Source organism: Pseudomonas sp. FSO-7 (assembly GCF_059579345.1).
On record NZ_CM184193.1, the window covers coordinates 4,017,791 to 4,075,173 of the forward strand.

Consider the following 57,383-nt stretch of genomic DNA (forward strand, 5'->3'; position numbering starts at 1 on the left):
GAGCGGGCAGACGAGACATTCGCCAGCCCGGCGCCCGTGGGCGCTGTCGTTATCGACGGCTTCACTTTCTCGCATCGGCGACTGCCGGGCTTTCGCAGGCTTGCTGGGACTGTCGGGGTTTTGCGCAAAATGTGGCCAGGGATTGCTCCTGCTGGGCTCTGTAGGAGCTGGCGAAGCCTGCGATCTTTTGATCTTGATCTTTCGCTTGAGATTCAAGTGTCTGGGGAAAGATCGCAGCCTCGCTGCACTCGACAGCTCCTACAGGGTCAGGAACAACGCGGAGGTCCAGACCCGTGACTGATCTCGCTGGCGGGCGCAGATGAACAAGGGGTGTTCACGCCCAGGCGCAAGCCCCAAGCGGGCCAGTTCGATGTTGCCCTGCAACTCACGGGGCAACGGCGCAGCGGTCATCCGTTCCAGGGACATCTTCAACTCCGCGCCCGGCAACGCTTCGACCACTTGCGATCGCGCCAGCAGCTCATCGCCGGACAGCTCCATCACCACCGTCGGTGCGTGCACGTAAGGTTGCGGTTCGGACGGGTCACCGACCTTGACGTAGTTGTCGATACGGCTGTGGATCTGCAGCCTGGCGCCGGCCAATTGCGACAGGTCGATTTCGATGCTGTCGGTATCGCCATTGGTGTCGGTGCGAAACGCCAGGACCGTTGCGTCCTTGCGCCATACAGTCTGTTCGGGATGGTCGAGGCCCAAGGCGCGAAAGCCATTGATGACCGCGCCGGTGATGCGGATTTCGCCTGTCCAGTAAGCGCCGCGATAACGGTCCTTGATCCGCGCGCCCCCCAGGCGCAGGCGAATGCGTTGCGCGCAAAAACCCAGTTCCTGGTGCAGATTGCGCGACCAGATCAACTGGTCGCCATCGAACAGATCGACCTGCTCCCAACCTGCCTCTCCCAGCAGTCGATAGTCCAGGCAGGCAGTCGAATCGGCAGTGAAGACTTCCCCCATGAAGTGCTTGCCCTGGCGCAGGCTGGCAAACGAACGTTCCCCAGTCGTGGCGAAGGTACGGCGGGCACGCAAGGCCTTGCCGACGCTGGCCCGGTCGAAAGCCTCGGCGACAACGCCGGTCAGCCCACCACGGGAGCCGAACACCGCCGTGGCCGGAACGCCGCCACCGCAGCGGCCCTGGTGTTCATCGCTGTTCGCCGCGGCGCCGACCCGATAGCCTCGCTGCAGCGCTTCGGCATAGACCCAATGGAACTGGCCCCAGGCCGAACCCACCTCGATCAGCCGTTCAAGCTCCGGGTGATGCCAGTCGAGGTTGCAACGGCGTCCGCCGACATGGGGCATCATCAGATGGCCTTCGGGGTCCTTGGCATAGGCGGCGTACAACTCGTCCACCGGCCAGGCCCCTGGCTTGATGGTGCCGGCGGTGAACTCGTTCCATTCGAAGGAGCGCACCAACCGGCCCTGATTGTCGAAAGGGAATTCGGGTTTGCGGTCATGCAGGAATACGACGTTGCGATCGCCGCCCGCACAGGAGTTACCGCACCACTCGGTCCCGGGATAACACACGAATCGGCCCGGCTCATTGAGTTCATGGATCAGCTTGACCGCCTGGTCCCAGCGTTGCTCGGTGATGTTGAAGTCGTTGGCGGTGTAGCCGAGGACATCGAGGCCGGCGACATCGCGACCGTAGCTGAGGTTGTACAGCGTGTCGTTGGTGCCCACCGTGTCATCGGAGTGCACATGCAAGTCGGCGTAGAGCGGGCGCAACGCCGTACCGGCCGGGTCGACAGTGACGAAGGCCTGGGCACCGTCGACAAAAGGCGTCGCGACCTCGGCGGACAAACGCCACTCGCCCACGGCGCCGAGGTCAAGCGCCTCGAGCCGGGCCGTCGCCCAACCTTCGGCCGCCAGCGTGAACGGCTGTTGGCGCTCGCCGCCCTCCGGGTCAACCAGGGTCAGCACACCTTCAAGCGGCAGGTTTCGGCAGGTATTGCCCCAAGCATCGTCCATCCGCAAGAGGACATCGAACGCCTCACCGGCGCTGACCAGTCGAGGCACGATCAACTGCACGAACTGCGCCGGCCCCGGCACGATGTCCAACAAGGGATCACCGGGCACCTCGGCAAATTTCGAGCTGCCCAAGGGATCGATGAACAGGCGGAAACGGAAGTCCTTCTCGACGAAGCTCTGCACCCGCGTCCCTGCCCCGCCCTGGCGTCGGTCGCCCAGGCGGATGATGACTTTATCGCCCGGGTTCAGGTAACCGTCGATGATGTCGATGATGATCGCCTTCTGGAACGGCCGCTCATGGCCCTTCTGGTCGAAGCGCACTTTCAAGTGCTGCACCGTGGCCTGGCTCTGGCCAGGGACCAACTCACCCGCCTGGTACTCGGCGCTGACATAGTTGGGACCGGCCGGGTTCGAGGTCTGGAACAAGGCCCAGTCGGAGTAGAACTTGAAGGCCAGCTTGAGCCACGCACCGTCGGCCAGGCCGCTGCCACCGACCTCGTAGACCAGGGTGATTTCATCCCACTGCCCGGCGACCAGCGTGTCACGGTCACAATGGACGCTGCCCAGGAACGGACGTTTCTTGTTGCGCTCGTACAGGCCTTGCGGGGCGATGTAATGCCCGGCTTCGCGGGGATCGAAAACGTTACTCACATGACACCTCGTGCAGTGGTCCACTGAAGGGTTCGAATACGTGGGGCGATGCTTATTGCACGCGCCATTTCTGGTAGTGACGCTCGATGCGCCGGAACACGAAACTCTCCATCAGCCAGGCAATCAGGCCGATCAGCACAATGCCCAGCAGCACCTGGCTGCTGTTGCCGATCTGCCCGCCCGTGGCGACCATCCAGCCGATGCCCTGGGAAGCGCCGATCATTTCCGCCGCGACCAGCGCCCGCCAGCCCTGGCTGAAGCCGATGCGCAAGGCAGCGGTCACGAACGGCAACGACGCCGGTAAATAGACATGGGCCAACAGTTGCCATGCGCTGGCGCCCAAGGTCCGTGCCGCGCGAACTTCACCGCCGCGGATGCTTTGCACGCCCTCCTGGATCGTCACGGCCATGGGGAACATCGCGGCAATGAAAATCACCAGCACGATGGAGACATAACCCAGGCCGAAAATGATCATGATCAGCGGCGCCCAGGCAATCGGCGGGATGGCCATGAACAGGCTGTTGAGCGGCGAGACGAAATCGCGAAAGCGCGAGGACAGGCCAGCGGCCGTGCCCAGCAGGAGCGCAACGATCACCGCGGCACAAAAACCACCCAACTCTTCCAGCACACTGGCCTGCAGGTGCTGCCACAGTGAACGGTCACCCAGCCAGCGCAGCGCCTCGCGGGCAACGTCCCAGGGCTGCGGCAGGATGTAGGTGGGAAAGCGGCTCGCCAGGGCGATCCAGATCAACAACAGGAATGGCAGCGACGCCCATCCCCAATTCGGTTTTGGCAAGGACATGACGGACTCAATGCGCGGATTTTTCCAGGTAGGAGGTGTCCACGATCTGTTCGGTCTTGAGCGTGGTGTCGATAAAGCCCAGGTCATGGGAGTAATCCATCAGGCGCTGGATGAACTGGATGTCCGACGCCTGCAAGTCCGCCGACCAGCCCAACCGGGTCCGGGCCTGGGCAACGATGGCCTGCGGCGCGATGGTCTTGCCGTCAACGCCTTGCACCGCTTCAAGCTTGAAGGCCTCGGCGATGAGCCGGTTCGATTCGTCGGGATGTTCATTGAGGAAGGCGATGGCCTTGCGATGGGCGCGGAGCAGCTTCACCACGTCATCCGGGCGCTCCTGCAGGGTTTTTGGCAAGGCGATCACCACGTACCACGGGTATTGCGGCAGCGCCTGGTTCACGTCCAGCAGGATCCGGCTCGAACCGCGCAACACCGACTGGCTGACGAAGGGCTCCCAGGAAAACGCCGCGTCGACGATGCCCCGTTCAAGGGCGGCGTTCATGTTGCCCGGCGGCATGTCGATGATGTCCAGGTCCTTGTCGGGATCGAGCCCGGCCTTTTCCTTCAGGACATAACCGCGTAACAGCACATCCATGCCACTGCCCTTCTTGACCCCGGCGAGCTTTTTCCCCTTGAGCGCTTCCAACTGAGTGATCGGACTCTTGGCGTCGACAATCACCGCGGCCTGGCCGTAATTGACCTTGGCCAGGATCCGGCTTTGCAGCCCGCGGGAAAACCACTGGTACACCGGTGGGGTGCCGACATAGGCCACGTCCAGTTCGCCGGCGGCCAGTGCCTGCTGGATCACCGGGCCATCGCCCAAGGCCTTGAGGTCGACATTCAAGCCTTCTTCGCGGTAGTAACCCTGTTTGTCGGCGATCAGCGCTGGGGCGTTGGCCATGGCGAACACATAACCCACGCGCAAGGGTTTCGCCTCGCCCGCCACGGCGAATGCGCTGCCTGCCAACGTGGCAGCAGACAAGGTAAGGGCAAGCAGCGAACGTTTGATCATGCTGTCAGCTCAAGTCGAGGGGTGGGGTAAACCGTGGTGTCGCAGGCGTCCATGACCTGGGCGATGCGCGTCATCAGCTCATTGCGGTAATCGAGGAACGCCGGCAGGCGACGGGTTTTCAGGTTGCTGCGCGGACGCGGCAGGTGGATCTCCAGCTCGCTGTGAATACCGCCCGGCGCGATGTTGAGCACGATGACCCGATCGGCCAGGAACACCGCTTCGTCGATGTCGTGGGTGATGAACAACACCGTCTGGCCCAGTTCGGCCCAGAGGCGCAACGTTTCTTCGTTCATGCTGTTGCGGCTGATGGCATCGAGCGCGGCGAATGGCTCGTCCATCAGCAACACGCTGGGCTCCAGGGCCAGGGTCCGGGCCAGGGAGACGCGCTGTTGCATGCCACCGGAAAGCTGGTGCGGCAGCCGATGCGCCGCACTCTCCAGACCGACCAGGCGCAGGTACTGCAACGCCTGTGCGCGCTGCTGGGATTCGTCGGTGCAGGCGCTCATCCGCAGACCGAAACGGACGTTTTCCAAAGCGCTCAACCAGGGAAACAATTGCGGCGCCTGGAACACATAACCCAACTCCGAACGCTCCGGGCGTACTGCGGTCTGGTTGATGGTGATGCGGCCACTTTGCGGCTGCACAAACCCTGACAGCAGGTTCAGCAAGGTGGTTTTCCCGCAGCCGGATGGCCCCAGGATCGCGACGAACTCGCCGGGTCTGGCGTTCAGGCTGAAAGACGAAAACACGCGGTGCCCATTGGGGTAGCTGAAGCTGATGTCATCGACCGTCAGGGCATCGGCTTGTGGCGGTGGGTAAGCAAAGGTGTTGAGCATGGCAAGTATCGTCAGGTCGTTTACAATGGGAATGCCTGACATAATACGTATTAATACAAGTAGTCCCAATAACCTATTTTTATAACCTTAGAAGTGAAGGCACCCTGCCCCACTCAAGGCCATGGAAGCTGACAGTGTCCACCTCCATTCTTCGCGACAGCACCACCTCGCTCTACGAACAGATCGCCCATCAACTGCTGGAGGAAATCCAGCGCGGCGACTACGAACCCAGCGGCAAGCTACCGTCCGAGGCGCAGTTGGGCGAACGCTTCGGGGTGAGCCGCGTCACGGTTCGCCTGGCCGTGGGCAAGCTCAGCGACGATGGCGTGGTGGAACGCAAGCAAGGCAAAGGCACCTTTGTGGCGGCCAAACAGGTACGCCATGGCCTGGATGCGTTGCGCAGCTTTCATGAGGCGTTGTTGTTGCAAGGGCTGCAACCGAGCATGCAGGTGCTCAGCCATGCCCTGCAGCCCGTTCCGGAAGCCCTGCGGGGTTTGTTTGAGGCAGCAGACGACTGCCTGCTTCTGGAGCGACTGCACTTCGTCGATGACGAACCCATCGCGTTGGGACGCAGCCACCTGCCGGCAGCGTTGGCCAGCGTGGCCTGGGCTGAGGTCGAACATCAGCCGATCTATTCCATTCTCGAATCGATCACCGGCTTGGCGGTCAGCCGCGCCGATCTGGCCATCCGCGCGCAGGAAGCCGACAAAAGCCTGGCCAGCGCGCTGCACGTCAAACGCGGTGCCGCGCTGCTGGTCATGGAGCGCACGTCCTATTTCGCCGACGGCCGCTGTTGCGACCGCACGACATTTTTCATCCGCCCGGAACGCTACGCCTTCGTGCTCAGTGGGGTGTTCAAATCCAATTCGAGCAGTTGAGCGATCAGGCTACCCAGCATCGCCGCCAACTGAACCAACGCCATCGCGAGCAAGCTCGCTCCCACAGGGGATTGGCGGCGGATGAAAATCTTGCAGCCACCTCGAAAAAGTGTGGGAGCGAGCTTGCTCGCGAAGACGGCGGCACAGTCAATATTGATGCAAGCTGAACCACCGCCATCGCGAGCAAGCTCGCTCCCACAGGGGACTGGCGGCGGATGAAAATCTTGCAGCTACCTCGAAAAAGTGTGGGAGCGAGCCTGCTCGCGAAGACGGCGGCACAGTCAATATTGATGCAAGCTGAACCACCGCCATCGCGAGCAAGCTCGCTCCCACAGGGGATTGGCGGCGGATGAAAATCTTGCAGCCACCTCGAAAAAGTGTGGGAGCGAGCTTGCTCGCGAAGACGGCGGCACAGTCAATATTGATGCAAGCTGAACCACCGCCATCGCGAGCAAGCTCGCTCCCACAGGGGATTGGCGGCGGATGAAAATCTTGCAGCCACCTCGAAAAAGTGTGGGAGCGAGCTTGCTCGCGAAGACGGCGGCACAGTCAATATTGATGCAAGCTGAACCACCGCCATCGCGAGCAAGCTCGCTCCCACAGGGGACTGGCGGCGGATGAAAATCTTGCAGCCACCTCGAAAAAGTGTGGGAGCGAGCCTGCTCGCGAAGACGGCGGCACATCCAACCTCGATTTCGCGAACCAGTGACCTGAAACCACCGCCTCAATGATCGTTATGAACGCTATTGACCCGACTGTCCGCCAGTTTGAACACCACGCGCTGGGGGTGGTTGATCGAGACCAGGTATTCCACGGGCTGCCCTTGGCGGTCGAAGATCACGCCCCGGTAGACCAGCGCGGCCGTCCCGGGCTCGACGTCCAGCAAGCGGGCCTCCTGGTCGTTCATCGTGGCGATGCTCAACGTCCCCTCGTCGCTTTCTATTTCGATCTGGTAGCGCGATAACAACAATGCATACAACGAGGCCCCCTCGATCAGGTCTCCCGCCACCAGCTCCGGTGCGCGAGCGGCCGGGATGTAGCTGGTCTCGATGCAGAATGGTTTTTGATCCACGGTACGCAGGCGCCTGATGGTCAGCAAGGTGTCGCCTTCCTGGATCTTCAGCAGTTTCGCCACACGGGCACTGGCCTGGGTTTGTTCGAAGTAGAGCAATTTACTGCCCGGCCTGGCCCCCGCTTGCTCGACCACTTCGGCAATGCCTTTACGGGCCACGGTATTGAGTGGCCGCTCGACACCTGGCGCGGTCACGAAGGTGCCGCGGTTGCCCCGGCGCTCCAGGACCCCACGGTCGATCAGCGTTTGCAGGGCCTTTCGTAGCGTCATCCGGCTGATGCCCAAGTGCTCGGCCAGGTCCCGTTCCGCCGGAATCCGCTCGGTTGGCCCGAACTCCGGACGCTCCAGCATTTCCAGCAGCACCTGGACGGCCTGCCAGGCCACCTGCTTGCGTTCGGGCGCCAGGAGCGCCACATCGGATGACTTGGAAGGAAGCACTTTCATGGTCTACATCCTGGATTTATTTTTTTTGCCAAGGCGTTGCAACATTACCCACTGGAAACCATTGCAAACCCGCCAGCTTGATCATGAGAACAAAAAATCGGCCCAGTGCCTACCTTGAAAACCGCGCCGGCAGCGCATTAGACCATGGAGGAAAAGCCTTGTAATGGTATTTTTCATGGTATAGCTTTTGGTCTAAATGGTGATCATGAACCGCAACACGACCACCACAACAAAGCCTCCAGGAGCTCACATGACGATCCAGTTCAACCGGGAAACATTCATCACTTCCCTGCAGCAATCCGTGCAAATCGTCGAGGACGCCCAGCAGTTTGGCCAAGAGCTGGCCACGCGGATCGACCGCATCTACTTCGTCAGTTGCGGCGCGCCCAACCGGATCATGCTCGGTTTGCAGTATTGGCTTGAGCGCTACAGCCAAACCCTGGAAGTGCGTCGTTATTTCCCGGCCGATTTCATGGACATCGATCCACCGCGCCTGGACGAACGCACCCTGGTGGTCCTCGCCTCCAAGTCCGGGACGACCCAGGAAACCATCGCCGCCGCGCACTTTTTGCAAGACAAGCCTTGCCTCACCGTCGGCGTGACGCAAACCGCCGAATTACCGCTGGCCCAGGCTGTTCAACATTGCTTTCTGCTGGGACGTACCGATGAGGCGTACTTCGGTTGCTTCATGATCCTTCAGGCATTGGTCGGCGGGATCCTGGCCAAGCGCGAAGGCTGGCCACTGCTGGACAAGCTCACTCGCTCGCTCAAGGCACTGCCACAAGCCCTGGCCGATGCAGCGATCAATAACGACCGGCGCGCCGTCGAAGAGGCACGCCTGTATAAAGATGATCGCGTGATGTACTTCCTCGCCTCGGGTCCGATGTTCACCACCGCCTATGTGTTTGGCGTCTGTGTGGTGATGGAAAGCCAGTGGCTGCATTGCCTGCCGGTGGAGGCAGCCGAATTTTTCCATGGCCCGTTCGAAGCCATCGACGCAACCACCCCCCTGCTCCTGCTGGTGGGCGAAGACCCCAGCCGGGCACAGATGGAACGGGTCGTGCGCTTCTGCCAGCGATACACCGAACGGGTCATGGTCTATGACGCCAAGGACTTCCCGATGGAGGGCATCGACCCCGAGATCCGCGCCATTGTCGCGCCCTACATCGTCGGCATCGCCGTGGAACGCATCGCCGCGCATCTCGCGGTCTGGCACCAGCAGCCACTGACGACGCGCCGCTACATGTGGAAAACGGAGTACTGAACATGGGCAGTCTGATCGCGGTCGGCGACAACACCCTGGATGTGTACCTGGACCGGAACATCGAATACCCCGGTGGCAACGCACTCAATGTGTCGGTGCTTGCCGCCCGGCTAGGTGCTCGCAGTGCCTACCTGGGCTGCGTTGGCGATGACCGGCAAGGCCAGTACCTGCTCGATTGCCTGCAACAGGAAGCCGTCGATGCGTCCCGCTGCCGGACGCTGACGGGGGCCAACGGCTGGGCGTGTGTCGACAGCATCGATGGCGAGCGAGTGTTTCTCGGCAGCGATCCGGGCGTCTGTCGCCAACTGCGACTTGATGCCGACGACCTGGCCTATCTCGCGACATTCCCGCTGGCCCACAGCAGCCTCTACAGCGGTCTTGAGGGCCAACTGGGGCAAATTCGCCAGGCCAGTGGCTGCCTGTCATTCGACTTCTCGGACAACTGGGTCGAGTTCGATTGGCAGGCACTGATCCAGCAGGTGGACATTGCCTTCTTCTCAGCGGCCGACCTGTCATTCCGTGACGCCCATGACCTGGCGGACTCGATGCGGGCGATGGGCCCGGCGACGGTGGTCATCACCCGTGGCGCCCAGGGCGCCCTCGCAGTCGACGCACAGGGCGTGCATGAGCAGGCGGCGCGGCCCTGCGCGTTCGTCGACAGCATGGGCGCCGGCGACGGTTTTATCGCCGCGTTCCTGCTGGCATGGCAAGCCCGGCTAACCCTTGCCGAGTGCCTGGCACGAGGCGTCGATCATGCCGGCCAGGTGTGCGGTTGGGCTGGTGGCTTTGGCCATGGGCAGACCGTGGACAGCCAACGCGTTCAACAACTGAAACAAGCCTTGAATATTCAAGGCTGATGCGTGCTGCCCCGGGCCCCTCCCGGGACGGCTCTACCAACCTGTCGTGGATACCCTGTCGATGAAAAAATATCTGATCGGTTTGATGCTCGTGGCCAGCCCGCTGATAACCTGGGGCGCCAACGAAGAACTGCGTTTCGGGGTCGATCCCACCTACCCACCCTTTGAGTCCAAACGACCGGACGGCACCCTGACAGGTTTCGATATCGAGCTGGGCGAAAGCTTGTGCAGCGAATTGCAACGCCGTTGCGTCTGGGTCGAAAACGCCTTCGACGGCATGGTCTCGGCCCTCAAAGGCAGGAAGTTCGACGGGATACTCTCTGCCCTCTCGATCACTGAAGCACGCAAAGCCGAAATTGCCTTCTCCAACACCCTCTACGACACCCCGGCACGCCTGGTGGCCCCCCAAGGCAGCCCGTTGCAACCGACGGCAGAATCCTTGCGCGGCAAGCGCATCGGCGTGCAGCAAGGCAGCGTGTTCGAAGTCTACGCCAAGCGGATGTGGGGCCTGAAGGGCGTGGAAGTGGTGCCCTATCAAAGCAGTGACTTGACCTATTCGGACTTGATCAACGGTCGGCTGGATGCGGCGTTCGACGATGCCATTGCCGTCTCCGAAGGCCTGCTGAAAAAGCCAATGGGCAAGGGTTTCGGCTATGCCGGCGAGGTGGTCAAGTCACCGGAAATCTTCGGCCCGGGCACCGGCATCGGCTTGCGTAAAAGCGATACCGCCCTGGCCGGGGAAATCAATCAGGCGCTCGAACGACTCCATCGCAATGGCACCTACGAGCGCATCGCCAGGAAGTACTTCGACTTCGACATCGCACCGAAATAAACCACCCGCGCGGAGCCTGACAGCATGTTTCTCGAAGGGTACGGCTATCTCATTTTCCAGGGTGCGTGGCTGACCGTTCAGGTAGCCACGTGGGCCGCCTGCGTCGCCCTCGTGCTTGGCCTGCTCGGGGCCTTGGCGAAACTCTCGCCAGTGGCGCCGCTACGGCTGCTCGCGACGGCCTACACCACGCTGGTGCGCAGCGTGCCGGACCTGGTCCTGATGCTGTTGATCTATTACAGCGCGCAAATCGGAATCAACCAGATAGCACAGGCGTTCGGCCGGGAATCGTTGCAGTTGAATCCCTACGGCACCGCCATTGGTACGCTGGGATTCATCTACGGCGCGTACTGCGCCGAAACCTTTCGCGGGGCCTTGCGGGCCATCCCGTTTGGCCAATTGGAAGCGGCCCGGGCCTATGGCATGAGCCATTGGCAAGTTCTGCGACGTATCCGCCTGCCGCAAATGCTGCGGTTCGCATTGCCCGGCATCGGCAACATCTGGCAAGTGCTGTTGAAAAGTGCCGGCCTGATCTCGCTGCTGGGCCTCAATGACATGGTCCAGGTCGCCAAACAAGCAGGCAACGCGACCTCAAGGCAGATGTTCTTCTACCTGGTGATTGCGGCGATCTTCCTGGCCTTTGCGATCCTCTCCAGCCTGGCCCTCAAACACCTTGAACGACGCTACAGCATCGAACCGCAGCGGAGCGTGTCATGATCGAGATATTGAAAGAGTTCGGGCCGAACTTCCTCTGGTCCGACGGTTACCGCTGGAGTGGTTTGTCCGTCACCTTATGGCTGTTAGTGACCTCCGCCCTTATCGGTCTGGCCGCGGCGATCCCCCTGGCGCTGGTTCGCACCTATGGCAATCGTTGGCTGGCACTGCCTGTACAGTTTTACACCCTGGTGTTTCGCGGCACGCCGCTGTTCGTGCAACTGCTGATCATCTACAGCGGCCTGGCAAGCCTGAGCCTGATCAGGGAGTCGCCGAGCCTGTGGTGGTTCTTTCGTGACGGCATGCATTGCGTGATCCTGGCGCTGGCCTTGAACACCTGCGCCTACACCGTCGAGATTCTCGCCGGCGTACTGCGCACCACCCCACGCGGTGAGATCGAGGCGGCGCTGGCCTTGGGTATGACCCGACGTCAATTGTTCATTCTGGTGCTGATACCGAGCATGCTGCGCCGGGCACTCCCGGCCTACAGCAACGAAGTGATCTTTGTCCTGCACGCCACGGCCATCGCCTTTACCGCGACCGTTCCTGACATCCTTAAAGTCGCGGCAGATGTCAACGCTGCCACCTTCAAGACGTTCCAGGCCTATGGCATTGCCGCGCTGCTTTACATGTTGCTGGCGTGCGCGCTGGTGGGTGTATTCCGATTGGCTGAACGCCGATGGCTGGCCTTTCAGCGATAACGATGAAGACCTATAGAGGCTCCGCGGTCTGGATGAGCGAATTGAGCACCAGCTTTATTTCAATCGCCGGGTCTTTATGCCCTTGCAATATCAAGCCTTCAGCCAAGGCCGTGAAGGTCTTCGCAAGCGCGGCATCGTCCAGCGGCGGCTTCTTGCCAGCATGGTTGAATATGATGGTAATCAACTTGCCCAGGGCTTCGCTGTTTTCCTCATGCAAGTCGTAGTAATGCTGTGAGAACTCTTCATCACGCAGGGCGATCAGTTGCAACTCGGCATCGAGGATCGCACAGCGGGTATTGTTCTTCAGGGTGTCGATATAGGCATTCAAGCCATGACTCAACTGCTCCGCCGAATAGCCCGACGCCAGGGTCGTGCTCAATCGATCTATTTCAACTCGCTTGAAGCGTTGAGTCAGTTGCAGGAGCAAGTCCGATTTACTGGCGAAATTGGAAAAGAAGGCCCCTTTGGAAAAGCCGGCCTCCTCGGCAATAACGTTGACACTGGCGGCGTGGAAGCCTTTGCTGATCATCAGCTCAGTGGCGGTGTCGAATAATTTATCTCTTGTTACTTGCTGGCTCTCTTCTCGACCTAGTCTCTTTTTAATCACGCCCTCGGCTCCTTTGGCCAGTCAAAATATGCACCTGTAACTGAATGCGACGAAGCGGCTACTCACTGTATGGAATCCATTTTCGCCATCATATCTTATAAGCACCTCGCTCAATCATTTACATTTTAACTTTCATCCAGTGCCATGTATGTGCCATGTAACCGGGACAACCCGGGGCGAATGCAAGATGACTATGCAGTCACCTTTTTTTACTTGGGTACAGGCCCATCCAAACCTTGGTGGTCATTGCCTGGGGAGTCAGATGGGGGCCCTCCTACCTTCCTCGAAGCAGCATTTCCCGGTTCTCCACACCACCCCTCCAGCGTGAAAAAAACCGCGTAAGGCCCGGTTCAGAGCCATCGATTTGACACCGCCATGAAATACCGCTTGATTCTCAGATACCGAATGGTTTTTAATTGCGCCGTTGGTGGAGCCCAACGCCTGACCCAGGCATCGCGTCCGTGACACGATTCTCGATGCAATGGCAGGTCATCTCACAGGAGCGGTATTTTAATGGAATATGCCTTCGTTACAGGCGCTACTGGCCTGCTCGGGAATAATGTCGTTCGTGCGCTGTTGAAACGAAACATCAAAGTAAAAGCACTGGTCCGTTCCGCAGAAAAAGCCAAGAAACAGTTCGGCGGTCTGCCCGTGGAATGGGTCGAAGGCGACATGCTCAATGTCGATGCCTTCAGCCACGCACTGCAAGGGTGCGATGCCCTGTTTCATACGGCGGCCTATTTCCGCGACAGTTACAAAGGCGGAAAACACTGGCAAAAACTCTATGACACGAATGTGACCGGCACCGAACGCTTGTTGCAAGCCGCCTATGCCGCCGGTATCCGTCGTGCCGTCCACACCTCTTCCATTGCCGTGTTGAAAGGCAATAAAGATCAAGTGATCGATGAAACCATGTCTCGCAGTGAACAGGAGGCTGACGATTACTACTTGAGCAAAATATTGTCCGAACAAAAGGTCCAGCAATTCCTGGCGCAGCACCCGGACATGTTCATTGCCATGGTCTTGCCAGGGTGGATGTTCGGCCCGGGGGATATCGGCCCGACGTCCTCAGGACAGTTCCTGCTCGACTTTGTCGGACAAAAATTGCCCGGCGTACTTCCCGGAAGCTTTTCCGTCGTCGATGCCCGGGATGTGGCCGAACATCAAATCGCAGCCATCACCCGCGGCAGGTCCGGAGAGCGTTACCTCGCCGCCGGCAATCACATGGACATGAAAAGCATTTTCCAGGCGCTGTCCAGCGTCAGTGGCGTAAAAGCCCCGGAACGAAAAGTGCCGTTGTTCATGCTGCGAATCATCGCGCTTATCTATGAAGGTTATTACCGGATCACCAAGAAACCGGTACTCATCAGTACTTCCACAGTCAAGCTCATGGCGCAGGAACAAGGCCGTACTCATTTCAGCCACAACAAAAGTTCAAGGGAGTTGGAATGCCAGTTCCGCCCTGTCGCTGAAACCCTGACCGATACCTTGGACTGGTATCGGAATAACAACTACACAGATGCTTAATTGAGACACTTCATATAAAGCCTGCCTCTGCAGTACTTTTTTTGACGCGCCCTATATCCAAGGATTGAAAGAGGTTGGTAAATGAAAAGCCTTTCATGTAAAGAAGGTTTTCTGCATCGCTTTGTCGGTTTTTCGGAATCGTTCCCCGAGCAAGTTGCTATCCGGCACCTGGACACGGAAGAAGATACCGTCACTTACCGCGAGCTGCGCATCAAGGCCGAAGCCTGCAACGGCACCCTGACGGCCCTCGGTGTATTGCCAGGCGATAAAGTAGCGCTGGTGCTGCCCAACGGAGTGGCGTTCATCGCTTACTACCTGGCGATTATCGGGCGGGGTGCCATTCCGGTCATCCTCAACTGCAAGTTGACCCCCTTCGAAATGAACAGTGTCGTCAGCCTCGCCAGGCCGACGCTGGTGGTCACGACCGAAACGCTATGGGGACAACACCGCGAGGTATTCCAGCCGGATAACGGCGTCAGGCACTCCCTGGTGCTGGACGGTGGGAACGAACCGTCATCGCCCCTGCCCGCCAATGCAACAGCCTCCTCTCAACTCCCTCAACAGCTCGAACCCTTGTTGTTGCCCGACGGCAATCCGATCGTCTCGGTGCAGTTCACCTATCGTGGCATCGGCAGGCCCCTGGCTGTCTCTCACCGCTACCTCGACCTGACGCAATCGAGCGATGGGCTGCACGAGCACTTTCACCTGCAAGGCGTCGGCTCTGTGCACCTGGTGACGCTGCCGCTGTATGCCATCTTCGGCCTGTCGGTGATGATGGTGTTCCCCTTGAGCGTGGGCGCCACCCTGCTCATGACCAACACCCTGCTCAACCGGGACCTGGCAGAAGTCCTGTCCGAGCATCAGGTCACCTTCGCCTGCCTGGTGCCCGACGTCATTCGCTACTTCAATACGCGGCTGGCCAAACGCAAAGGCGCGCGGTTGCCGTTGCACCCGCAACTGATGATCTACTCGGGCGGCAGCCACTTGCCGGCCGCTGAAGCCGAGAAACTGGGCACGCTGCTGGGGTGCAATCCGGTGCTGCAGGGCTATGGCTTGACCGAGAGCATGCCCGTGATCGTCCAGAGTTCGATTGGCACGGTCCACCGCGGTGCCATGGGCCAGCCGATCAGCGGCGTGGAACTGCGCATCGTCGATGCCGAGGGCCAGGACGTGGCACCCGGGCGCATTGGCGAATTGCTGATCCGCGGCGCGATGGTGATCGACGGCTACAACGATGCCGAAGACATCAACGCCCGGTTCTTCCGCGATGGTTGGTTCCACAGCGGTGACCTGGTCTGGCGCGACGACGGTGGGCATGTGTTTTTCTTTTGCCAACGCCTGCGCATCTCGAAGATCAAGGCGCAGATGGTCGACCTGGTGGAAATCGAATCCATCGCCCTCAAGCACCCCGACGTGGTGCGGGCCAGGGCCTATATCGTCCCGGACCACAAGGAAGTCAACGTGCTGCACCTGTGTGTCGAAGGGACCGGCGAGCTGACCCAGAACGCGCTTTCCACCCTGCTTTCGCACTACCTGTCGGGCTTCAAGCTGCCCAAGACCATCGAGATCATCTCGCTCAAGGAAGAGGCCCATGCACGCTAACAGCACCCAACCGGTACTGGCCGTTTTCGACTTCGACGGCACATTGACCGACCGGCACACGTTCTGGCGCTACATGCGTTTTATCGTGGGCACCCGTTCGTTCTGGCTCAGGATCATTCCGCTGCTGCCCAAGATGCTCAGCGTAATCGTGGGCATCACGCCGCTGATGCAGGCGCGCCTGGCCTTCATTGCCTGTTACCTGGGCGGGCTGTCGGTGGAGCAAGAACGCGAACACGCCAAATACTTCATCAGCGAACAGCTCCCGCGCTGGCTCAGGCCCGAGGCGTTGCGGCGGCTGCAATGGCATCAATCCATGGGGCACGTCACCGCCCTGGTCAGCAACTCGCCGGAAAACTACCTGATCCCCTGGGGCCAGGCCGCGGGTTTCGACTATGTGTGCGGCACACGCCTGGCGACGGCAAAAAACAAACTGACGGGCGGGATATCCGGTACCAACTGTGTAGAGCGAGAGAAAGTCACGCGGCTCAAAGGCTGCCTGAGCAACCTCGATGATTTTTACATTTATGCCTACGGCGATTCATCAGGCGACGCTGACCTGCTCGGCATTGCCCACTCTCCCTTCTACAGAAACTGGTACTGATCGATGAACACGCTGAGCACGTTGGCCCCCAAGCATTTCAAGCGCCCAGGCAGTGCCCCGACCATCATGATCGTCGGCGCCGGCCCCGTTGGCCTGTCCCTGGCAATCATGCTGAAAAAATGGGGCGTGGCGTTTCGCATCATTGAAAAGAACGCCGGCCCCTCGACGGCGACCAAGGCGATGGCGATCCACTCCCGGACCCTGGAAATCTTTCGCGACCTGGGCGTTGCCGAGCAAGCCATCAACGATGGCTTCACGATCAACCAATTCTCCGTGCAGTCGAACGCCAAGCGGGTGCTGAACTACAACTTCTCCTACCTGGACGCGACCTATCCCCTGCTCTTGAGCCTGCCACAGCCGCAAACCGAGAAGATTCTCCTGGAGCGGCTGAAGGAACTGGGCGCAGAGGTGGAGTGGAACACCGAACTGGTGGACATCGAAAACCTGCCGGGTTCGGTGCGCATGACGCTCAAGCATGCCGACGGCACTGACGAAACCTTCACCAGTCGCTGGGTGGCCGCCTGTGACGGAGCTCGCAGCAATATCCGAAAACGCCTGGACATGACCTTCGAAGGTTCGTCCTACGACCGCTTCTTCATGCTCGCCGACGCCGATATCGAGTGGTCCGGCAGCAAGGACGAAGGCGCATTCTTCCTGGGTGCGCAGGACGGTTACGTGGCCGTCGCACCGATCAGCGCCCAGTCCCGTTATCGGCTGTTCATCGAAATGCCCTACAACCTGCCCCCCGAAGGCGAGCGCCCGTCCTTGAGCCTGGAGAACTTCCAGCGCCTGTGCGAAGGACGCGGGCAAAAGATGACGCTGTCCAACATCTCATCGACCACCATCGCTTCCTTCCAGCATCGCCGCGTGCAAACGATGCAACAAGGCTCGGTGTTCCTACTGGGGGACTCGGCGCATATCGGCAGTCCCATCGGTGGCCAGTGGATGAACCTGGGGGTTTCCGAGGCCTATAACCTGGCCTGGAAAATCGCTTATGTCGATCAAGATTTGGCGGATCCATCCTTGCTCGACAGCTACAACGAAGAGCGTTATCCGGTGGCCTTGGAAGTGGAGAACACCGCACACCGCCTGACGGGGCTGATTACGGTCCGGCGTCGCGCCCTGGTCTGGCTGCGCGACCACGTCCTGCCCCTGTTGAGCAACCGGAAAAAAGCCCAGCGCACGTTGCCGTCGATGATTTCCGGTCATCAATATCACTATGGCAAGAGTGACTACATCCAAGAATCGCTGACGAAGAAACAGCGCACAAACTGGAACAAAAAAGGCAAAAAACCCGAGTTCCAGAGCGCAGCGCCCCGCGCCGGGCAACTGGCGCCGGATGTCGAGCTGTGGCAACTGCAAGGGATGCCCACAAAACGCTTGATCGACCTGTTTCATGGGACGTTCACGCTGTTGATCTTCAGCGCGGCCGATCAGTTTTCGCCTTTATTGCCAGGCTATTACGCGTTGGCCGAGTCGGTGGAAAAGGACTACCCAGGCATCAAGGCCTATTGCGTGATCGACGCCCTGAGCAGCGCCGGGCTGCCGGCCTGGCACTCGACACTGCTGGACCCCGATTGGCGGCTGCACAAGCGTTACCACGCCAAGGAAGGCACGTTGATGCTGATTCGTCCTGACGGCTACATCGCTTTCCAGGGCGCCGATGCAATGACCCTGGTGACGTATCTGAACGTAAGGTCCGGGTTGCTCAAGGGCGCCAAAAGAACAATATCTTGCGAGATCGACGCAGTGGAACTCCAACTTTAAGTCGCCCCATGGCTACTGCCAATTTGCTTCATTGATATAAACAAGGCCCAGTCCTGGGCCATGATTTTTGATCTTTCTTCTGCATAGAAATATCGACCGACTTGGTTAGGAGAACCTTATGCGCATGCAACTTAACGATGTGGTGCAGGAATTCATCGTGTCCAACGGAAGAATAGCCCATAGCTATTTCTCTCTGTCCGAAAAGATCATTGAATCATTGTGCGAATCCAATATCGCCAAGGAAGCGATATTGCTGCGCGTATTGGAACAGGCCGAATCCGTCACTGCCCACTATTTCAATGCTCATCAACAAGTTCTCGAGGGTGTTTATGCCCACGGGATCGAAACTTCGGTCAGCCAGAATGTCGCGGTGCTGGAGCCTGTTCACTCGAGCCCGACAATCGTGGCCCCGATGCCTGCCACCGAAACCATCGAACCGGCCGCCGCACTCAGCTACGGGCAATGGTTGCGCGCCGAAATCAGCACAGTCACCGGGTTCCAGGCGCAACAGATCGACTTCGATCAAAGTTTCGAAAGCCTGGGGATCGACTCGCTGGGGCTGGTGGATATTTTCGAATCCCTGGCCCAGCACTTCCCGGAAAAGAAAGCACTGACCTCGCAGCTTTTCGATGCCCCGACCCCGACCGCCTTGCTGGCACGGCTCGAAGCCGATCCGCAGGCACCGGCGGTGGACGTCCACGGGTGGGTACTCGACCAACTGGCGGCGATCACCGGCTTTACGGTCGAACAGATCGACCCGACACACAGCTATGAGAGCCTGGGCCTGGATTCGCTGGTGCAGCTGGATTTCCTCGAGTCGGTCGTCGCCCGGTGGCCGCAGCTCAAGGCTCACAGTTCCGAGCTGGCCAATGCCAAGTTCCCCCAGGCAACCATCGCCCTGATTCAAGCCGCCCTGGCCGGTCCCCAGTCGCAAAGGGCGCCTTGCGAGGCGCCTTCGCCGGCCACGACGGACACTCAAGGGCAGGAAGAAAACTTGTTGCTCAGTGCCCTGTCGCCGTTGATCCCGGACGCCGCGCAGGCGATCGATATCCAGACACCTTTCGCCCAACTGGGCCTCAACGGCTTCGCCCGGGAAGCGCTCTGCCAATCCATGGCGCAGCAGTGCCCGGCCAGCGAGTTTGCCGGTGAAGCGCTGATGTCCCGCCGCACGCCCCAGGATGCCTTGTCGCTGCTGGCCAGGCTGAGCTGAGCCCAGCGGCAACAGGAATGGAATCCGGGTGACCGAACAGGTCACCCAGCATTTTGGTGATCAGGAGACAGGGTATGAGTGGCGCAGTCACAACAACGGGCGGTTTTTGCTTCAGCGCGATGGCGGGCGAGTTTCCGGGGGCGCCGTCAACGGAGGCGCTCTGGCAGTTGCTCGCCCAAGGGCAGGTCGCACCGATGGAATCGATGCCGACGCGCTGGGAAGTGGACAAGGCGTCGATCTATTCAGCCAAGGCCGGCGAGAAGGATCGCACCTACCTGGACAGCGCGTTTTGCCTGACCGATGACGCCTCGATCCCGTCCCGCCACGAAGGACGACAGGTCGCCATCGGCCAGAAGGTGCTCCAGACGCTGTTCGCCCAACTGGCCGGGCAAGGCTCGCCACTGAACGGCGAACGCACGGCGCTGGTGGTCGCGACATCCTGGAGTGACGAGAGCTATTTCGTCACCGGCCTGTCCGGAAAAACCGCTGCATCGCCGGGCTTTACACCGGGTGAACAAGTGGCGGCACTGGCCGCGGCGTTTGCCTTGGGTGGGCCGGCGTTATCGGTGGACACGGCCTGCAGTTCGTTCCCCTATGCCCTGGACATGGCCCAGGCGCTGGTCAACAGTGGCCAGGCGGACAACGCGATTGTCATGGCCCTCAATACCGTGCTGCCACCGGCGCTGTTCCTGGGGTTCTCACAATTGACGGCATTTTCCGCCCGGGCGCGGATGGAAGCCTTCGGCCAGGACGCCGACGGCATCGTGCCGGGCGAATGTGCGGTCGCGTTTCTGGTCGAACCGGTCGCCCAGGCCCTGACGGCCCAGCGCCGCCCCCTGGGCGTCTTGCGCGCCTTGGGCATGTCCGCCGATGGCGCCGAGGGCTCGGTGTTCGCCCCCGGCAAGCAGGCCCAGTACTCGGCCTACCAACGTGCTTATCGCGGCCTTGACCCAAGGGACGTGGACTACATCGAGACCCACGGCACCGGTACACCGCTGGGGGATGCGACGGAGCTGGCCTCCCTGAACAGCTTCTTCGCCCCCCATCGCCCGGACGGCGAGAAAATCACCATCGGTTCGATCAAGTCGGTCATCGGCCATCCTCTGGCCGCTGCCGGCGGCGCGTCGCTCGCCAAGGCCTTGATGATACTGCGCCACAAAGGCATTCCACCGCAGCCTGGCTACCGTCCCAGCACAAAGGTCGACGACACCTGCCTGCGACTCGCCACCCAGCAGGTACAGCCTCTGGAGGCGCGTCAGTCGGCGATCCGGATTGGCATCTCCAGCTTTGGTTTTGGCGGCGCCAACGCGCACCTGGTGGTGGACGAATACCGGCCCGACGACCATCCCGCCGCAGCCCCCGCAACCACTTCCGGCGTGCTGATGCTGGACCTTGCCATTGTCGAGGCTGAAGCAGCGCTGGGCAGCCACCGCTCGTTGCAAGCATTCCAGCAGCAGCTCGAGCAACCCGCCGCCCCCTCGGTCATGTTTCCTTATGGGCGCTTCGTTGATTACACCCCGGCACCCGGTCAACCTTTGCTGGGCAAATTTCTCGCCCAGGACCACGTCATCGATATCGACGGCTTCGGCATGGGCCCCAAGCCGCTGGCCCATGTCGATCCGTTCAAGCTGTTGATCACCGACCGCGTCAATCACTTGCTGCGACGCTTGCCGGGCGTGGCCGGTTCGCCCGGCACCGCAATGGTGATGTGCTGCAACATGGGCGGTGAGCGCTTCAGCAACGCCTATAGCAGCGCCCACACCTTCTATTCCCGGGCGCAAGGTGCGGCGCCGGGCGTCGAAGTGACTGACGTGGCAACCATGTTGCCAAACATGCTGTCCGGCTACCCGGCGCAGATTTTTGACTTCAAGGGTTTCCATCAGACCCTGGTCGGCACGGCGGGCCTGTTCTGGCAGACCTTGCTGGCCTCGTCGCAATGGTTCGACAACGGCATCACCACGCTCCTGCTCGGCGCCGGGCGTTTTGTCAGCGGTGAAATCGAGGTCGAGCGCGCCCGGCGCAGCACGACGCTGCAGGGTGAAGGGCTGGGGTTGCTTGCGCTGCGTCGCTATCAGCCACAGGCCACTGACAAACCTTTGCTGGTGATCCGCGCCGCTGTCCTCGCCCATGCGGCCGACTCGCTGGAAGCAGCCTGCCAGTTGCTGGGCAAAGCGCCAAGCGACTATTCGAACGTTGAGGTCTGCGAGTTGCAGCCGGTGGCGACGCCCGCCAGCGGCTCGCTGCAGGAGATCACCGGTTTTCTGGCCGAAGCCAGTGGCATCGAAACCCTGCTGGCAGTGCTGCTAAAGAGCACGACCCATACCGTGATCGAAGTGCGCGAAGCCGGCAAGGCGGTGATGTGGCTGTTTACCGAGCAGCTTCGCCAGTGGAGCCCGATCACGACCGAGGCCAGCTCGCCCATCAAGCATCCTTTCATGTTGCGCTTTGCCCATTCGTCATCCCACGAACTGCAACAGGTCATCACGCCTGTCAGCCGGGTCCGCGAGCCGCAGAACGATGGCGTCGACGTGCAGCAGCTCAGCGACATGCTCACCAGCACCCTGCTCTCCGGGCTGCGGGTACGGGTGCGCGCCATGGAAAGCCTGTTCGCCCTGCACCGTGGCGATACCGCCCAGCGCCCGGCGCACTGGCAGCGCAGCGCGGAACATCGTGTGATCACCCACGCCCAGCGCACCCCTCAGTCGCTGCACGCCCAACTCGTGGTGAATGAAGCGCACCCGTACTTTTTCGATCATCCCCTGGATCACATCCCGGGCATCCTGCTGCTGGAGGGCGTGCTGCAACTGCTCGAACTGGCCATGCCGCCTCTGAGCGGACGGGTCGCCTACATCAAGACCCTGACGATCAAGTTCCAGCACTACGTACAGAAGCAGGGCACGGTCGATCTGCACGTCGAGCAAGGCGAAGATCCCCAGGTGTTCAATGCCAAGGTCATGCAGGCCGGAAAAGTGATGTGCACCTGCGTCCTCGCCATGGCCTACAGCTCGGCGTTCGAGACCTCGCCAGCCGGCGAGTTCAGCGCCACGCCCTGCCGCGACAAGGCCTTGCTGCACAAGGCCAGGGCGGAAAACGTCATCGTCAGTGACATGAGCGGCGTCGCCCAGGGCCTGAGCGTGGACACCGTGAAATTGCCGCCGGAGCACTTCTTCCAGGCAGGCGATCCCCAGCACTATTCGATGGTGTATTTCCTCGAAGTGGCTCGCCAGTGCTACATGCAGATCGCCCACAGCCACCTGCGGATCCCGCTCAATACCCCGATGAACCTGCTGGCCTTGAGTTTCACCCTGGATCGGCCCATCCCCAGGAACAGCCCACTGTCATTGGCGCCGCAAGCCGGTTTCGAGGCGTCGCTCCAAGCCTTCAAGACCAACCGCATCTATATCGACCTGTTCAACCGGGGCGAAAAATTCGGTCAAGCCAGCATTACCGCCCAGGTGCTGAGTCAATCGGCGCCAGCAGCCTGAGCATTGAATGGATCTGCCCATCCCGCATGACCGTGCCCCCACAACCAAGGTGTCGCCGTGAACGATGTCAACGTGCAAGTCATAGTCAAATCGCCCCCTTCCGAAATCTGGAAGCTCTGGAGCAATTTTCCCGAAGCGCCACTCTGGGATACCGACGTCCGCCAGTGTCAACTCGACGGTCCGTTCCAGGCGGGAACCCACGGCCGATGTGTCCTCAAGAATGGCTTGAAGATGCCTCTGAAACTGGAAGCCGTGAGCCCGCACGAAAGTTATCGCAACAGCGCCCGGCTGCTCTGGATCGACCTCGAATTCGATCATCGGATGCGCCGGCTCTCTGCCGATGAAACCCATGTCACCCATAGCGCGAAGATCTCGGGCCCGTTGAGTTTCCTGTACCGCGGGCTGCTGCGCAAAGCGCTGGCCACGGCGATGACCACCGCACTGGACAACCTGTGCAGGCTGGCTGAACAGAGGGCCACCGACGCATCGGGGCGCGGGAAAACCGCGACGCCCTTGCACCTCGTATGACGTCTTCGAACACGCTTCAACTACTTATCGATAACAGCAACATTCGGATCTAGCATGAACCTACAGAAAAACACCCGGTATCTCGTCATGGGCATCATTGGCCTGGGTGTGACCGCCCCAGCGTCGAGTTTCGCCGACACACTCGGCCCCTATGTCAGTGGCATGGGCGGCGTGAACTGGGTCGCTGAACAGGACCTCAACCAGAACGACCTGGACTTCGTCGAGATGGAATTCAACCAACCGTTGCATTCCGGCTTCGCCACCGGCCTGGCGCTGGGTTGGCGATTCCCGGTCGGGCTAAGGCCTGAAGTGGAACTGAGCTACCGCCGCAATACCCTGACCCAGTTCAATCATCGGGTCTACGAGGGTGGCGGCAGCATCGACGGCAAAGGCGAAGAGGAAGCCACCAGCCTCATGGCCAACCTCTGGTATGACGTCACAAACCTGCCAGCCCCCTTGAGCCGGTTCACCCCTTATGTGGGCGGTGGCCTGGGCTACGCCGTGCTGACCGTCACCGGTCTGGAAGCCGGCGGCGTCGAGTTCGGCGACAGCCATCGCGACACCGTCTCGGCCTGGCAACTCGGCGCCGGGGTCGCTTACGAACTCAGCGAGCATTGGTCCATGTCCCTGGATTATCGCTACTTCAAGACCGGCGAAGCACACTTCGGCAACATCCAGGGCCTGCCCCAGGGCGATGTGCAAACGGAGTACAACGCCCAGTCCTTGATGCTTGGCCTGCGCTACTGGTTGTAAGCGGTAGACGGATCGGCGCCTTGCCTTGGGCAGGCGCCGATTGATCATCATGCCTAGCGCAAGGTACCCGGCGCCTGGCGCCCGGCAAAACGTGCAGCGGCCACCGCCCTGTTGGGAACGTCCAGCGCGCGGATCAACGAAGAGACATGGATGCGCACGGTGAAGGGAGAGATCTCAAGCGCCGCGGCGATTTCCTTGTTGGTCTTGCCTTCGGCAATCAATTGCCAGACCTCTCGCTGGCGAGACGTGAGCCGGCTCATATCATCGTCGGAACCGAGCGGCAGCGGGCCCGACGGTTCGTACTTGACCAGCACTTCGCCACGGCGAATATCGGCGATGGCCTTGCCGACCTGATCAGGGGATAGACTCTTGCCGACAAAGCCATCGACACCTGTGTCCATGACACGGCCAATGACATCGCTGTCATCCAGGGTCGAAACCACAATTATCACGGTGTGCTTGAGTGCCTGGCGCAACTGCGCGAGCTCGCTGATGGAACCCAGGCCGGGAAGACGTATTTCAAGAATCAGCGTATCGAGCGGTTGTCCATTCGTTGCCAGCGTCCGTACTTCCTCCAGATTCCCTGCCTGTTCGATCATTGCGTCAGGTATCAGGCGTTCCAGCAACACCATCATCCCCTCTCGGAACAGCGGATGCTCATCTGCCACGATAATCCGGCACATCTTCCGACCCGAGACGCGTCTCTCATCGCGTCCCATACTGCATCTTGACGACTTCACTGATTCTCTGCGCAACGCCATTGGCGGGAGGCGTGACGGATCGGATCGACTGACCACGATAAGGTCCGTCCGCGGGAAACCAGTTCTGGACAACGACAACCTGTTTCGGCTGCTCGGCCGAAGCCGGGCCCGTGGAGATTTCATTGGTGAACTTGCAGGTATCGAACGTACCCAGGGCCGTCTTGATCGTTTCACGCCCGTTATACGTCAGCTTCTCGACGACATCGAATTCGACCGTTGCCCCGGCGCTCACCGCTTTGTTTTTGTAGCTGACGGTGACGGTCTGCCCGGGTTGCAGATCAATCGGTGTGGACGCGGGAGGCTGGTAGGTGGTGGTCACCAACGATGCCCCGGCACCATGGCGATCACCGTAACGAACCAGCCGACCGTCCTTGATCTCGGCGAAGGTCGTCGTCAGGAAAAACGGCGCATTATTCAGGAACGACGTGTGCACCGACGCCACCGGATTGGCGCCGGCAAACGCCTCACGCCCGAGTGTCTCGGTTTTGCCGCGACTGGTGGCTGACGACAGGTTGTCGCGACTTTCATACTCCACCACCGTCCCGGCCTGGAAATCCGCCTCGTTGGTGCAAGCCGCAGAGGACGTCTCACTGGCAGTGGAAGCCGACGCACCGGCGATAAAAGATCCCCAGCCACTGGCGACAAGGGTCGAGACGGCAAATGCCGTTACGAGGCGCTTGCGATAAGCCGGGCAGATGTTGGATTTTCTGGCAGGTGTGCTTTTCAAAAAACAGATCCTTGTTCAGATAGGCTCGATGCGACCGATCGAAAACCCGATTGCGCTCATAGGTTAGGGTCGAGTGCCGACCGGCGCTATAGCGCAAGTGTGCTATAGGCTTTGCCCTCGTCCTGGATGGGGAGATGATCGAGACTACCGATACGCGCCAGACCATGACATCATAAGGCCACTATTTTGGTCGGGCCTGGACGCGCATCATTCTTCAGCCTTGAAACCGTATCAGAGGCTCGTATGACCGAATCACTGGAGCGCTTTGTCCAGGCGCAAGCGACAACCTATGACCGCGCTTTGCTCGAGCTACGGCGTGGGCGCAAGGAAGGCCATTGGATGTGGTTCATCTTTCCCCAATTACGCGGCCTGGGTGTCAGCGAGAACGCCACCTACTACGGCCTGCGCGGCCTGGAAGAGGCGCGCGATTATTTGCATCACCCGCTTCTGGGACCGCGACTCGAACGCGCAACCCGCGCCGTCCTGGACTCGAACGTCGCCGTGGAAAAACGCCTGGGGACGCTTGATGCGATGAAATTCGCGTCCTGCATGACGCTGTTTGCCGCGGCCGCGGGCGAGCACTCCGTGTATGCCCAGGCGTTGGAAGGTGGGGTGAATGTCGACTCAAGAACCCTGGAATTACTTAAGGAGTCAGAGAGGAAAAAAGTCTGATTACGAAACATGGACGCTGGTGGTTCAGGTGGCCAATCCAATGAATCGAATAGCTAGAACGAAAGCACAAAGCGGCATCCAGCCTCGATCTCCTCACCACCCGACAGCGCTCCAGGCACAAACCCGCAACGCTCAAGGACCTTCCTTGAGCCGACGTTGCTCTCATAGACATAAGCCACCAGTTGCGTAAGCCCCCAACGCATCTGTGCTTCCTGGATCAGGTGTTTCAGGGCCAGCGTTGCCAACCCTTGCCCGCAAACGCGTTGATCAATGCGATAGCCCACCTCGGCGCAACCGTGTGGTGAATGGATGCCTTTCAAATTCGCCCGCCCCACGATTCTCCCGCTGGCATCTTCGATCACAAACGGGTGCCAGGCGCCCGCAGCAAAATCGGCCAGATAGCGTTCAATGTGATCGGTGACGCCCATCAATGAATAAAAGGCAGGGTCCCGTGGGTCGATCTGCGACTCGAACCATTCACGGTTATGGTTTTCGAACGCCAGGAGCGCTTGCACATCGGTGATTTCCAGCTCGCGAATCCTGAAGGGTTGCACTGATTGTTTCTCCTGGGCCGTGAAGCGCAATCGTAAGGTCGAGTGATCGTTCATGGCGAGTTTTTTTGCATGAGCGGACTTGTGTTGGGGGGCCGCTGCGCAGCCCAGCGGGAGCAAGCTCCCTCGCCACAAAAAGCGGCGCAGTGCGCGTTCGTTGAGATCGAGGGATGGAACACCGAGGGGCTTTTGTGGCGAGGGGATTTATCCCCGCTGGGCTGCGCAGCGGCCCCAAAAAGCTGAATGCGCTCTGCCTGACACCACAGGGCCAGCCTTCAGGGCCGCTTCACGCCCCAGCGGGGATAAATCCCCTCGCCATAGGTTGATGAATGCCTCACCCCAGCCAAACACAAACCCGTGGCGAGGGAGCTTGCTCCCGCTGGGCTGCGCAGCAGCCCCAAAAAGCTGGACGCGATCTGCCTGAAACACCGCAGGTGTCTGACTTCAGGGCCGCTTCGCGCCCCAGCGGGAGCAAGCTCCCTCGCCACGAAAGCCGGTGCAGTGCGCGTTCGTTGAGATAGAGGGATCGAACACCGAGGGGCTTTTGTGGCGAGGGGATTTATCCCCGCTGGGCTGCGCAGCAGCCCCAAAAAGCTGAATGCGCTCTGCCTGAAACACCACAGGGCCAGCCTTCAGGGCCGCTGCGCGCCTCAGCGGGGATAAATCCCCTCGCCACAGGTTGATGAATGCCTCACCCCAGCCAGGCACAAACCCGTGGCGAGGGAGCTTGCTCCCGCTGGGCTGCGCAGCAGCCCCAAAAAGCTGGACGCGATCTGCCTGAAACACCGCAGGTGTCTGACTTCAGGGCCGCTTCGCGCAGCCCAGCGGGAGCAAGCGCCCTCGCCACGGGTTATCTGTTGACGGTGCCATAAACGAAAAATGCTCCGTACCTTTCGATACGGAGCATTTCTTCAAGGCTTCCCGCGGATTGCCAGGGCTTCACGCAACGGTGAGTCTCCAGGTTCAATCGCCTGCAGAATCCAGAGCGATTCTGCAGTTCCTATCAGGGGAGCCAGGGCGGAACCGGCCTGGAGTCCTTCAGGCGTCCTGGTTCCAGGGACGGTCTCCATGCTCGTCCTTGATGCGCGTCGGCAGGCCCATCACATCCAGTGCTTCGAGGAACGCCTCGGCAGGCAGCTCTTCGACGTTGACCATGCGCTGCACGTCCCACTCGCCACGGGCCACCAACAAGGCCGCGGCCACAGGTGGCACGCCGGCGGTATAGGAAATGCCTTGGCTGTCGGTTTCGGCGTAGGCGTCCTCGTGGTCGGCCACGTTGTAGATGAACATCTCGCGCGGCCGGCCATCCTTGGTGCCTTTGACCAGGTCACCGATGCAGGTCTTGCCGGTGTAGCCCGGCGCCAGCGAGCTCGGGTCAGGCAGTACGGCCTTAACCACTTTCAGCGGCACGACTTCCAGGCCCTCGGCGGTCTTGACCGGTTGCTCGGAAAGCAGGCCGAGGTTCTTGAGCACGGTAAACACATTGATGTAGTGCTCGCCGAAGCTCATCCAGAAACGCACGTTGGGCACGTCGAGGTTCTTCGACAGCGAGTGCACTTCGTCGTGACCGGTCAGGTACAGGTTCTGCGAGCCGACCACTGGCAAGTCATCGGTGCGTTTGACCTCGAACATGGTGTTGCTGGTCCACTGGCTGTCCTGCCAGCTCCACACCTGTCCGGTGAACTCACGGAAATTGATTTCCGGGTCGAAATTGGTGGCGAAATATTTGCCATGGGAGCCGGCATTGACGTCGAGAATGTCGATCGAATCAATGCGGTCGAAATGCTGTTGTTGCGCCAGTGCCGCATAGGCATTGACCACACCCGGGTCGAAGCCCACGCCGAGAATGGCGGTGATGTTCTTTTCCTGGCACTCCTGGAGATGATTCCACTCGTAGTTGCCGTACCAGGGCGGCGTCTCGCAGACCTTGCCCGGTTCTTCGTGGATGGCGGTGTCCAGGTAGGCCACGCCGGTATCGATGCAGGCACGCAGCACCGACATGTTGAGAAAGGCAGAGCCGACGTTGATGACGATCTGCGACTCGGTTTCGCGAATCAGCGCCTTGGTCGCTTCGACATCCAGAGCGTTCAGTGCAAAGGCCTTGATGTCGGCGGGTTGCTTGAGGCTACCCTTGGCCTTGACGCTGTCGATGATGGCCTGGCATTTGGAGATGTTGCGCGACGCGATAGCAATACGACCGAGTTCGTCGTTGTGCTGCGCGCACTTGTGGGCCACCACCTTGGCGACACCTCCTGCACCAATGATAAGTACGTTCTTCTTCAATTTCTTTATTTCTCCTTCCGCCAGCTCAAGAGAGGCTGGACAAGTAGTCGTCGTAAACAAACTCGCGAACCACCTCGACGCTGCCGTCGAGTTGCTTCACAACGATGGACGGCATTTTCAGGCCGTTGAACCAGTTTTTCTTGACCATGGTGTAGCCCGCTGCGTCGATGAACGACAGCCGATCGCCGATGGACAGCGGACGATCGAATTGGTATTCGCCAAAGATGTCTCCGGCCAGGCAGGATTTGCCGCACACCATGTAGGTGTGTTCACCCTCGCTCGGTGCCAGCTTGGCGTCCAGGCGATAGATCAACAGATCGAGCATGTGTGCCTCGATGGAACTGTCCACCACGGCCAGGTGCTTGCCGTTGTAGAGCGTGTCGAGCACGGTGACTTCCAGCGACGCGCTCTGGGTGATCGCGGCCTCGCCCGGTTCCAGGTAGACCTGCACGCCATACTTTTGCGAGAAGGCCTTGAGCCGTGCGCAAAAAGCGTCCAGGGCGTAGCCCTCGCCAGTGAAATGGATGCCGCCACCGAGGCTGACCCACTCGACCTTATGCAGCAAGTGACCAAAGCGCTCTTCGATAGTGCCCAGCATCTGGTCGAACAAACCGAAATCGCCGTTCTCGCAGTTGTTGTGGAACATGAAACCGGAAATATGCTCGATGACCTGCTCGATTTTCACCGGGTCCCATTCGCCCAGACGGCTGAACGGTCGCGCCGGGTCGGCCAGCAGGTAATCGGAGCTGCTCACTTGCGGGTTGACCCGCAGGCCGCGGACCTTGCTCGCCGACGCCTCGGTGTAGCGTTGCAACTGGCCGATGGAGTTGAAGATGATCTTGTCGCAGTTGGCGAGCATCTCCTCGATCTCATCGTCGGCCCAGGCCACGCTGTAGGCGTGGGTCTCGCCCGCGAATTTCTGCCGGCCGAGCTTGAGCTCATAAAGCGATGACGACGTGGTGCCGTCCATGTACTGCTGCATCAGGTCGAACACCGACCAGGTGGCGAAGCACTTGAGCGCCAGCAAGGCCTTGGCCCCGGACTGCTCACGCACATAGGCGATCTTCTGCATGTTCGCCAGCAGCTTTTGTTTGTCGATGAGGTAGTACGGCGTTTTGATCATTTTCGAGGCCTCCGGGCAAGGCGAGCCAAAAAAGGATGCGCATTGTGCCTTCACTGACTGCATATCGAAAGAGCGAAAAGCCCCGTTCGCGCAATCATCCTGATCCAGATCGACGCTTTGCGATAACCGGACACACCGGCCGCCCAGGCGACGAAATGCTGAATCTGGCAAAGGAGGGATAACCAAAGAGCACTGACGCTCGACCTTGAGCCGTCACGGATAAGCGGCATTGCGGGACAGCCGTTCGTGATCAGTGTTTATGCATCAGGCCATGAAGAACACCGAACCTGAGACCCGCTTCGCAAGCGACCATGTCCGAAATACCAAAGACCTTGAACGCCGCCAGCATGATCGCCAGGCCACCGGGCAGGATGCCCAGGCGATGGCTCTGCAAGCCGGCCAACCTGAGCCGGTCGACATGGCCGACTTCCAGCAGGCGCAACGACAGACGCAACAACCCGCTGTAGGTAATGCCGTTTTGCCCAGCGTCGTTGAGACCATTGGCCTTGAGCACCTTGGCCAACATCCGCGCCGTACCGGATGAGCCGATCACCTGCTGCCAGCCCTGCGCGCGATAACGCGCCGCCACCGTTTCAAACTGCAGGACGGCCACGCGTTCAGCCTCCAGCAGCGCTTGAGCGGTGATGCGTCCGCCCGCAAAGTAACGCGCGCCAAAGGTACCGCTGCCGATGGCAATGCTTTCCGTCAACAGTGGCTGAGCACCCTGTCCCAGAATCAGTTCCGTCGAGCCACCACCGATGTCCACCACCAGTCGCGTCTGCTCGACACCGGGCACCGCGTGGGCCACACCGGCATACACCAGCCGGGCTTCTTCATGCCCGGACAGCACGTCGATCCGAAACCCCAGGTGCCGCTCGGCACTGGCCAGGAACAATTGGGCATTCGCCGCTTCGCGCACGGCACTGGTCGCCACCGCCCGCACCCGTCCGGCTTCAAAGCCTCGCAGCTTTTTGCCAAATCGGGCCAGGGCCTGCCAGCCTCGATCCAGCGCCAGCTCGTCCAGAGCCCCGGCTTGCAGGCCCTCGGCCAATCGGACAGGCTCGCGCAGGGTTTTCACTTCATGGATCACCAGGCGTCGATTGCGCTTGACCGACTGGCCAATCATCAGGCGAAAGGCGTTGGAGCCCAGGTCAATGGCCGCAAACAGGGGAGCGTCGCCTTTCATAGTGGTGTTCCTTGATTCATCAGCCAGCCGGCACAAACGCTGCAGGCATCCCACGATGGTTTGCGAGAATCCTGCCATGGGTTCGATGACACCTGGATGACACTCCCTGTTTTAGCCAACGACAGGCCCATGAAGCACAGATGACCGTCACTACTATGTAACAAATTGCAACTAGCGTGGATGGCGCCCCCACGACCGAGTTTTCCATCATGCTTTCAACCCAGGACACCTTGGTACAGCGCATCCATCGCGAATTGCTCGATCACAGTGACGAAGAACTGGAGCTGGAGTTATCCGAAGACGGGCATGACCTGAATGCCTTGTTCGATGAACACGCCCCGGATAGCAGCGAGAAGGAACTCCGACGCCTGTATTTCAGCGAACTGTTCCGCCTTCAGGGCGAACTGGTGAAGCTGCAAAGTTGGGTGGTCAAGACCGGGCACAAGGTCGTGATCCTGTTTGAAGGACGCGACGCCGCCGGCAAGGGTGGCGTGATCAAGCGCATTACCCAGCGGCTCAATCCCCGGGTGTGTCGCGTCGCCGCCCTGCCCGCCCCCAACGACCGTGAACGGACGCAATGGTACTTCCAGCGCTACGTTTCGCATTTGCCGGCGGCGGGCGAAATCGTGCTGTTCGACCGCAGCTGGTACAACCGTGCCGGGGTCGAGCAAGTCATGGGGTTCTGCACCGACGACCAGTACGAAGAGTTCTTCCGTACCGTGCCGGAATTCGAGCGTATGCTCGCCCGCTCCGGCATCCAGCTGATCAAGTACTGGTTCTCCATTTCCGACCAGGAACAGCATCTGCGCTTCCTCAGCCGAATTCATGACCCGCTCAAGCAATGGAAGCTCAGCCCCATGGACCTGGAGTCCCGCCGGCGCTGGGAGGCCTATACCAAGGCCAAGGAAATCATGCTCGAACGCACCCACATCGCCGAGGCGCCCTGGTGGGTGGTGCAGGCCGATGACAAGAAAAAAGCCCGACTCAACTGCATCCATCACCTGCTTGGGCAAATGCCCTATGAAGAAGTCGAGCTGCCGACCATCGAACTGCCACAGCGGGTACGCCAGGAAGACTACTCCCGCAGTCCCACGCCACCGGAACTCATCGTGCCGCAGGTCTATTGAGACCCGCCGGGCAGGGACGCCCGGCACCGAGCCCCACTTCCATCGCTCACTGAGTCGGATTTCATCATGACGAACCAGACCCTGGCCATGGACTCATCGAGAGCCATCGCCCCCAGCTCAAGACCGCAACTCAACCGCAAGCCAAGCGTGCTCACCCTGGTGGTGTTTTTCGCGATACTGGGCAGCGGCCTGCTGTTTACCGCCTACAGCCTGATGCACGACATGAACGAACTCGGCACCGTGGTGACCACCTGGACGCCGTTCCTGCTGTTGGGCGTGGCCCTGGTGATTGCCCTTGGCTTCGAGTTCGTCAACGGTTTCCACGACACCGCCAACGCCGTGGCCACCGTCATCTACACCAATTCCATGGCGCCGAACGTGGCCGTGGCCTGGTCGGGCTTTTTCAATTTCCTCGGGGTGCTGCTCGCCAGCGGCGCGGTGGCCTTCGGCATCATCGCCTTGCTGCCGGTGGAACTGATCCTGCAAGTCGGTTCCTCCGCCGGCTTCGCCATGATCTTCGCCCTGCTGATCGCCGCCATCCTATGGAACCTGGGCACCTGGTGGCTGGGCTTGCCGGCATCGTCGTCCCACACCTTGATCGGCTCGATCATCGGCGTCGGCGTCGCCAATGCCTTGATGCACGGTCGCGACGGCACCAGCGGCGTGGACTGGGCCCAGGCGACCAAGATCGGCTACGCATTGCTGCTCTCACCACTGGTGGGCTTCGGCTGCGCTGCGCTGTTGCTGCTGGCGCTGCGGGCCTTCGTCAAGAACCGCTCGCTGTACAAGGCCCCGGAAGGCAACACCCCGCCGCCCTGGTGGATTCGCGGCATGCTGATCCTGACCTGCACCGGCGTGTCATTCGCCCACGGTTCCAACGACGGCCAGAAGGGCATGGGCCTGATCATGCTGATCCTGGTCGGCACCCTGCCGATGGCGTATGCGCTGAACCGCACCATGCCCGCCGACCAGGCCCTGCAATTCGCCGCCGTGGCGCAAGTCACCCAGCAAGCCCTGGTGAAGCACTCGCCACTGCCGGCCCCGACGGACCCGCGGGCGATCCTGACCACCTACGTTGGCAGCAAGGAAGCGACGCCTCAATTGGTACCGGCCCTGGCCGCCATGACGGGCAGCATCGGCGCCGAGGTCAAGGGCTATGGTTCGCTGGCCAAGGTGCCGGCCGAAGCCGTGGGCAACGTGCGCAACGACATGTACCTGACCAGCGAAACCATTCGCCTGATGGACAAGAACAAAGTCGGTAACTTCGACGCCGACACCAGCGCCCAGTTGCAATTGTTCAAACAGCAGATCGACAGCTCCACACGCTTCATCCCACTGTGGGTGAAAATCGCCGTGGCCATCGCCCTCGGCCTGGGCACCATGGTCGGCTGGAAACGCATCGTGGTGACGGTGGGTGAAAAAATCGGCAAGACCCACCTGACCTACGCCCAAGGCGCCTCGGCCGAAACCGTCGCCATGCTGACCATCGGCGCCGCCGACATGTTCGGCTTACCGGTGTCCACGACCCACGTGCTGTCCTCCGGCGTGGCCGGCACCATGGTCGCTAACGGCTCTGGCTTGCAGATGCGCACCATCCGCAACCTGTTGATGGCCTGGGTATTGACGCTGCCTGCCGCCATCCTGCTGTCCGGCAGCCTCTACTGGTTGTTCACCAAGCTGTTCTGACCTCCTGTTCGCCGAGGCCTCACTCTGAAGAGGCCTCGGTTCTCCCGCCCGCCACAGCCCCCTGTGGGAGCGAGCTTGCTCGCGATAGCGAAGGATCAGTTACAAGGTTGGTGACTGACACACCGCTATCGCGAGCAAGCTCGCTCCCACATGAACCATCGCTATCGTCGGGTCGTCGCCCGGAGCAAGTCCCCACAAGGGGATTGGGTGAGTTCACAACCAGAAACGGTTAACATCCCTCTCCTTCGTCTACCCTCACAGAACGGCGTACCGCCATCCATGTGGGCGTGATGCTTCGACATTCCTTGCCTTCTCTACCGGAGATTTTCCATGCTCAAGCCTTCCCTGGCATTGGCCGCTGGTGTTGCCCTGTCGTTTTGCAGCTGGCTGGCGCAGGCCGCCGACACCCTGAAAGTCAGCGCGATTCCCGATGAGGCCCCGACCGAGCTGCTGCGCAAGTTCAAGCCGCTGGGGGCTTACCTGGAGCAGCAAACCGGCATGAAGGTCGAGTTCGTTCCCGTGAGCGACTACCCGGCGGTGGTCGAGGCACTGGCCACCGACCGAATCGACCTGGCCTGGCTCGGTGGCTTCACCTTCGTCCAGGCGCGCCTGAAAACCGGCAACGCCATCCCGCTGGTCCAGCGCGAACAGGACGCCCAGTTCACCAGCAAATTCATCACCGCCGACCCCGCTGTCAAATCCCTCGCCGACCTCAAGGGCAAGACCTTCGCCTTCGGCTCGGTGTCGTCGACGTCCGGCAGCCTCATGCCGCGCTATTTCATGCTCCAGGACGGCATCAAGCCGGAAAGCTACTTCAGCCGCGTGGGCTACTCCGGTGCCCACGACGCCACCGTCGCCTGGGTCCAGGCCGGCAAAGTGGACGCCGGGGTACTGAACGCCAGCGTCTGGGAAAAACTGGTCGCGGCCGGCAAGGTCGACACGGCCAAGGTCAAGGTCTTCGCCACCACCCCGGCCTACTTCGACTACAACTGGACGGTGCGCGGAACCCTCGACCCCGCGTTGGCGGCCAAGATAAAGGCTGCCTTCCTGGCCCTTGACCCAGCCAACCCGAAGGACAAGGAAATCCTCGACCTGCAAGCCGCCAGTCGCTTCATCGAAACCAAGCCTGAGAACTACAAGGGCATCGAGGAAGCCGCACGCGCCGCCGAACTGCTCAAATGACCCTGCAACTGACCCAGGTCAGCGTGACCCATGCCAACGGCGTCCAGGCGCTGCGAGGCATCGACTTGCACATCGGCGCGGGCGAACAGGTCGCGGTCATCGGCCCGTCCGGCGCCGGCAAGTCAAGCCTGCTCAACCTGCTGGCCACCGCCCTGCGCCCGGGTAATGGTGAGCTGCGGCTGCTCGGTGAACGCCCCTGGCAGTTGTCTGCCCGCCAGCGCCAGCGCCTGCGCGCACGCATCGGCCTGATTCACCAGGCGCCGCCCCTGCCGCCACGCCAGCGTGTGGTCACGGCGGTCCTGGCCGGAAAACTCGGTCAGTGGGGCATCGGCAAAAGCCTGTTGAACCTGCTGCACCCGCTGGATATCCCAGGCGCCAGGGCGGCGTTGGCCCGCTTGGACCTGGGGGACAAATTGTTCGCGCAATGCCAGCAGTTGTCCGGCGGCCAACTGCAACGCGTGGGCATTGCCCGGGTGTTGTACCAGGCGCCGGAGGTGTTGCTGGCCGACGAACCGGTCTCGGCCATGGACCCGGTCTTGGCCGAGCACACGCTTTCGGTGCTGTGCCGTCACGCCCGGGAACACAACGTCACCCTGGTCGCCAGCCTGCACGCGGTGGAACTGGCCTTGGCGCACTTTTCCCGGGTCATTGGCCTGCGTGATGGACAGGTCCTGTTCGACCTGCCCACCGAGGCGGTCGACCGTCCGTTGCTCGACACGCTCTACGCCAACGAACAGCTGCAGTCTTCGCCAACAACGCCCCACGCGCCCTTGAGCGTGCAGATTCCGCGATGCTGACACGCGATACCCGAGACCCCGCCACCCGCCCGCGCCTGCTGCTCAGTCTGCTGGCGCTTGTGCTGCTGTGGCCAGGCATCCAATTCAGCGAACTGGACCTCGGCGTGTTGCTGGCGAGGGACAGCCAGAGCGAAATGGGTCGGTTCGTCGCGGCGTTCTGGCCGCCCGCCCATGGCGACGAATTCGTTGAACTGCTGTGGCAGGCCACCTTGCAGACGCTGGCGATCGCCACGGCCGGCATGGCCCTGGCGTTGCTGTTGGCGGTGCCCGCGAGCCTGCTGGCCAGTCGCGCCCTGTCACTGTCGGCCGCTTCCCGTGCCGGGCATCCGGGTTATTGGGGGCAGCTGTTGCGTTGGCCGGTACGCGGCTTGCTGATCTTCCTGCGCAGCGTGCCGGAAATCGTCTGGGCCTTGCTCTTCGTGCGCGCCGTCGGCCTCGGCCCAACGGCCGGCGTACTGGCGATCGCCATTACCTACAGCGGCATGCTGGGCAAGGTCTACGCGGAAATCTACGAATCGGTCGACCAGCGTCCGGCCCACGCACTCTTGCAGTCCGGCAGCAGCCGACTCGCGGCCTTCTGCTACGGGATCCTGCCCAATGTCGCGGCGGAACTGCTGTCCTATACGGTATACCGCTGGGAATGTGCGATCCGCGCCTCGGTGGTGATGGGCTTCGTCGGGGCCGGAGGCCTGGGCCAGCAAATGGACCTGTCGCTGCGAATGTTCGCCGGCGGTGAAGTGGCCAGCCTGCTGCTGACGTTCCTGGCCCTGGTGCTGCTCGCCGATCAACTCAGCCGCCTGCTGCGCTGGAGGCTGGCATGAATCGCCTGCTCAACGCGGTCATGCTCCTGTGCATCGGCGCTGCGGTTGTCGCCTCGTTCGTTTACCTGGGCATCGACCTGGGCGAGCTTGGCGACAGCGGTAATCTGCAGCGGATGGCGGCCTATGCGCAGCGCTTTCTCAGCCCAGACCTGAGCCCGGGCCATTTGAAGGCAATCGGTCATGGCGCCCTGGAAACCCTTGCCATGTCGGCCCTTGGCACCCTGCTCGCGGCGGTGTTCGGTCTGCTGTTGGCCTTGCCGGCGGCCGGACGCTTCGGCTGGCCGCTGCAGAGCGCTTCGCGCCTGGTGCTCAACGCCTTGCGCGCCGTTCCAGAACTGGTGTGGGCCGCGCTGATGGTCCTGGCCGCCGGCCTCGGCCCCAATGCCGGCACCCTGGCCTTGGCCCTGCACACCACCGGCGTGCTCGGCCGGCTGTTCGCCGAGGCCCTGGAAAATACCCCCTCCGAACCGGCCGACGCCATTCGCCTGCAAGGTGGCAACGCCGTGTTGGCGTTCTGTTACGGCACGCTGCCCAACCTCCTGCCCCAGCTACTGGCCTATGTCCTGTACCGCTGGGAAAACAACATCCGCATGGCCAGCGTGCTCGGCTTCGTCGGTGCCGGGGGGCTGGGGCAAATGCTCTATGTCAGCCTCAGCCTGTTCCAGGAAGCCCAAGGCAGTACGGTGATTCTGGCGATGCTGTTGCTGGTTTTGGCGGTCGATACGTTGAGCGGTTGGAGTCGCCAGCGTTGGGTCAAGGCTTGACCACAGGCGCTGTCTCATCAGCTCAGATAACGCGCTATCCCCACGCCTGTTCCAGGCAAGCCCAAAATCCACCCGGACGCCACTATCTTTCCGTCGGCTTGCAAAGAGACGCTCCGTGCCAAATCCAAACCGCCCAAGTCTGTCATGACTCGACCATGCAATCCGAACTCGAGGTCTGGCGCGCCGTTGGGAAGAAACCGCATCAACGTGAAATTAGCGGTTTTTTCGGTCCCCAGGGATGATCCTGCGGCAATGATTTTATTGTCAGGTTGAATGGCCACAGCGTGATTCTGAACTTCGTAACCTTGAAAACCAATAACAGCAGGTGTTCCGTGATGAAAAGTCTCGTCCAGACTTCCGTCAGGATTGATTCGCGCTATCAAAGCATGGGCTCCCTTCGATTCAATCTCCGCAGAACCCACGGCCACGATTTTTCCATCTCGCTGCCGCTCAGCGGCAAGAATTTGCGCGAATTGGCCTTGTGATACTTCAATCGTAACAACACCTTCCTCGCCAAAAGAAGGATCAGGTCGTCCATCACTCAAATAGCGCGCAAACAACAAGGCACCTTTTTTTGCCCCGGCGAAAAGCAGCCGGTCATCCGGGAGCACGATCAGTGATGAAAAGTGAACCTTCCCGACAAATACCATGCCGGTTTCGCCGAAGGTCAGGTCAAGCTCCCCTTTGCTGTCAAGCCGAAGGAGAACTTCATCATAGTTCTCATACCCTCTCACAACCCTCGCGACGAGGACGATTTTTCCGTCGGGCTGGACCGCTACAACATGAGCAATATTTTCGCCCTCTGGCAAATTGATAATCACACGCCCTTTCATGCCAAAGCGGGTGTCCAGTGTTCCGTCAGGCAAAATCCTGAGGAGAAAAAGTATCGCTTCAAGCTCTTCCCCGACACTGCCGAATACAAAGGCGTGATCATTGGGTTGGAGGTTTAAAACGACCTTCGCTATGCGGACACCGGGAAAAAGCTTGATGCGCGTAATGCCATGCTCACCAAAAGAATCATCCAGGTCGCCATTACTCAGGTGTCGCACCAAAACAACATCATCGGCATTGGCACCAGCCGAGAATATTTTTCCGTCACTGAGTAATTTTGACGCTCCTAAAAAACTGCCTTGGGCAAGAGTGAACACTACTTTTCCCCCGTCACCAAAGCTTGGGTCAAGATCGCCTGCCGCTTTAGTTGCTTTTTGCGTAGTCATACCAGTTGCTCTTCAAAGGAAGTGATGGGACTACAGGTATAGGGAAAGTCCTTTCACCTCACTACTGTCAGAGTTGACAGGAGTGACGAGCGGTTTTAAGCCCTCATCATCAACTCCCCCCGCACATCCGCCTCCCCCTGCAACAACTCAACCACCCAATCGATAAACACCCGCACCCTGGGCGACAACTGCCGGTGCGGCGGGTACACCGCTGAGATCGGCCACGTCGGCACGCCGTACTCGCTCAGCACTTCCACCAGCCTGCCCTCGGCCAACTGCCGTTGCACGTGGTAACGCGGCACCTGGATCAAGCCGAATCCCGCTTCACAGGCCGTCACATAAGCGTCGGCGTTATTGACGGTCAACTCACTCGGTAATTGCATTTCTTGCACCCGCCCCGCCACCTCGAATTCGAACGGGAAGAACCGTCCATTGCCCGACGCAAAGCCGATGACCTGGTGCGCCGGTAAATCCTCCAGGCGCCGAGGCGTGCCGGCGCGAGCGAGGTAGCCGGGGCTGGCACAGGTCAGCTGGTGCAGGCGCACGATGGGCCGCGCGACCAAGCCTTGATCAACGATATGGCCGGCGCGGATTGCACAATCCACGCCCTCGCGCTGCAGATGGACCTGGTGATCATGAAAACCCATGTCCAGTTGCAACGCTGGGTAGCGGCGATAGAAATCCGGCAGGCGCGGCAGAATCCAGATGCAGCCAAAGGCGATGGGCATGTCCACCTTCAAGGTGCCACGCGGCTGGCTCCGTTGCGCCGACAACGAACTTTCCAGGTCATCGAGGTCGTCCAGCAACTGGCCGCTGCGCTGGTAATACGCCTGGCCATCAAGCGTTGCGCGCACCTGCCGGGTGGTGCGCTGCAACAATTGCACCCCTAGATGCGCTTCCAGCTGCTGGATCAGCAGGCTGACGGTGGCCCTGGGCAACCCGAGGTCATCGGCCGCCTTGCCAAAACCACCCAGTTCAACGATACGCCGGAACACTTGCATGGCCTGTAATCGGTCCACTGTCGCGCCTCATTATTCAGATATTACGAATAGTTAAACCAATAATCGGGTATTTATCCAGGAAACCCCTTGTTAGAGACTGCACAGGTCGTTCATTTCCAGGAGCTATCAGCATGAAGACCCGCCAACTCGGCCATCACGGCCCTCACGTTTCCTCCATCGGCCTGGGCTGCATGGGCATGTCGGATTTCTACACCACGGGCGTCGACGAGGGCGAAGCGATTGCCACGCTGCACCGCGCCGTGGAGTTGGGCGTGACACTGTTCGACACCGCCGACATGTACGGGCCGCATACCAACGAAGCACTGCTCGGCCGGGCTTTGCGCGGCAAGCGTGAAGGCGTGTACCTGGCGAGCAAGTTCGGCCTGGTGCGCAGCAGCGATCCCCATGCCCGCGGCGTCAATGGCCGCCCCGAATACGTCCGGCAATCGGTCGACGGCAGCCTCAAGCGCCTCGACACCGATTACCTCGACCTCTACTACCAGCACCGCATTGACCCCGAAGTACCCGTGGAAGAAACCATCGGTGCCATGGCCGAGCTGGTCAAGGCCGGCAAGGTCCGCCACATCGGCATCTCGGAGGCCAGCGCCGAGACCATCCAGCGAGCCCACGCCGTGCACCCACTGGCAGCGGTGCAAAGTGAATACTCGTTGTGGTCCCGCGAGCCTGAACACAATGGCGTGCTCGATACCTGCAAGCGCCTGGGCATTGCGTTCGTCGCCTACAGCCCCTTGGGCCGGGGCTTTTTGACCGGCGAGCTGAAGTCGCCGGAGGATTTTGCCGTCGATGACTATCGCCGCTTCAACCCGCGCTTCCAGGCCGACAATTTCAAGCGCAACCTGGCGCTGGTCGAACGGGTCAAGGCCTTGGCCTTGGACAAGGGCATCAGTGCCTCGCAACTGGCCCTGGGTTGGGTGTTGGCCCAGGGTGACCACGTCATTCCGATCCCGGGCACCAAGCAGCGCAAGTACCTGGAGAGCAATGTGGCGGCCGCTTCGGTGGTGTTGAGCGCTGACGAATTGGCCCAGCTGGATGGGATTTTCACAGGCGAAGGTGTGGTGGCGGGCGACCGATACCAGGCGCAGACGATGACGTTGTTGAACGGTTGATCCGTCGGTTGGGCTGTCGGTTTCGACAGGCCGGACTCAAGCAGGCGCCAGCTCCGCCGATAACCCTATCAATAACAGCCCACGGGTCTCGCCGGGCGCTGCCAGTTGCATAGGGTAATGATCGATGGGTTTGCCGCTGAATCGCCTGCTGATGTGGGGCGTCCTGATGTTCCTCGCTGCAAGCGCTTGCGCGGCAGAGACACCACTGCGCATCGTGACGGAGGAACTGCCGCCCTACAACATGACGCAGAACGGGCGAGTGACCGGCATGAGCACCGAGGTGGTCCAGGCCGTGCTCAAGGAAGTCGGCATGGACGCGCCTATCCAGCCCATGCCCTGGGCCCGGGCCTACGACCTGGCGCTCAATGAAAGCAATGTGTTGATCTATTCGATCGTCCGCACGCCTGCCCGCGAATCGCTTTTCCAGTGGGTGGGCACCATTGGCCCGACGCAGTGGTACATCTACTCACTGGCGGACCGACCGGTGAAACTCGACTCGCTGGCCGACGCCCATGGTCACCAGATCGCCACGGTCAATCAGGACGTGGGCGAGCAATACCTGGTCTCGAAGGGTTTCCGCATCGGCGAGGAATTGCAGTCGAGCACCAAGTACGAACACAACTACCGCAAGCTCAAGGTCGATCACGTGGAGCTGTGGATTTCCAACGAGCTCAACGCGCTGTACCTGACTCGCCAGAATGGCGAAGACCCGGACAAGGTGCTGATCCGCTCCCTGGCGCTTCCCGAACTGAGCAGCTCAGATGGCCTGAACATGGCCTTCAGCCGCAAGACGCCGGCCGAGACGGTGGAGAAATTCCGCGCCGGTCTTGAGACCATCCGCCGCAATGGGGTCTACGACGCCATCCTGCGCAAATGGCTATGACATGGGTGACCCTTTCCGCACGGCGTCCTCCCAGCCACCACCGACCAAGGCGTTCAGCTCGCTGGGGCGGCGCCTGGTGCTGGCAACGCTGCTGTTCTGCCTGTTCTTTACCCTGGCGATGGTCACCTGGCGCACCTGGCTGGCCTGGGAAAACAACCTGGCGGAAATGAATTCGGAGTTGGCCCTGATCGACCAGGTGTTCCAGAACACCCTGGCCCATGCCATTTGGGAACTCGATCGCGAATCTCTCGACCAGCAAATCACCAGCGTTGCCGGGGCAGCCCCCGTGGGTCGCGTGGTGTTGAACATCCTGCGCCCCGGGCAAGCGCCGGAAATCATCGAACTCAAGCGATACACCGTCGATCAATCGGGCGTGGTGCCGGTGCTGCATCGCCAGCTCATCGCCCAGCCCTATGCCGGGGCCCATGAAAAAGTCGGTGAGCTGACCATCGAAGGCGACAACAACCTGCTGTGGGAGCGCCTCTGGAGCGAAGCGCGCAGCATCGTCATCACCCAGCTCATCCAGTCCTTATTGCTGGCCGGGTTGGTCATGACCATGTTCAACCGCCTGGTGACCGTGCATGTGGTGCATATCGCCCGTCACCTGGGCGAACTCGCGCCGCATACCCTCAAGCGTCACCTCAAGCTGCAGCGGGCGGTGCATCGCCAGGACGAACTGAGCCTGCTCGAATTCCAAGTCAATGAACTCCAGGACAATCTGCGCGCCCACCTCGAACGCCAGCGTTCGGATGAACTGGCCCTGGCCGCCAGCCGCGATCAAATGGCCGAACTGGTGGAGGCACGCACCGCTGAGCTGAAAGCGGCCAACCAGTCGCTCGAAGCCCTGTCCCGTCACGATGCCTTGACGGGACTGGCCAACCGTCGCTACTTCGACGAATTGAAGGAAATCGAGTTTCGCCGGGCAATCCGCCACAACACCCCGCTGGCCGTGCTCATGTGCGACGTCGACTTCTTCAAGATCTACAACGACACCTACGGCCACATGCAGGGCGACCTGTGCCTGAAAGAGATCGCCGAAACCTTGCGCAGCGTGTTCGGCCGCTCTGGCGAACTGACCGCCCGCGTAGGCGGCGAAGAGTTCGTCGTGGTCTTGCCCAACATCGACGCCGCACAGGCCTGCCAGGCGGCTCAACGCTTTCGCACCAGCCTGGCGGAACGTGAGCTGCCCCACAGCGGCTCCAAGGTCTCGCCTTTCGTCACCGTGAGCATCGGCGTCGCCGAGCTGGACCCGGAGACCATGGACCATTTCGATCAATTGCTGCAACGCGCCGACCAGGCGCTGTACCGGGCCAAACACCAGGGACGCGACCGCGTTTCCCTGTAACAATCATCGCGCGCCATGAGGTCTGCATATGCACATTCGCCTGACACTCTGCTCATGCTTGCTACTCGCCTCGATCAGCCTGGCAAGCCACGCCGACACCATCGAAATCGTCACCGAAGACTCCCTGTACGCCTATCAACGTGACAACAAGGTCGTCGGGCCGGGCAGTCGCATTGCCGAGGAGACGCTGAGAAGCGCGCGGCTCACCGACTACAGCCTGTCGCTGTACCCCTGGGCCCGGGCCTATGAAAAAGCGCTGCACGAGCCCAACGTGCTGATCTTCCCGCTGGACCGCACCCCGGCCCGCGAGACATTGTTCAAATGGGTGGGTGAAATACATCGGGTGGCGAGCCGGCTTTATAAAATGCGTGACAATAAAGACATAGCCGTCAACAGTCTCGAGGAGGCCAAGCAGTACAGCATCGGCGTGGTGCGCAATGACGCCAAGCAGATTTACCTGCAACAGCGCGGGTTCACCCGGCTGGTCATCTCGGCCAACAACCACGACAACTTTCAAAAACTGCTGAATCGCCAGATCCAGTTGCTGCCGATGCCGGAGAACACCGCGCGCCTGATGAGCCAGGATGCCCAAGTGGATTTCACTTCACTGGAAGAGGTCTATACCCTCGACGAACAACCCCACAGGGTCCACTTGGCCTTCAGCCTGAGCACGCCGGATGAAGTCGTCGCCAAGGCCCAGCACGCTTTCGAACAGCTCAAGGCGTCCGGTGAAGTCGCACGGATCATGAACGAACAGCGGTAGACTCTGGGGGATCACACCGCAAGCAACGATGAGGTATGTCCCGATGAGTAAAGCGTCCTACGTTCCGCCCAAGGTCTGGAAAAACGACGCCCCGTCTGGCGGCCAGTTCGCCAGCATCAACCGCCCTGTCGCCGGGCCGACCCACGAAAAAACCTTGCCGGTTGGCAAGCACCCGCTGCAGCTCTATTCCCTGGCCACGCCCAACGGCGTGAAGGTGACCATCCTGCTGGAGGAACTGCTGGCGCTGGGTCATACGGGTGCGGAGTACGATGCCTGGTTGATCCGCATCGGCGAAGGTGACCAGTTCTCCAGCGGCTTTGTCGAGATCAACCCCAACTCCAAGATCCCGGCCCTGCTGGACCGCAGCGTGGAACCCGCCATCCGGGTCTTCGAATCCGGCTCGATCCTGCTTTACCTGGCGGAAAAATTCGGCGCCTTCCTGCCCACCGATCCGGCGGGCCGCACCGAAACCCTCAACTGGCTGTTCTGGCAGATGGGCGCGGCCCCGTACCTGGGCGGTGGCTTCGGGCATTTCTACGCCTATGCACCAGAGAAACTCGAATACCCGATCAATCGCTTCACCATGGAAGCCAAGCGTCAACTCGACGTCCTGGACCGCCGCCTCGGCGAAAGCCGATACCTGGCAGGCGACAACTACACCATCGCCGACATCTCGGTCTGGCCCTGGTATGGGCAACTGGTGCGCAACAACGTCTACGGCGCCGCCGAATTCCTGAGTGCCCACGAATACACCCATGTGCAGCGCTGGGCAGAAGACATTGCCAAGCGCCCCGCCGTCCAGCGCGGACAGCGGGTCAATCGCACGTGGGGTGACGAGGCGAGCCAGGTGCCGGAGCGGCATCAGGCTGGGGATTTGGGCTGAGGCGAGGTCCCACGCCGGGTCGGTGGTGAACCTCGGTTTTTCGACTGGCACAGCCCCCCTGTGGGAGCGAGCTTGCTCGCGATAGCGGTGGATCAGCCGACATCGATGCTGAATGTGCCGACCTCATCGCGAGCAAGCTCGCTCCCACACTGGGTAGGTGGTGAACCTCGGTTTCTCGACTGGCACAGCCCACCTGTGGGAGCGAGCTTGCTCGCGATAGCGGTGGATCAGCTGGCATCAATGCTGAATGTGCCGACGTCATCGCGAGCAGGCTCGCTCCCACATTCGATCGGTGGTGAACCTCGGTTTCTCGATCAGCACAGCCCCCCTGTGGGAGCGGGCTTGCTCGCGAAGGCGGTGAATCAGCTTGCATCGATGCTGAATGTCTTGCCCTCCAGGGCGATCAACCCGCAGTCAGTTGACCGTCATCGTCTTCAAGCCAAGCGCAAGTACCCGGGCATCATCACCCAAGCCGAGCTGCTGCGGACTTATCGCGTCCGCAAACTGAAATTGCATCCTCAAGAAACCCTGATCCGCAATGCGTTGTTGCATTGAGGGCGTAACCGGTATGTCGAGGATGTTGCCTTCTGATTTCTCAAGCGTATGGGCCGATGCGGGTAGGCCATTGATTAGAACAGTGACTTTCTGCTGCGCATGCCCCGGCACAACAAAGGCTGAGGCCTCCAAGCGAATGGAATGCACGAGGGTTGTCGCTCGCCATACGAGCTCCGCATCGCTTCCCTCGGTCCAGGTGCCCCACGGCTCCACGTCAGCCCACCCCTTCGCCAAATACGCGGTACCTGAATCGCGTTGATCGAATCGCACGGTATGCCCAAGCTCAAGTGGGGTGGCTGTCGGCGCCTGCTCATTTGTCAACTGTGGGCATTCGCTGCACCGCTTCCAACCAGGCGCAAGCACGGTAAAGCCATCGATCCTGGCGAAAAGATCAGCGGAGGTATCGACGGTACCCAACGCACGCAGCATGGCCCGGTTGCTCATCAAGTACAGAGAATCCGGCTCGTACTTTCCCGAAGCTAAAGCCAGGGTGGCTTTTTCGTCAGCCTGTCGCCATTGCTTCATACTTATGCGCCCAAGGTAAGGGGCATCCGTGGATAAATGATGGAGCCCAGCAAAGGCAGAAACAGAAATCCAATGCGGGGAGAGATTCTGCGGCACGACCCATCGAACGTTCTGGTAATGAGATGCAGCGCTTTTCCAGAATGGATCGACAAAAGGTGTTGCCCATTCAGATGCGGGCTTGACCATCAACTTCTTTCTGACATCCGACCAGCCGCTGTGCGTGTCGAAGACTTGTATCAAGAGCGCCATCCCCAGTAGATACGCAGCAGTTCTTGGCGTATGGGCACGAACGATCAGGAAGATAATGGCAAAAATCACAGCGTAGTAAATCGGCCAGAACATTCGCCCTGAGGCACGAAAGATGTTCGCGATGGAAATTACTTGAGGGGGCAAGGAATAGCCGAACTCGAACGAACCGATTGCAACATGATGCGATAACGAAAAAAGGGTCAGGCCGATCAACGCCAGCCCAAGCAGCGGCCGTTTATACAACGCCGAACCAAGCCCCGTGTTACCGCGCAACCATCCTGCAAAGGCACAGATCGACAAAACAATCAGGCCTGCCCCCAAGAAAGCGAAACCATCACTGTCTCCCGGCACACCTGGGAGATTTTTCAACACATACGACCAGTTCTGGGGGCTGAACAGCGTCAAGACGTTTGCTCGGTACAGACCGAATCCGTCAGAAGTAACACTTGCGCGCTCGACGGTAAAATAACCGGCCTGCCAGCAACAGACGGTGACCAGGGAAAACAGCAAACCCAACTCGACGACCGCGGCGCCAAGGGAAAGTCGGCGTTTAAAGGATTTGGCGGCAAGGTCGGCCAGCCAGATAAGTGCAATCATTGCCAGCAAGTAGGCATGGATCAACGCAGCCGCCGCCAACAATGCCCCCCAGGCCACACGTCTTCTGCGTAAGGCTGGATGCAGATTCAGGTACAGCGCCGCCAGGATCAAGAAATGCCCGCCCAAAGACAGGTGTACGGTCATGCGCAGGATCATGGGAGGCACAAAAAGGAACAGCGCCGCACCGAGAACTCGGACAGCAACATTGGGCGTAATCAATCCCACCAACTTCCAGGCAAACCATGCCTGAAGCATGAAACAAGCCAGCAGCCAGAGACCAAAATATTGAAAAGGCTCAGGAAGCAACGACGCGAAGGGTTTGAACAAAAAGGCCAGGAGCGGATTGGAGTCCGAAAAAACGATGCTGTTGCTAAGTTCCAACCCGTAGGATGGATTCAGACCGATAGGAAACGACCACGGCGACTGCCTGAAGAACAACCAGCCCAAATAATGAGTGGCCGGATCGCCATCTCCCAACCAGGCGATATTTTGCGGGTTCAACGCACGCGGCCCGATGACCATGAAAAAAGCCAATGCGCCCATCAGCAAAGGCAGTAGGTTCAAGGCCCTACTCTGACCTAACGGCTTCATTGCCTCGCCTGCGGCGCGATACAACACAACGATCAGGTTTTGGTTTGCAAGTGGTCGTGGCATCCATGTGCGCCTAGTTTGCGTACTGTGCTGATGAGTCAATTGTTTTACTCTTTTTATAATGTTTTCTAACAATCCGCCGTTCCACGGTAGCTGCCGCGGTGGCCCTTTCACCGGAGAACCAGCACCTCGCCCCACCGATACTACCAACTATCCCCGGCCATTAATCTTGCATGGCTTATCCGAATGTTTTTCAATGCCTGGGCGTGCAATTGGGAAACCCGTGACTTCGAGATGCCCATGAGTTCGCTGATCTCGACAAAGCTCAAATGCTGGTGATAATGACCTTGGATGACGCGCTGTTCATTCGCCGAAAGAAGCTTCACGCACTGCTCCAGCGTATCGCTCTCACGCTCCACTTCGTAGAGGCTTAGCGGGTTATTATCCTTGGGCTCCGGATCAACGATCCCGGACTCCAAGAACAACCCGAACGCCAAGCCAATAGCGACGTTCGCCACCTGCTCCAGATCGGACTCCGTTCGCCCCTCCTCCTGCAGTCCGGAAATACTCTCCAGCCGTTCCCGGTAATAGCGACGCCGATCGCTGACATAACAGGACAAGCCCTTGAGGACGTTACCTTTTACATAAGGTTCGGCATAGGACTGGAAACGCGTACTCAATCCAGGATTAAACCGGTCAATGGCCTGCAAAAGGCCAATCGAGGCCAGGTTCACGTAGTCCCCCCACTCAGCCAATGGATGTGGGTAGCGAGCATACAAAAGCCCGACAATCATTCGAAGCCACTGGCCGTAAAAAAAGAACAACCGGCTCCTGGCCGCCTCTGTTTTGCTCTCCAGCCAATCGCGCCACAACGCTTGCTCGTCATCGCCTTCGTTGCTGGGCTCATCCGTCACCATGGAAGGCTGCACCTTTGCCTAGCCGAGATTGCGCATCAAGGTCTGGGCAATCAGGCCCCAACCATCGATCAACAGAAACAGCATGATCTTCAATGGCAATGAAATCGTGATGGGGGGCACCATGATCATCCCCAACGACATCAGAATTGACGCCACCACCAGATCGATAATCAAGAATGGCAGGAAGATCATAAAGCCGATCTGAAAAGCCAGTTTCAACTCGCTCAACATGAACGCCGGTACCAGCTTTACCGGGGACAGCCCTTCCGGTGCTTGCGGCAAAGGATCCTTGGCCAGTTCATAAATCAGGCGCAAATCCTCTTCATGGGTCTGCCTGATCATGAAATCGCGGATTGGCACCCATCCTTGCAACGCGGCACCATCAAGCCCGACTTTGTTCGCCAGGAATGGCTTGATGCCAGCGTCATAGGCCTTTTCCAAGGTTGGAGCCATGGCGAACAACGTCAAGAACATCGACAGTACGATCAACACGATATTCGGCGGCGTCTGTTGCAGCCCCAGTGCCTGCCTGGTCAGTGACAACACCACGATGTTGCGGGTGAACGTGGTCAGGGAAATGACCAAAAAAGGCAGGAATGACAGCGCCGTCAGCAAGGCCACAACGCTGACCGGCGATTGAATCTGATTGATGTGCAAGCTTCCCCATTCGGAGAAGTCGTCCGCGGCTGCCGCGAAGGGAGCAAAACCACTGAGCACCAGGAACAACAAGCGGCGAGTCATATCAAGTACTTCAAGAGCGGACATCCAGCACAGAGGATGAAGGTGGTTCAGGCAAGACGGTCACGGTCGCTCCGTTCGAAGATTCAGTGACCAGGACCTGCGACGTTTCAGTCTTGAGCAGATACACCTTGGTCTTGGTTGACAAGCGCAAGGCGCGTACACACTGCAACTCGGTCGGGACAGCCAAGGTGCTGTCGGTACTGGCGTGACGTCGCGCATACCAACGCATCACGCCGTAGACCACCGCCAATAAAACAGCCGTGATCAGCATCACTTTGATCATCAACATGAACGACAGCGGATCGTCCTGCCGTAACGCTAAGCCAAGGGGTTGGGCCACGGTTTCAGACGTCACAGTATTTCCGTCAACTGAATGCCAAAATTGTCATCGACCGCCACCAGGTTGCCTCGGGCTACCGGTTTACCGTCCAGGCACAGCGACGCCGGTTCATGGACCTGCTCCAACAGCTTGACCACGTCGCCAGCCTTGAGCGCGAACAACTCATCCACGCTCATGGAGGCGTGACCGAGCTGCACCACCAATTCCACGACCACATGCTTGATCAAATTCATGTCGCGCTTGATCAGCGGTGACTGCCCGTCATTGACCGCCACCCGAGCCTCTTCCAGCTCAATTGCATCTACCGTTGCCGTCACACCAACACTCCTGATTCATTCATGGGAAATCAACTGCACGGCGACTTGGCCATGCTGTTTGGCCAAGTAGCCCCCCGCGATCACGGGGCCTTCGGCCAGCTGTAGCGAGACCGGATCGGCCAACAACGCACTGGCCCGCAAGGTGTCACCGGGACGCAGGTCTCGCATCTCACCGATAGAGAGGCTTGCCAGAGGGAGACGCACCGACAACTTCACCCGAGCGTTACCCAGTGCGTGCTTGCGTTCGATCAACGGCGTGCGAGCAACAGGCTTTTCAAGCGCAGCATTGAGCAGTGCCGCATCCAACGACAGATGCAGCGTCGATGGGCCGACGCGCAGTTGCAGCAATACCTGAGCACTGAATAAACCCGAGGGCGACCAGGACGACTCGGCGGTTAAATGGGAGACGCCATGTTGCCCAAGGGCCTCAAGCAGATGATTGATCAACGCCAGGTGCGCTTCGCGTACCAGATGTCTGGCGGTCTCATCTTCAGGCGCGTCGTGCATGAAAGGCCCGAAGATCATCGACGCCCCATCACCCGCCAAGCGGATTGAGCCATTGACTGATTTGGCATTCTGCCAAGCCTGCGTCGATGCCCACTCACTTGAACCGTCCAGGGCCGAACAACTCACTTCGAAAGTGTGGCGTGCATCCGGCATGCACCACTGCTCATACCAGTGCCTGGCCACGGCCGGTAATCGCTCACAGGCCATGCGCAGACGAGTCGTGCCGACAAATCCCAACATCCTCATTGTTCAGCCCCCTCTCGTTCCGTTGTACAGCTGCTCCAGCATTTCATTGGAGACCGTCATCACCCTTGAGCTGGCCTGATACCCGCGCTGGATGATCAAAATGTCCCCGAACTCCTGGGCCAGATCGACGTTGGACAACTCCAGGTAACCGCCCTGGATGCGCCCAAACTGCTTCTCTCCCGCTCGGCCGAACTCGGCCGTCATGGAAGAAGGCGCGTGGTAGAGCGAATTGGCGCCCGCGACCAAGGCACTTTCATCGGCGAAGTCCGCCAGCGCCAACTGGCTGCCATCACGTTTCTCGCCGTTGGCGTAGGTAAATTTAAGAATGCCCTTCTCATCGAATGCGAAGGTATTCAGGCCGGCGACTGCACTACCGTCGACCACTCGTGCGCCCAGCGTATGGCTCGGCCCGCTGGCGACCTGGGAAGCCAGGTTGAAACTGCCCGGTGTTCCGAAATCCAGCACAATGCTTTGGACCTGGCCATTAACCGTCAACGGAACCGACAACGTGTTGAAACCGGCAGACGGGCTGCCATCTACGCCGAAGGCGATGGTGCCGGTCTGCAACTGAACGCCACTCGCGTCGGAAACCGTCACACTCCAGCTATTGGCGGGCGTCGTCTTCGGTTCGAATTTCACGCTCAGGATATGGCTCGCACCGGTCGAGTCGAACACCTGGATCGCGTTGATCTGATGGGTCGCCTCCGTAGGACCCGTGCGAGCCAAGGCCCCCACCATCTCGACTCGGGTGGTCGCCTGCGGCGGCAAAGAACGCTGTCCCTGGATATTGATATCGCGCAGGTTGCCGGACGAGTCGATACCCGCGATGCGTTGCTGGCTGATGGTATCGACCAGGTAGCCGTCCTTATCCACCTCGAATTGCCCGGCGCGGGTGTATGACAGCGCGCCCTGTTCATCGCGCAGAACGAAATAACCGGCGCCATTGACTGCCACGTTGGTGTTATTGCCCGTCTGGCGGTTCTCACCCGGCTTGATACGAACTTGGGTGCCGGCAATGCCTGAACCAAAACTCTGGCCATCCTGTCCGTTGACGGCGCGATAAAAAGTATCGCTGCCCCTGTAGCCGGGCGTGTTCATGTTCGACACGTTATTGGAGACGTTATCCAAGCCCTTGGCGAAGGAAAACAGGCCACTCATTCCATTAAAGAAAGCTTGCAGCATCACGCCCCCTGCCTGACCAGTTTGATTTGCGACAGCCGCACGTCAGTGAGGACCGTACCGTCGGTTCGTTTGACGGACAGCACCGGCCCGGTCGACGAAAACGCAATCGCCGTCACCGAGCCAATCGCCGTGCCACCCGTGGTGATACTGACTTCAACTTGACGCCCCAACAGTCCCAGGGACTGCGAAGTAGCATTCATGGACACCAGGTTGTCGGTGTTTTCGTTGGTGATCCGGGTCTGTTCAAGGTTGGCGAACTGCGCCATCTGCGCCAGGAACTCGCGATTGTTGATCGGTTCCAGCGGGTCCTGGAATGTCAGTTCGGTCAAGAACAACTTGATGAAGTCTTCCTGCCCCAGACGGCTCTGGGCCAACTCCGAGGTGGTGGAACTCAGCTCATTACCGATCGCTTCAACGGCCATCGTGTTCACCTTGGTAATCGTTCGAAAGAGGCGATGCGCGCCAGACTTGCTGACCGTTGAGCCAGATCTGCTGCGGCCGCTCAGGCATCGATGAGGCCCGACGAGAGAGTTCGTCTATCAGCTCATCACGCTCTTGCGCGGTGAGCCGGTAGTCTCGCACCAGCAACTCGAGGCCTTTACCCCGAGGGAGAAATTGAAAATGCCGATCCGGCCATTTCCCGTTCAAATAGCTCAACAGCGGATGATCGGTGGCGTCTTCAGCGCCCTGCTGCTCAATGGCAACGGGCTCGCTCCAGGGTCTATCGGGGCCTTTTGTCGAGATAGCACCGGGCATGGAGGACATCGCCGAAATCGTCGAGAAGGCGCTGAAAGGCGCTGAGTAGGCTTGCTCAGCAACGATTGAAGCAACGCTGTGCACACCCGGCTCCGCCAGGAATACATCGGGAAGATAAGACAGGTGATGCCCGGCGTGTGCACCCAGCGCGTATAGTTCAAGCGCCTCGGCAGTCATGGATGCTGACGCACCGCCGGAACGCAACTGCACGACCCGCGCCAGATCCGCTTCAGCAATGGCAGAGTGCGCGAGTCGTTGCCCCGACATCACCTGCGGGTTGCGCTGCTGCGCTGCGCTGTCGTTTGAAGTCGGTGATTGATCATGCAGGCCTATTTTGCGCTCGAAGTCCTTGGCCTGTGTATCGCGAGCGGGAGGACGTTGCTGATCCGCCGCCATGGTCCACAACGATGCCCCTACTTTAACGGCCATGTCCCATCCCCTGAGCTTGCTGTGCATCAAAAATGTCGATGGCCTCGTATTCACGCACCGCTTTGTCCAGCAGCACCTGCAGTCGATCCTTGGCCTTGTCGATGAGGTCTTCGTTCACCTTGCACTTGAGCAGGTGTGACATGGCCGCATGCGTCAGGCTTCGTGCCTCGATGACGGGCTGATGCGCCGCTTCAAGCCGCTGAAAAGCGGCTGTCTGCGCCAGTAAGCGCTGTTCGTGCTGGGAGGGATCGAGCATGGCGCCAATACGCCCCAACGCCTCATGGTTCGCTTGGAGGTTGTCGTAGCGAACCTGCTCCGCCTTCAGTCGATGCTCGGCTTGGGTCAACTCACGGCGACTGCGGTTGTAAGCCAGTTCTGCCCTCTCCCGCTGCATGGCACGCAAACGAGAAGCCGCCTTCAATTGCCGCGACTTGCGCCATTCATCTTGCATCGCTCACCCCCTTGCCCAGCCGCTGGAACAACTGATGAACCGTCTGCCAGGTGTTTGATGCAGCGAAATGATCTTGAGGGGTTTGCTGCAACAACGCATCGAACTCGGGTTTCAACTCGATCATGGTGTCCAGCAGCGGCTGCGAGCCCTTTTCATAGGCGCCCAGCTCGATCAGGTCCACGCTGTTCTGATAATTGCCAAGCGCTGAGCGCAGGCGCTCGACCTGGGCTTTGCGCTCCTGGGTATACAGGGCACCCGCCAATCGACTGATACTGTGCAACACGTCGATGGCCGGCCAGTGCCCATGGGCCGCCACACTGCGACTCAAGACAATATGCCCGTCGAGAATGGCACGCATATGGTCAGCCACGGGCTCATTCATATCGTCGCCCTCGACCAGTACGGTATAGACCCCCGTAATGGAGCCCTGCCCATTCAACGCGCCGGCGCGCTCCATCAGCGGCGGCAGCAGGGCAAATACTGAAGGCGTGTAGCCTCGACTCCCCATCGGCTCGCCCGTTGAAAGACCAATTTCACGCTGGGCCAGGGCAAAACGGGTGATCGAGTCCATGATCAGCAGCACATGCTTGCCCTGGGCCCGGAACCATTCGGCGATAGTCGTCGCCGTGTAGGCTGCCTGGCGCCGCAGCACCGCCGGTTGCTCGGCCGCCGCGGCGATCACCACGGCCTTTTTCAAGCCCTCCGGCCCCAGGCTGTCGCGAATGAAATCCCCCACCTCGCGGCCCCGCTCGCCGATCAAGGCGATCACGATTACATCGGCTTGCGCATACTTGCTCATCATGCCCAACAACGTGCTTTTCCCCACGCCACTGCCGGCAAAAATGCCAATCCGCTGGCCGCGCCCAAGCGGCGTGAAGACATCGACGGCCTTCACTCCCGTGAGCAGCGTGGTGTCGATCGGCGAGCGGTGCAAAGGATTGATCGGCGCCACGAAACGCGGCATTCGCGTCAGCCCTTCAGGGGCCGGCAAATCATCCAGGGGGTTGCAGGTCGCATCCAGAACACGCCCCAGCAGACTGGTCCCCACGGGAACCGTGTAGGGGGTTCCACGGGCATGGACTTCGCTGGCCAGGCATAAACCATCCACCGGGCCGTAAGGCATCAACAGGGTGGATTCACTGCGCAAGCCGACCACTTCAGCCGCAATGACCTCGCCACCACGAGCCGGGTGGATGTCCACCAACTCTCCCAGCCGGACATCCAGGCCGGTGGCGTGCAGCACCATGCCCTGGATCGAACTCAAACGGCCCAGGCGCCGACACAGGCGGGCCTGGGTAAGCTGCGTCAACAGTCGACTCTCAAGCCCCTGCCACACGGCCATCTCCCCCGGTCAACACGGCTGCGACATTGCCCAGTTGCGTGTGCACACCGACATCCAACTGACCACCGCCGAAGTCGATCAGGCAACTACCGAGGGAGGCCTGCGGATCGACCTGAAACGATGCCAATAGCGCGTCATCCGGCGCCAGCCGAAGCAACGTTTCATAGTCCCCACGGGCAACACGAATCCGCATGGGACCAACCAGTTGATACTCTTCGATGGCGCGCCTCGCCAGGTCAGCGATTAACGGACGCGTTTCACCATGCAGGTCTAAAAAGCGAGTGACCACTGCCAGCGCGAGCCGTCCTAGCGAAGGCTCCATGGCCGCCATCAACTGTTTCTGTTGCGCCCCCAAGGCTTCAACCAATCGTGCGAGTTGAAGACGTTCCGTTTCGAGCGCGGTACGCAAAGAGGCTTCCTTCTTCAGCCATTGCTGCTCTTGATGGGCCAGGGCCTCGCTCAGTTGTGTACGGGCCTGTCTGCTGCCTTCCAATAGCCCCTTCTCACGACTCTCCCGCTCAATTTCCGCGAGCTCCAGCGCGAAGGTCTCGCGCAACGTCTGCTTCACGTCCGGTTGAAGCGGTTCATTGGGCAAGGTGTTCGTTCGGATATCGGCACCCAGGGTTGGCAGACGTCGAGTCCCCAGGTTCTGGGAAGGTTGACGCAACACCGTCGACGGCAGGGGCGGCTTAGGCGTGCTCATCACCCGCCTCCTGGGCATCCATCCGGGCTTTCAAACTACTCATCAGTGCCGGGGGCAACACCTGCTTGGCAAACTTGCTATCCCAACGACGGATCTCGGCACTGTTGGCCAGGCCACCCAACACTTCACGGCGTGCAGTGGGTGTTTCCAATTGAAGGACCAGCGCGCCCCAGAACGGATGCGTCGCTCTCGAAAGCCGGGCCTTGAGCGGCGCGTTGTCGGGCATCGTGCGAGGGGCCGGCGGTGTTGCCGCCAGCTCGCTCATCAGCCCGGCGACAACGGAAGGATCGTTGTTCAAGCCCAGGAGATTGATCTCCTCCAACAGCACCTCGACCTGGCGACGCTCCTCGGATTCCAGCCGCGCCAGAATCCACTCACGGTCTTCGGCATGAGAACAGGCAAGGCGAATAGCCGCTTTACGAAGCGCTGAGAACTCCATGTCAGCGCCCCTCCAACAGCCAGCGGCGCAAGTCCACCAGCAATTGCTCGCGCTCGACCGATGTCATTCGCGGCACAGTGGCGGGCACGGAAACAGACTTGCGTCGTCCTTTCGCCCAGAGCATCAACAGACCGATTGACAGGGCAGCCAACAAGCCGACACCCAACCAGCGCGTCCATGGCAACGATAGATCAGCATTGACTGGCTCAGGTACCTCAGCGTTACTCACTGGCACCGGTTGCGCCAAGGGCTCGGCCACCTTAGGCGTATCCGGCACGGGCATATCGGGGATATACACCATCACCAAACGATCGCCCCGCTTGAGATCCAACCCCAAAGCCGCTTCAAGCAACGCCTGGATATCTTTCATTTGCGCGTCCGATACCGGTGTGCTGAGCACTACGCCGACGGTAATGCGCTCGATCTTGCCTGTCGCATGTTCGGTTTCAGCGCGTGCCTTACCCACCTCATAATCGATTTCCCGATTGTTCTGGGAGCGCTTGCTGGTGGACTCGCCACTGGAATTCTCGGTGGATTCCGTGCGCTTTTCACGACGCATTTTATTCGTCAGCGGTTGCTCGCTGATGGATTTGACCCGGTCAAAATTCATCAGCACTCGCACAGACACATCGACACCATGATTGCCGAGCGGACGCGCCAGCAACTCCTCGGCCTTCAACTTGAGCACCTGCTCGACCTGGGCCGTCAATTGCAGGTGTTCCGGTGCCGCCGCTGCGCCATCGGAGGCGCTGAGTACCTGGCCGTCTTCGTTGAGCACCGATACGCGCTCAAGGGTCATGCCCTCCACCGCTGACGACACCAATTGCTGAATCCCCCTGACCCGCTGCGGCATCAACGTCCCCGAGGAGCGCAGGCGCACGATCACCGACGCCTTGGGCGGTTCTTCCGCCTGCTGGTAGAGGCTGGTTTTCTTGAACGTCAGGTGCACACGGGCATATTCCACTTCGGACATGCTCATGATCGTGCGCGCCAGTTCCCCTTCCATGGCCCGCTGGTAGTTGATTTTCTGGCTGAACTCCGACATGCCGTAGTCGGCCTTGTCGAACAACTCGAACCCGGTACCGCCACGGGTCGGGATCCCCGCCTCAGCCAGATACATACGGGCAGAGGCCGCATGATCGGCCAAAACTTCAATCGCACCCTGTTGCGTATTGATCCGATAGGGCACGTGACGTTGGCTCAATGTGGCCAGGATCTGAGCCTGGGACGCCTCGTCGGCGTTTCTGTACAACGCTACATATTGCGGTCGGATCACCCACCACGCCGACGCGGCCAGCAGGCCGACAATCAGCAGGGCACCGAGCAGAAAGACACGAGTACGACCCGCCAGGAACGAAGACACCGGTTGATTCTCCATGGTTTAGATCTGCAACCGCGTGAGTTCCTGGTAGGCATCTACCAGACGGTTGCGCACCTCCACGGCCAACTGCAGCGACAGTTTCGCTTGCTCCATGGCCATGAC

At 60.2% G+C, this 57,383-nt stretch carries 55 protein-coding genes (1 of these 55 cut by a window edge); 26 read left to right on the plus strand and 29 right to left on the minus strand.

Features of this window, described 5'->3' with window-relative positions:
• Nucleotides 1-258 precede the first annotated feature (258 nt).
• From AC515T_RS17315 to AC515T_RS17330, 4 genes are read right to left on the minus strand one after another with little or no spacing between them, the layout of a single operon-like run.
• Nucleotides 259-2,628 carry a hypothetical protein gene (locus tag AC515T_RS17315; protein WP_496529334.1) on the minus strand — a complete coding sequence of 790 codons (2,370 nt, stop codon included), beginning with the start codon at nt 2,626-2,628 and terminating at the stop codon, nt 259-261.
• A gap of 52 nt (nt 2,629-2,680) precedes the next feature.
• Complete coding sequence (locus AC515T_RS17320) at nt 2,681-3,430, minus strand: ABC transporter permease (RefSeq protein ID WP_496529335.1); 750 nt, start codon at nt 3,428-3,430, stop codon at nt 2,681-2,683.
• 7 nt (nt 3,431-3,437) lie between these two features.
• Nucleotides 3,438-4,439, minus strand: coding sequence for an ABC transporter substrate-binding protein (locus tag AC515T_RS17325; protein WP_496529336.1), 1,002 nt, complete (start codon nt 4,437-4,439; stop codon nt 3,438-3,440).
• Nucleotides 4,436-5,275 carry an ABC transporter ATP-binding protein gene (locus tag AC515T_RS17330; protein ID WP_496529337.1) on the minus strand — a complete coding sequence of 280 codons (840 nt, stop codon included), beginning with the start codon at nt 5,273-5,275 and terminating at the stop codon, nt 4,436-4,438. The genes AC515T_RS17325 and AC515T_RS17330 overlap by 4 nt, the downstream gene beginning before the upstream one ends.
• A 134-nt stretch (nt 5,276-5,409) precedes the next feature.
• Between AC515T_RS17330 and AC515T_RS17335 the strand changes: the two genes are divergently transcribed.
• Entirely contained in the window at nt 5,410-6,153 is a 744-nt protein-coding gene (locus AC515T_RS17335; protein ID WP_496529338.1) for a GntR family transcriptional regulator, read from the plus strand.
• A 724-nt stretch (nt 6,154-6,877) separates the two neighbouring features.
• Here the strand turns inward: AC515T_RS17335 and AC515T_RS17340 are convergent.
• A complete protein-coding gene (locus AC515T_RS17340; protein ID WP_496529339.1) occupies nt 6,878-7,669 on the minus strand; it encodes a GntR family transcriptional regulator in 792 nt (263 codons plus the stop codon).
• A gap of 250 nt (nt 7,670-7,919) precedes the next feature.
• Here AC515T_RS17340 and AC515T_RS17345 point away from each other — a divergent pair, with 250 nt between their 5' ends.
• The 5 genes from AC515T_RS17345 to hisM all read left to right on the plus strand — a co-directional run bounded on the left by AC515T_RS17345 (nt 7,920) and on the right by hisM (nt 12,034).
• A complete protein-coding gene (locus tag AC515T_RS17345; RefSeq protein ID WP_496529340.1) occupies nt 7,920-8,933 on the plus strand; it encodes an SIS domain-containing protein in 1,014 nt (337 codons plus the stop codon).
• A gap of 2 nt (nt 8,934-8,935) precedes the next feature.
• Nucleotides 8,936-9,790: a PfkB family carbohydrate kinase gene (locus AC515T_RS17350; protein WP_496529341.1), complete on the plus strand. Its 855-nt coding sequence runs from the start codon at nt 8,936-8,938 to the stop codon at nt 9,788-9,790.
• Between the two features lie 61 nt (nt 9,791-9,851).
• Nucleotides 9,852-10,622 carry an ABC transporter substrate-binding protein gene (locus AC515T_RS17355; RefSeq protein ID WP_496529342.1) on the plus strand — a complete coding sequence of 257 codons (771 nt, stop codon included), beginning with the start codon at nt 9,852-9,854 and terminating at the stop codon, nt 10,620-10,622.
• A 24-nt stretch (nt 10,623-10,646) separates the two neighbouring features.
• Nucleotides 10,647-11,336: an ABC transporter permease gene (locus tag AC515T_RS17360; protein ID WP_496529343.1), complete on the plus strand. Its 690-nt coding sequence runs from the start codon at nt 10,647-10,649 to the stop codon at nt 11,334-11,336.
• Nucleotides 11,333-12,034 (plus strand): histidine ABC transporter permease HisM, encoded by a 702-nt coding sequence (hisM, locus tag AC515T_RS17365; protein WP_496529344.1) that lies wholly within the window; start codon nt 11,333-11,335, stop codon nt 12,032-12,034. Before AC515T_RS17360 ends, hisM begins: the two co-directional genes overlap by 4 nt.
• A 10-nt stretch (nt 12,035-12,044) precedes the next feature.
• On the opposite strand, the gene AC515T_RS17370 is transcribed toward hisM, so the two are convergent.
• Complete coding sequence (locus AC515T_RS17370) at nt 12,045-12,641, minus strand: TetR/AcrR family transcriptional regulator (protein ID WP_496529345.1); 597 nt, start codon at nt 12,639-12,641, stop codon at nt 12,045-12,047.
• 513 nt (nt 12,642-13,154) lie between these two features.
• Between AC515T_RS17370 and AC515T_RS17375 the strand changes: the two genes are divergently transcribed.
• The 8 genes from AC515T_RS17375 to AC515T_RS17410 all read left to right on the plus strand — a co-directional run bounded on the left by AC515T_RS17375 (nt 13,155) and on the right by AC515T_RS17410 (nt 24,114).
• Nucleotides 13,155-14,168, plus strand: a complete 1,014-nt coding sequence (locus tag AC515T_RS17375) for an SDR family oxidoreductase (RefSeq protein ID WP_496529346.1) — start codon at nt 13,155-13,157, stop codon at nt 14,166-14,168.
• 81 nt (nt 14,169-14,249) lie between these two features.
• A complete protein-coding gene (locus tag AC515T_RS17380) occupies nt 14,250-15,770 on the plus strand; it encodes a class I adenylate-forming enzyme family protein (protein ID WP_496529347.1) in 1,521 nt (506 codons plus the stop codon).
• Nucleotides 15,760-16,371 (plus strand): HAD-IB family hydrolase, encoded by a 612-nt coding sequence (locus AC515T_RS17385; RefSeq protein WP_496529348.1) that lies wholly within the window; start codon nt 15,760-15,762, stop codon nt 16,369-16,371. Before AC515T_RS17380 ends, AC515T_RS17385 begins: the two co-directional genes overlap by 11 nt.
• Nucleotides 16,372-16,374: 3 nt before the next feature.
• A complete protein-coding gene (locus AC515T_RS17390) occupies nt 16,375-18,138 on the plus strand; it encodes an FAD-dependent monooxygenase (protein WP_496529349.1) in 1,764 nt (587 codons plus the stop codon).
• 118 nt (nt 18,139-18,256) lie between these two features.
• Complete coding sequence (locus tag AC515T_RS17395; RefSeq protein WP_496529350.1) at nt 18,257-19,348, plus strand: acyl carrier protein; 1,092 nt, start codon at nt 18,257-18,259, stop codon at nt 19,346-19,348.
• 74 nt (nt 19,349-19,422) lie between these two features.
• Nucleotides 19,423-22,833, plus strand: a complete 3,411-nt coding sequence (locus AC515T_RS17400; RefSeq protein ID WP_496529351.1) for a beta-ketoacyl synthase N-terminal-like domain-containing protein — start codon at nt 19,423-19,425, stop codon at nt 22,831-22,833.
• Nucleotides 22,834-22,890: 57 nt separating this feature from the next.
• Complete coding sequence (locus AC515T_RS17405; protein ID WP_496529352.1) at nt 22,891-23,361, plus strand: SRPBCC family protein; 471 nt, start codon at nt 22,891-22,893, stop codon at nt 23,359-23,361.
• A gap of 54 nt (nt 23,362-23,415) precedes the next feature.
• Nucleotides 23,416-24,114: an outer membrane protein gene (locus tag AC515T_RS17410; RefSeq protein WP_496529353.1), complete on the plus strand. Its 699-nt coding sequence runs from the start codon at nt 23,416-23,418 to the stop codon at nt 24,112-24,114.
• Nucleotides 24,115-24,167: 53 nt separating this feature from the next.
• On the opposite strand, the gene AC515T_RS17415 is transcribed toward AC515T_RS17410, so the two are convergent.
• Both AC515T_RS17415 and AC515T_RS17420 read right to left on the minus strand, forming a co-directional pair.
• The gene (locus tag AC515T_RS17415; RefSeq protein WP_496529354.1) at nt 24,168-24,833 is read right to left on the minus strand and encodes a LuxR C-terminal-related transcriptional regulator; all 666 of its coding nucleotides are present in this window, start codon (nt 24,831-24,833) and stop codon (nt 24,168-24,170) included.
• On the minus strand, nt 24,820-25,602 hold the full coding sequence (locus tag AC515T_RS17420; RefSeq protein WP_496529355.1) for a hypothetical protein: 783 nt from the start codon (nt 25,600-25,602) through the stop codon (nt 24,820-24,822). The genes AC515T_RS17415 and AC515T_RS17420 overlap by 14 nt, the downstream gene beginning before the upstream one ends.
• 243 nt (nt 25,603-25,845) lie before the next feature.
• Between AC515T_RS17420 and AC515T_RS17425 the strand changes: the two genes are divergently transcribed.
• Nucleotides 25,846-26,274 (plus strand): DUF1810 domain-containing protein, encoded by a 429-nt coding sequence (locus tag AC515T_RS17425; protein WP_496529356.1) that lies wholly within the window; start codon nt 25,846-25,848, stop codon nt 26,272-26,274.
• A 53-nt stretch (nt 26,275-26,327) separates the two neighbouring features.
• On the opposite strand, the gene AC515T_RS17430 is transcribed toward AC515T_RS17425, so the two are convergent.
• The 4 genes from AC515T_RS17430 to AC515T_RS17445 all read right to left on the minus strand — a co-directional run bounded on the left by AC515T_RS17430 (nt 26,328) and on the right by AC515T_RS17445 (nt 31,417).
• Entirely contained in the window at nt 26,328-26,828 is a 501-nt protein-coding gene (locus tag AC515T_RS17430; RefSeq protein ID WP_496533155.1) for a GNAT family N-acetyltransferase, read from the minus strand.
• Between the two features lie 1,035 nt (nt 26,829-27,863).
• The gene (locus AC515T_RS17435) at nt 27,864-29,108 is read right to left on the minus strand and encodes a saccharopine dehydrogenase family protein (protein ID WP_496529357.1); all 1,245 of its coding nucleotides are present in this window, start codon (nt 29,106-29,108) and stop codon (nt 27,864-27,866) included.
• Nucleotides 29,109-29,133: 25 nt separating this feature from the next.
• A complete protein-coding gene (locus AC515T_RS17440) occupies nt 29,134-30,231 on the minus strand; it encodes a carboxynorspermidine decarboxylase (RefSeq protein WP_496529358.1) in 1,098 nt (365 codons plus the stop codon).
• A gap of 250 nt (nt 30,232-30,481) precedes the next feature.
• Nucleotides 30,482-31,417, minus strand: a complete 936-nt coding sequence (locus AC515T_RS17445; RefSeq protein ID WP_496529359.1) for a Ppx/GppA phosphatase family protein — start codon at nt 31,415-31,417, stop codon at nt 30,482-30,484.
• A 209-nt stretch (nt 31,418-31,626) separates the two neighbouring features.
• Here AC515T_RS17445 and ppk2 point away from each other — a divergent pair, with 209 nt between their 5' ends.
• From ppk2 to phnE, 6 genes are all read left to right on the plus strand, one after another.
• The gene (gene ppk2, locus AC515T_RS17450) at nt 31,627-32,544 is read left to right on the plus strand and encodes a polyphosphate kinase 2 (RefSeq protein ID WP_496529360.1); all 918 of its coding nucleotides are present in this window, start codon (nt 31,627-31,629) and stop codon (nt 32,542-32,544) included.
• Between the two features lie 66 nt (nt 32,545-32,610).
• Nucleotides 32,611-34,230 (plus strand): inorganic phosphate transporter, encoded by a 1,620-nt coding sequence (locus tag AC515T_RS17455; protein WP_496529361.1) that lies wholly within the window; start codon nt 32,611-32,613, stop codon nt 34,228-34,230.
• Nucleotides 34,231-34,560: 330 nt separating this feature from the next.
• Entirely contained in the window at nt 34,561-35,412 is an 852-nt protein-coding gene (locus tag AC515T_RS17460; RefSeq protein WP_496529362.1) for a putative selenate ABC transporter substrate-binding protein, read from the plus strand.
• Nucleotides 35,409-36,209: a phosphonate ABC transporter ATP-binding protein gene (locus tag AC515T_RS17465; RefSeq protein WP_496529363.1), complete on the plus strand. Its 801-nt coding sequence runs from the start codon at nt 35,409-35,411 to the stop codon at nt 36,207-36,209. Before AC515T_RS17460 ends, AC515T_RS17465 begins: the two co-directional genes overlap by 4 nt.
• The gene (locus AC515T_RS17470; RefSeq protein ID WP_496529364.1) at nt 36,203-37,030 is read left to right on the plus strand and encodes a PhnE/PtxC family ABC transporter permease; all 828 of its coding nucleotides are present in this window, start codon (nt 36,203-36,205) and stop codon (nt 37,028-37,030) included. The genes AC515T_RS17465 and AC515T_RS17470 overlap by 7 nt, the downstream gene beginning before the upstream one ends.
• Complete coding sequence (gene phnE / locus AC515T_RS17475; RefSeq protein ID WP_496529365.1) at nt 37,027-37,794, plus strand: phosphonate ABC transporter, permease protein PhnE; 768 nt, start codon at nt 37,027-37,029, stop codon at nt 37,792-37,794. Before AC515T_RS17470 ends, phnE begins: the two co-directional genes overlap by 4 nt.
• 17 nt (nt 37,795-37,811) lie before the next feature.
• Here phnE and AC515T_RS17480 read toward each other — a convergent pair whose 3' ends face one another.
• Both AC515T_RS17480 and AC515T_RS17485 read right to left on the minus strand, forming a co-directional pair.
• Nucleotides 37,812-39,011, minus strand: a complete 1,200-nt coding sequence (locus AC515T_RS17480; RefSeq protein WP_496529366.1) for a hypothetical protein — start codon at nt 39,009-39,011, stop codon at nt 37,812-37,814.
• A gap of 95 nt (nt 39,012-39,106) precedes the next feature.
• On the minus strand, nt 39,107-40,030 hold the full coding sequence (locus AC515T_RS17485) for a LysR family transcriptional regulator (RefSeq protein WP_496529367.1): 924 nt from the start codon (nt 40,028-40,030) through the stop codon (nt 39,107-39,109).
• Between the two features lie 113 nt (nt 40,031-40,143).
• Between AC515T_RS17485 and AC515T_RS17490 the strand changes: the two genes are divergently transcribed.
• The 5 genes from AC515T_RS17490 to yghU all read left to right on the plus strand — a co-directional run bounded on the left by AC515T_RS17490 (nt 40,144) and on the right by yghU (nt 45,013).
• Nucleotides 40,144-41,139, plus strand: a complete 996-nt coding sequence (locus AC515T_RS17490) for an aldo/keto reductase (RefSeq protein WP_496529368.1) — start codon at nt 40,144-40,146, stop codon at nt 41,137-41,139.
• A gap of 124 nt (nt 41,140-41,263) precedes the next feature.
• The gene (locus tag AC515T_RS17495) at nt 41,264-42,022 is read left to right on the plus strand and encodes a substrate-binding periplasmic protein (RefSeq protein ID WP_496529369.1); all 759 of its coding nucleotides are present in this window, start codon (nt 41,264-41,266) and stop codon (nt 42,020-42,022) included.
• Nucleotide 42,023: 1 nt separating this feature from the next.
• Nucleotides 42,024-43,367, plus strand: a complete 1,344-nt coding sequence (locus tag AC515T_RS17500; RefSeq protein ID WP_496529370.1) for a GGDEF domain-containing protein — start codon at nt 42,024-42,026, stop codon at nt 43,365-43,367.
• Between the two features lie 28 nt (nt 43,368-43,395).
• Nucleotides 43,396-44,130 carry a substrate-binding periplasmic protein gene (locus AC515T_RS17505; RefSeq protein WP_496529371.1) on the plus strand — a complete coding sequence of 245 codons (735 nt, stop codon included), beginning with the start codon at nt 43,396-43,398 and terminating at the stop codon, nt 44,128-44,130.
• 43 nt (nt 44,131-44,173) lie between these two features.
• Nucleotides 44,174-45,013, plus strand: a complete 840-nt coding sequence (yghU, locus tag AC515T_RS17510) for a glutathione-dependent disulfide-bond oxidoreductase (protein WP_496529372.1) — start codon at nt 44,174-44,176, stop codon at nt 45,011-45,013.
• 414 nt (nt 45,014-45,427) lie between these two features.
• Here yghU and AC515T_RS17515 read toward each other — a convergent pair whose 3' ends face one another.
• The 15 genes from AC515T_RS17515 to fliE all read right to left on the minus strand — a co-directional run.
• On the minus strand, nt 45,428-47,530 hold the full coding sequence (locus tag AC515T_RS17515) for a DUF6311 domain-containing protein (protein WP_496533156.1): 2,103 nt from the start codon (nt 47,528-47,530) through the stop codon (nt 45,428-45,430).
• Nucleotides 47,531-47,733: 203 nt separating this feature from the next.
• Nucleotides 47,734-48,447 (minus strand): sigma-70 family RNA polymerase sigma factor, encoded by a 714-nt coding sequence (locus tag AC515T_RS17520; RefSeq protein WP_496529373.1) that lies wholly within the window; start codon nt 48,445-48,447, stop codon nt 47,734-47,736.
• Between the two features lie 18 nt (nt 48,448-48,465).
• Complete coding sequence (gene fliP / locus AC515T_RS17525; RefSeq protein ID WP_496529374.1) at nt 48,466-49,188, minus strand: flagellar type III secretion system pore protein FliP; 723 nt, start codon at nt 49,186-49,188, stop codon at nt 48,466-48,468.
• Between the two features lie 10 nt (nt 49,189-49,198).
• Entirely contained in the window at nt 49,199-49,543 is a 345-nt protein-coding gene (locus AC515T_RS17530; protein WP_496529375.1) for a hypothetical protein, read from the minus strand.
• Nucleotides 49,540-49,845 (minus strand): FliM/FliN family flagellar motor switch protein, encoded by a 306-nt coding sequence (locus AC515T_RS17535; protein WP_013693102.1) that lies wholly within the window; start codon nt 49,843-49,845, stop codon nt 49,540-49,542. Before AC515T_RS17535 ends, AC515T_RS17530 begins: the two co-directional genes overlap by 4 nt.
• 15 nt (nt 49,846-49,860) lie before the next feature.
• Nucleotides 49,861-50,598 (minus strand): FliM/FliN family flagellar motor switch protein, encoded by a 738-nt coding sequence (locus AC515T_RS17540; RefSeq protein WP_496529376.1) that lies wholly within the window; start codon nt 50,596-50,598, stop codon nt 49,861-49,863.
• Between the two features lie 3 nt (nt 50,599-50,601).
• Nucleotides 50,602-51,780 (minus strand): flagellar basal-body rod protein FlgF, encoded by a 1,179-nt coding sequence (gene flgF / locus AC515T_RS17545; RefSeq protein ID WP_496529377.1) that lies wholly within the window; start codon nt 51,778-51,780, stop codon nt 50,602-50,604.
• The gene (locus tag AC515T_RS17550; protein WP_013693099.1) at nt 51,780-52,202 is read right to left on the minus strand and encodes a flagellar hook assembly protein FlgD; all 423 of its coding nucleotides are present in this window, start codon (nt 52,200-52,202) and stop codon (nt 51,780-51,782) included. The genes flgF and AC515T_RS17550 overlap by 1 nt, the downstream gene beginning before the upstream one ends.
• The gene (locus tag AC515T_RS17555; protein WP_496529378.1) at nt 52,192-52,965 is read right to left on the minus strand and encodes a hypothetical protein; all 774 of its coding nucleotides are present in this window, start codon (nt 52,963-52,965) and stop codon (nt 52,192-52,194) included. Before AC515T_RS17555 ends, AC515T_RS17550 begins: the two co-directional genes overlap by 11 nt.
• Nucleotides 52,955-53,416, minus strand: a complete 462-nt coding sequence (locus AC515T_RS17560) for a hypothetical protein (RefSeq protein WP_496529379.1) — start codon at nt 53,414-53,416, stop codon at nt 52,955-52,957. The genes AC515T_RS17555 and AC515T_RS17560 overlap by 11 nt, the downstream gene beginning before the upstream one ends.
• Nucleotides 53,406-54,725, minus strand: a complete 1,320-nt coding sequence (locus AC515T_RS17565) for a FliI/YscN family ATPase (RefSeq protein WP_496529380.1) — start codon at nt 54,723-54,725, stop codon at nt 53,406-53,408. Before AC515T_RS17565 ends, AC515T_RS17560 begins: the two co-directional genes overlap by 11 nt.
• Nucleotides 54,726-54,735: 10 nt before the next feature.
• The gene (locus AC515T_RS17570) at nt 54,736-55,461 is read right to left on the minus strand and encodes a FliH/SctL family protein (protein WP_496529381.1); all 726 of its coding nucleotides are present in this window, start codon (nt 55,459-55,461) and stop codon (nt 54,736-54,738) included.
• A complete protein-coding gene (locus AC515T_RS17575) occupies nt 55,448-55,900 on the minus strand; it encodes a hypothetical protein (RefSeq protein WP_496533209.1) in 453 nt (150 codons plus the stop codon). Before AC515T_RS17575 ends, AC515T_RS17570 begins: the two co-directional genes overlap by 14 nt.
• Nucleotide 55,901: 1 nt before the next feature.
• A complete protein-coding gene (gene fliF / locus AC515T_RS17580) occupies nt 55,902-57,278 on the minus strand; it encodes a flagellar basal-body MS-ring/collar protein FliF (RefSeq protein ID WP_496529382.1) in 1,377 nt (458 codons plus the stop codon).
• A gap of 3 nt (nt 57,279-57,281) precedes the next feature.
• Nucleotides 57,282-57,383 carry the 3' portion of a flagellar hook-basal body complex protein FliE gene (gene fliE, locus AC515T_RS17585; protein WP_496529383.1) on the minus strand. Its footprint extends 204 nt past the window's final position, so only the last 102 of its 306 coding nucleotides appear in the window; its start codon lies off the right edge, out of view — the gene reads right to left on this strand; the stop codon is at nt 57,282-57,284.

Bases quoted from the DNA above. Each gene is read 5' to 3' on its own strand.
- AC515T_RS17340 (WP_496529339.1), bottom strand. From the start codon at position 7,669: ATGAAAGTGCTTCCTTCCAAGTCATCCGATGTGGCGCTCCTGGCGCCC.
- AC515T_RS17575 (WP_496533209.1), bottom strand. From the start codon at position 55,900: ATGGAGTTCTCAGCGCTTCGTAAAGCGGCTATTCGCCTTGCCTGTTCT.
- AC515T_RS17375 (WP_496529346.1), top strand. From the start codon at position 13,155: ATGGAATATGCCTTCGTTACAGGCGCTACTGGCCTGCTCGGGAATAAT.
- AC515T_RS17360 (WP_496529343.1), top strand. From the start codon at position 10,647: ATGTTTCTCGAAGGGTACGGCTATCTCATTTTCCAGGGTGCGTGGCTG.
- phnE (WP_496529365.1), top strand. From the start codon at position 37,027: ATGAATCGCCTGCTCAACGCGGTCATGCTCCTGTGCATCGGCGCTGCG.
- AC515T_RS17395 (WP_496529350.1), top strand. From the start codon at position 18,257: ATGCGCATGCAACTTAACGATGTGGTGCAGGAATTCATCGTGTCCAAC.
- AC515T_RS17490 (WP_496529368.1), top strand. From the start codon at position 40,144: ATGAAGACCCGCCAACTCGGCCATCACGGCCCTCACGTTTCCTCCATC.
- AC515T_RS17540 (WP_496529376.1), bottom strand. From the start codon at position 50,598: ATGAGGATGTTGGGATTTGTCGGCACGACTCGTCTGCGCATGGCCTGT.
- AC515T_RS17325 (WP_496529336.1), bottom strand. From the start codon at position 4,439: ATGATCAAACGTTCGCTGCTTGCCCTTACCTTGTCTGCTGCCACGTTG.
- AC515T_RS17345 (WP_496529340.1), top strand. From the start codon at position 7,920: ATGACGATCCAGTTCAACCGGGAAACATTCATCACTTCCCTGCAGCAA.
- AC515T_RS17520 (WP_496529373.1), bottom strand. From the start codon at position 48,447: ATGGTGACGGATGAGCCCAGCAACGAAGGCGATGACGAGCAAGCGTTG.
- AC515T_RS17555 (WP_496529378.1), bottom strand. From the start codon at position 52,965: ATGGCCGTTAAAGTAGGGGCATCGTTGTGGACCATGGCGGCGGATCAG.
- AC515T_RS17385 (WP_496529348.1), top strand. From the start codon at position 15,760: ATGCACGCTAACAGCACCCAACCGGTACTGGCCGTTTTCGACTTCGAC.
- ppk2 (WP_496529360.1), top strand. From the start codon at position 31,627: ATGCTTTCAACCCAGGACACCTTGGTACAGCGCATCCATCGCGAATTG.
- AC515T_RS17470 (WP_496529364.1), top strand. From the start codon at position 36,203: ATGCTGACACGCGATACCCGAGACCCCGCCACCCGCCCGCGCCTGCTG.
- AC515T_RS17390 (WP_496529349.1), top strand. From the start codon at position 16,375: ATGAACACGCTGAGCACGTTGGCCCCCAAGCATTTCAAGCGCCCAGGC.
- flgF (WP_496529377.1), bottom strand. From the start codon at position 51,780: ATGCTGCAAGCTTTCTTTAATGGAATGAGTGGCCTGTTTTCCTTCGCC.
- AC515T_RS17440 (WP_496529358.1), bottom strand. From the start codon at position 30,231: ATGATCAAAACGCCGTACTACCTCATCGACAAACAAAAGCTGCTGGCG.
- AC515T_RS17495 (WP_496529369.1), top strand. From the start codon at position 41,264: ATGGGTTTGCCGCTGAATCGCCTGCTGATGTGGGGCGTCCTGATGTTC.
- AC515T_RS17505 (WP_496529371.1), top strand. From the start codon at position 43,396: ATGCACATTCGCCTGACACTCTGCTCATGCTTGCTACTCGCCTCGATC.
- AC515T_RS17320 (WP_496529335.1), bottom strand. From the start codon at position 3,430: ATGTCCTTGCCAAAACCGAATTGGGGATGGGCGTCGCTGCCATTCCTG.
- AC515T_RS17380 (WP_496529347.1), top strand. From the start codon at position 14,250: ATGAAAAGCCTTTCATGTAAAGAAGGTTTTCTGCATCGCTTTGTCGGT.
- AC515T_RS17455 (WP_496529361.1), top strand. From the start codon at position 32,611: ATGACGAACCAGACCCTGGCCATGGACTCATCGAGAGCCATCGCCCCC.
- AC515T_RS17550 (WP_013693099.1), bottom strand. From the start codon at position 52,202: ATGGCCGTTGAAGCGATCGGTAATGAGCTGAGTTCCACCACCTCGGAG.
- AC515T_RS17330 (WP_496529337.1), bottom strand. From the start codon at position 5,275: ATGCTCAACACCTTTGCTTACCCACCGCCACAAGCCGATGCCCTGACG.
- AC515T_RS17560 (WP_496529379.1), bottom strand. From the start codon at position 53,416: ATGCAAGATGAATGGCGCAAGTCGCGGCAATTGAAGGCGGCTTCTCGT.
- AC515T_RS17400 (WP_496529351.1), top strand. From the start codon at position 19,423: ATGAGTGGCGCAGTCACAACAACGGGCGGTTTTTGCTTCAGCGCGATG.
- AC515T_RS17425 (WP_496529356.1), top strand. From the start codon at position 25,846: ATGACCGAATCACTGGAGCGCTTTGTCCAGGCGCAAGCGACAACCTAT.
- AC515T_RS17480 (WP_496529366.1), bottom strand. From the start codon at position 39,011: ATGACTACGCAAAAAGCAACTAAAGCGGCAGGCGATCTTGACCCAAGC.
- AC515T_RS17500 (WP_496529370.1), top strand. From the start codon at position 42,024: ATGGGTGACCCTTTCCGCACGGCGTCCTCCCAGCCACCACCGACCAAG.
- yghU (WP_496529372.1), top strand. From the start codon at position 44,174: ATGAGTAAAGCGTCCTACGTTCCGCCCAAGGTCTGGAAAAACGACGCC.
- AC515T_RS17570 (WP_496529381.1), bottom strand. From the start codon at position 55,461: ATGAGCACGCCTAAGCCGCCCCTGCCGTCGACGGTGTTGCGTCAACCT.
- AC515T_RS17410 (WP_496529353.1), top strand. From the start codon at position 23,416: ATGAACCTACAGAAAAACACCCGGTATCTCGTCATGGGCATCATTGGC.
- AC515T_RS17515 (WP_496533156.1), bottom strand. From the start codon at position 47,530: ATGAAGCCGTTAGGTCAGAGTAGGGCCTTGAACCTACTGCCTTTGCTG.
- AC515T_RS17445 (WP_496529359.1), bottom strand. From the start codon at position 31,417: ATGAAAGGCGACGCTCCCCTGTTTGCGGCCATTGACCTGGGCTCCAAC.
- fliP (WP_496529374.1), bottom strand. From the start codon at position 49,188: ATGACTCGCCGCTTGTTGTTCCTGGTGCTCAGTGGTTTTGCTCCCTTC.
- AC515T_RS17460 (WP_496529362.1), top strand. From the start codon at position 34,561: ATGCTCAAGCCTTCCCTGGCATTGGCCGCTGGTGTTGCCCTGTCGTTT.
- AC515T_RS17355 (WP_496529342.1), top strand. From the start codon at position 9,852: ATGAAAAAATATCTGATCGGTTTGATGCTCGTGGCCAGCCCGCTGATA.
- AC515T_RS17465 (WP_496529363.1), top strand. From the start codon at position 35,409: ATGACCCTGCAACTGACCCAGGTCAGCGTGACCCATGCCAACGGCGTC.
- fliF (WP_496529382.1), bottom strand. From the start codon at position 57,278: ATGGAGAATCAACCGGTGTCTTCGTTCCTGGCGGGTCGTACTCGTGTC.
- AC515T_RS17350 (WP_496529341.1), top strand. From the start codon at position 8,936: ATGGGCAGTCTGATCGCGGTCGGCGACAACACCCTGGATGTGTACCTG.
- AC515T_RS17415 (WP_496529354.1), bottom strand. From the start codon at position 24,833: ATGGGACGCGATGAGAGACGCGTCTCGGGTCGGAAGATGTGCCGGATT.
- hisM (WP_496529344.1), top strand. From the start codon at position 11,333: ATGATCGAGATATTGAAAGAGTTCGGGCCGAACTTCCTCTGGTCCGAC.